50 protein-coding genes and 3 pseudogenes are annotated in these 57,671 nt (G+C 54.7%); 25 read left to right on the forward strand and 28 right to left on the reverse strand.

Annotated features, from left to right (window positions below; all coding sequences use genetic code 11):
- Window positions 1-108: 108 nt before the first annotated feature.
- From CODIS_RS11135 to CODIS_RS11155, 5 genes are all read right to left on the reverse strand, one after another.
- Window positions 109-732, reverse strand: a complete 624-nt coding sequence (locus CODIS_RS11135) for a glutathione S-transferase N-terminal domain-containing protein (RefSeq protein WP_069124897.1) — start codon at window positions 730-732, stop codon at window positions 109-111.
- A 139-nt stretch (window positions 733-871) separates the two neighbouring features.
- Entirely contained in the window at window positions 872-1,612 is a 741-nt protein-coding gene (locus CODIS_RS11140; RefSeq protein WP_069124898.1) for a cytochrome c1, read from the reverse strand.
- On the reverse strand, window positions 1,609-2,850 hold the full coding sequence (locus CODIS_RS11145) for a cytochrome b (RefSeq protein ID WP_069124899.1): 1,242 nt from the start codon (window positions 2,848-2,850) through the stop codon (window positions 1,609-1,611). The genes CODIS_RS11140 and CODIS_RS11145 overlap by 4 nt, the downstream gene beginning before the upstream one ends.
- Window positions 2,850-3,446, reverse strand: a complete 597-nt coding sequence (gene petA / locus CODIS_RS11150) for a ubiquinol-cytochrome c reductase iron-sulfur subunit (RefSeq protein ID WP_069124900.1) — start codon at window positions 3,444-3,446, stop codon at window positions 2,850-2,852. The genes CODIS_RS11145 and petA overlap by 1 nt, the downstream gene beginning before the upstream one ends.
- A gap of 197 nt (window positions 3,447-3,643) precedes the next feature.
- Window positions 3,644-4,393 (reverse strand): Nif3-like dinuclear metal center hexameric protein, encoded by a 750-nt coding sequence (locus CODIS_RS11155; protein ID WP_069124901.1) that lies wholly within the window; start codon window positions 4,391-4,393, stop codon window positions 3,644-3,646.
- 191 nt (window positions 4,394-4,584) lie between these two features.
- Here CODIS_RS11155 and CODIS_RS11160 point away from each other — a divergent pair, with 191 nt between their 5' ends.
- The 6 genes from CODIS_RS11160 (at window position 4,585) to hisC (ending at window position 11,595) form a co-directional block, all read left to right on the forward strand.
- A complete protein-coding gene (locus CODIS_RS11160) occupies window positions 4,585-5,742 on the forward strand; it encodes a trypsin-like peptidase domain-containing protein (protein WP_069124902.1) in 1,158 nt (385 codons plus the stop codon).
- A gap of 92 nt (window positions 5,743-5,834) precedes the next feature.
- Window positions 5,835-6,908: an adenylate/guanylate cyclase domain-containing protein gene (locus CODIS_RS11165; RefSeq protein WP_069124903.1), complete on the forward strand. Its 1,074-nt coding sequence runs from the start codon at window positions 5,835-5,837 to the stop codon at window positions 6,906-6,908.
- Window positions 6,909-7,093: 185 nt separating this feature from the next.
- Window positions 7,094-8,353, forward strand: a complete 1,260-nt coding sequence (murA, locus tag CODIS_RS11170) for a UDP-N-acetylglucosamine 1-carboxyvinyltransferase (protein WP_069124904.1) — start codon at window positions 7,094-7,096, stop codon at window positions 8,351-8,353.
- Window positions 8,354-8,467: 114 nt separating this feature from the next.
- Window positions 8,468-9,115, forward strand: coding sequence for an ATP phosphoribosyltransferase (gene hisG, locus CODIS_RS11175; RefSeq protein ID WP_069124905.1), 648 nt, complete (start codon window positions 8,468-8,470; stop codon window positions 9,113-9,115).
- Window positions 9,116-9,134: 19 nt separating this feature from the next.
- Window positions 9,135-10,445 (forward strand): histidinol dehydrogenase, encoded by a 1,311-nt coding sequence (gene hisD / locus CODIS_RS11180; protein ID WP_069124906.1) that lies wholly within the window; start codon window positions 9,135-9,137, stop codon window positions 10,443-10,445.
- A gap of 85 nt (window positions 10,446-10,530) precedes the next feature.
- Window positions 10,531-11,595 (forward strand): histidinol-phosphate transaminase, encoded by a 1,065-nt coding sequence (gene hisC, locus CODIS_RS11185; RefSeq protein WP_069124907.1) that lies wholly within the window; start codon window positions 10,531-10,533, stop codon window positions 11,593-11,595.
- Here hisC and CODIS_RS11190 read toward each other — a convergent pair.
- Complete coding sequence (locus CODIS_RS11190; protein WP_069125066.1) at window positions 11,592-12,470, reverse strand: fructosamine kinase family protein; 879 nt, start codon at window positions 12,468-12,470, stop codon at window positions 11,592-11,594. The two genes, hisC and CODIS_RS11190, sit on opposite strands and share 4 nt — an antisense overlap.
- Window positions 12,471-13,027: 557 nt before the next feature.
- Here CODIS_RS11190 and CODIS_RS11195 point away from each other — a divergent pair.
- Window positions 13,028-15,235 (forward strand): primosomal protein N', encoded by a 2,208-nt coding sequence (locus tag CODIS_RS11195; protein WP_069124908.1) that lies wholly within the window; start codon window positions 13,028-13,030, stop codon window positions 15,233-15,235.
- 49 nt (window positions 15,236-15,284) lie between these two features.
- On the opposite strand, the gene CODIS_RS11200 is transcribed toward CODIS_RS11195, so the two are convergent.
- A complete protein-coding gene (locus tag CODIS_RS11200) occupies window positions 15,285-16,712 on the reverse strand; it encodes an integrin alpha (RefSeq protein ID WP_069124909.1) in 1,428 nt (475 codons plus the stop codon).
- Between the two features lie 510 nt (window positions 16,713-17,222).
- Between CODIS_RS11200 and CODIS_RS11205 the strand changes: the two are divergent.
- Window positions 17,223-19,381: pseudogene (locus tag CODIS_RS11205) on the forward strand (glycogen/starch/alpha-glucan phosphorylase).
- Between the two features lie 142 nt (window positions 19,382-19,523).
- Here CODIS_RS11205 and phoU read toward each other — a convergent pair.
- From phoU to CODIS_RS21165, 7 genes are all read right to left on the reverse strand, one after another.
- Window positions 19,524-20,249, reverse strand: coding sequence for a phosphate signaling complex protein PhoU (gene phoU / locus CODIS_RS11210; RefSeq protein ID WP_083220702.1), 726 nt, complete (start codon window positions 20,247-20,249; stop codon window positions 19,524-19,526).
- Window positions 20,250-20,260: 11 nt separating this feature from the next.
- Window positions 20,261-21,073, reverse strand: coding sequence for a phosphate ABC transporter ATP-binding protein PstB (gene pstB, locus CODIS_RS11215; protein WP_069125069.1), 813 nt, complete (start codon window positions 21,071-21,073; stop codon window positions 20,261-20,263).
- Window positions 21,074-21,166: 93 nt separating this feature from the next.
- A complete protein-coding gene (gene pstA, locus CODIS_RS11220) occupies window positions 21,167-22,465 on the reverse strand; it encodes a phosphate ABC transporter permease PstA (RefSeq protein ID WP_069124911.1) in 1,299 nt (432 codons plus the stop codon).
- Window positions 22,458-23,840 carry a phosphate ABC transporter permease subunit PstC gene (gene pstC / locus CODIS_RS11225; protein WP_069124912.1) on the reverse strand — a complete coding sequence of 461 codons (1,383 nt, stop codon included), beginning with the start codon at window positions 23,838-23,840 and terminating at the stop codon, window positions 22,458-22,460. Before pstC ends, pstA begins: the two co-directional genes overlap by 8 nt.
- A gap of 75 nt (window positions 23,841-23,915) precedes the next feature.
- Window positions 23,916-24,959: a PstS family phosphate ABC transporter substrate-binding protein gene (locus CODIS_RS11230; RefSeq protein ID WP_069124913.1), complete on the reverse strand. Its 1,044-nt coding sequence runs from the start codon at window positions 24,957-24,959 to the stop codon at window positions 23,916-23,918.
- 219 nt (window positions 24,960-25,178) lie between these two features.
- A complete protein-coding gene (phoB, locus tag CODIS_RS11235) occupies window positions 25,179-25,871 on the reverse strand; it encodes a phosphate regulon transcriptional regulator PhoB (RefSeq protein WP_069125071.1) in 693 nt (230 codons plus the stop codon).
- 162 nt (window positions 25,872-26,033) lie between these two features.
- The gene (locus tag CODIS_RS21165; RefSeq protein WP_162420197.1) at window positions 26,034-26,384 is read right to left on the reverse strand and encodes a PilZ domain-containing protein; all 351 of its coding nucleotides are present in this window, start codon (window positions 26,382-26,384) and stop codon (window positions 26,034-26,036) included.
- A 172-nt stretch (window positions 26,385-26,556) separates the two neighbouring features.
- Here CODIS_RS21165 and argS point away from each other — a divergent pair, with 172 nt between their 5' ends.
- Together argS and CODIS_RS11250 are read left to right on the forward strand one after the other, a co-directional pair.
- Entirely contained in the window at window positions 26,557-28,317 is a 1,761-nt protein-coding gene (argS, locus tag CODIS_RS11245; RefSeq protein WP_069124915.1) for an arginine--tRNA ligase, read from the forward strand.
- A 4-nt stretch (window positions 28,318-28,321) separates the two neighbouring features.
- Window positions 28,322-28,906 carry an SPOR domain-containing protein gene (locus CODIS_RS11250; protein WP_069124916.1) on the forward strand — a complete coding sequence of 195 codons (585 nt, stop codon included), beginning with the start codon at window positions 28,322-28,324 and terminating at the stop codon, window positions 28,904-28,906.
- A gap of 53 nt (window positions 28,907-28,959) precedes the next feature.
- On the opposite strand, the gene CODIS_RS11255 is transcribed toward CODIS_RS11250, so the two are convergent.
- From CODIS_RS11255 to CODIS_RS11275, 5 genes are all read right to left on the reverse strand, one after another.
- Window positions 28,960-30,561 carry a methyl-accepting chemotaxis protein gene (locus CODIS_RS11255; RefSeq protein ID WP_069124917.1) on the reverse strand — a complete coding sequence of 534 codons (1,602 nt, stop codon included), beginning with the start codon at window positions 30,559-30,561 and terminating at the stop codon, window positions 28,960-28,962.
- A gap of 396 nt (window positions 30,562-30,957) precedes the next feature.
- Entirely contained in the window at window positions 30,958-31,194 is a 237-nt protein-coding gene (locus CODIS_RS11260; RefSeq protein ID WP_083220705.1) for a FeoC-like transcriptional regulator, read from the reverse strand.
- A gap of 7 nt (window positions 31,195-31,201) precedes the next feature.
- A complete protein-coding gene (gene feoB, locus CODIS_RS11265; RefSeq protein ID WP_069124918.1) occupies window positions 31,202-33,559 on the reverse strand; it encodes a Fe(2+) transporter permease subunit FeoB in 2,358 nt (785 codons plus the stop codon).
- An 8-nt stretch (window positions 33,560-33,567) separates the two neighbouring features.
- Entirely contained in the window at window positions 33,568-33,840 is a 273-nt protein-coding gene (locus tag CODIS_RS11270) for a FeoA family protein (protein WP_083220706.1), read from the reverse strand.
- Window positions 33,841-33,932: 92 nt separating this feature from the next.
- Window positions 33,933-34,661, reverse strand: a complete 729-nt coding sequence (locus tag CODIS_RS11275; protein ID WP_069124919.1) for a class I SAM-dependent methyltransferase — start codon at window positions 34,659-34,661, stop codon at window positions 33,933-33,935.
- Window positions 34,662-34,900: 239 nt separating this feature from the next.
- Here CODIS_RS11275 and CODIS_RS11280 point away from each other — a divergent pair, with 239 nt between their 5' ends.
- From CODIS_RS11280 to CODIS_RS11290, 3 genes are all read left to right on the forward strand, one after another.
- Window positions 34,901-36,631 carry a chloride channel protein gene (locus CODIS_RS11280; RefSeq protein ID WP_235615198.1) on the forward strand — a complete coding sequence of 577 codons (1,731 nt, stop codon included), beginning with the start codon at window positions 34,901-34,903 and terminating at the stop codon, window positions 36,629-36,631.
- 94 nt (window positions 36,632-36,725) lie between these two features.
- Window positions 36,726-37,640, forward strand: coding sequence for a polyphosphate kinase 2 (gene ppk2, locus CODIS_RS11285; protein WP_069124921.1), 915 nt, complete (start codon window positions 36,726-36,728; stop codon window positions 37,638-37,640).
- A 63-nt stretch (window positions 37,641-37,703) separates the two neighbouring features.
- On the forward strand, window positions 37,704-38,354 hold the full coding sequence (locus CODIS_RS11290; RefSeq protein ID WP_069124922.1) for a methyltransferase family protein: 651 nt from the start codon (window positions 37,704-37,706) through the stop codon (window positions 38,352-38,354).
- A 126-nt stretch (window positions 38,355-38,480) separates the two neighbouring features.
- On the opposite strand, the gene CODIS_RS21395 is transcribed toward CODIS_RS11290, so the two are convergent.
- The 3 genes from CODIS_RS21395 to CODIS_RS11305 all read right to left on the reverse strand — a co-directional run bounded on the left by CODIS_RS21395 (window position 38,481) and on the right by CODIS_RS11305 (window position 41,942).
- On the reverse strand, window positions 38,481-39,359 hold the full coding sequence (locus CODIS_RS21395) for a hypothetical protein (RefSeq protein ID WP_069124923.1): 879 nt from the start codon (window positions 39,357-39,359) through the stop codon (window positions 38,481-38,483).
- A gap of 252 nt (window positions 39,360-39,611) precedes the next feature.
- Window positions 39,612-40,241, reverse strand: a complete 630-nt coding sequence (locus tag CODIS_RS11300) for an MlaC/ttg2D family ABC transporter substrate-binding protein (RefSeq protein ID WP_083220708.1) — start codon at window positions 40,239-40,241, stop codon at window positions 39,612-39,614.
- 264 nt (window positions 40,242-40,505) lie between these two features.
- Window positions 40,506-41,942 carry a transporter substrate-binding domain-containing protein gene (locus CODIS_RS11305; protein WP_154723096.1) on the reverse strand — a complete coding sequence of 479 codons (1,437 nt, stop codon included), beginning with the start codon at window positions 41,940-41,942 and terminating at the stop codon, window positions 40,506-40,508.
- Between the two features lie 101 nt (window positions 41,943-42,043).
- Here CODIS_RS11305 and tsaC point away from each other — a divergent pair, with 101 nt between their 5' ends.
- Window positions 42,044-42,616: an L-threonylcarbamoyladenylate synthase type 1 TsaC gene (tsaC, locus tag CODIS_RS11310; protein ID WP_235615199.1), complete on the forward strand. Its 573-nt coding sequence runs from the start codon at window positions 42,044-42,046 to the stop codon at window positions 42,614-42,616.
- A gap of 268 nt (window positions 42,617-42,884) precedes the next feature.
- Here the strand turns inward: tsaC and CODIS_RS11315 are convergent, their stop codons facing one another.
- Window positions 42,885-43,265, reverse strand: coding sequence for a thioredoxin family protein (locus tag CODIS_RS11315; protein WP_069125087.1), 381 nt, complete (start codon window positions 43,263-43,265; stop codon window positions 42,885-42,887).
- Between the two features lie 88 nt (window positions 43,266-43,353).
- Between CODIS_RS11315 and hemB the strand changes: the two genes are divergently transcribed.
- Together hemB and aroE are read left to right on the forward strand one after the other, a co-directional pair.
- Window positions 43,354-44,361 carry a porphobilinogen synthase gene (gene hemB, locus CODIS_RS11320; protein WP_069125090.1) on the forward strand — a complete coding sequence of 336 codons (1,008 nt, stop codon included), beginning with the start codon at window positions 43,354-43,356 and terminating at the stop codon, window positions 44,359-44,361.
- A gap of 67 nt (window positions 44,362-44,428) precedes the next feature.
- Window positions 44,429-45,241, forward strand: coding sequence for a shikimate dehydrogenase (gene aroE, locus CODIS_RS11325; protein ID WP_069124925.1), 813 nt, complete (start codon window positions 44,429-44,431; stop codon window positions 45,239-45,241).
- A 248-nt stretch (window positions 45,242-45,489) separates the two neighbouring features.
- Here aroE and CODIS_RS11330 read toward each other — a convergent pair whose 3' ends face one another.
- Entirely contained in the window at window positions 45,490-46,026 is a 537-nt protein-coding gene (locus CODIS_RS11330) for a gamma carbonic anhydrase family protein (RefSeq protein WP_069124926.1), read from the reverse strand.
- A 23-nt stretch (window positions 46,027-46,049) separates the two neighbouring features.
- On the opposite strand from CODIS_RS11330, the gene CODIS_RS11335 reads away from it, so the two are divergent.
- The 4 genes from CODIS_RS11335 to prlC all read left to right on the forward strand — a co-directional run bounded on the left by CODIS_RS11335 (window position 46,050) and on the right by prlC (window position 50,418).
- Window positions 46,050-46,622: a LemA family protein gene (locus CODIS_RS11335; RefSeq protein ID WP_069124927.1), complete on the forward strand. Its 573-nt coding sequence runs from the start codon at window positions 46,050-46,052 to the stop codon at window positions 46,620-46,622.
- 11 nt (window positions 46,623-46,633) lie between these two features.
- A complete protein-coding gene (locus CODIS_RS11340; protein ID WP_069124928.1) occupies window positions 46,634-47,587 on the forward strand; it encodes a GIDE domain-containing protein in 954 nt (317 codons plus the stop codon).
- Between the two features lie 245 nt (window positions 47,588-47,832).
- Window positions 47,833-48,372, forward strand: a complete 540-nt coding sequence (locus CODIS_RS11345) for a CNP1-like family protein (protein WP_069124929.1) — start codon at window positions 47,833-47,835, stop codon at window positions 48,370-48,372.
- A 15-nt stretch (window positions 48,373-48,387) separates the two neighbouring features.
- Window positions 48,388-50,418: an oligopeptidase A gene (prlC, locus tag CODIS_RS11350; RefSeq protein WP_069124930.1), complete on the forward strand. Its 2,031-nt coding sequence runs from the start codon at window positions 48,388-48,390 to the stop codon at window positions 50,416-50,418.
- A gap of 285 nt (window positions 50,419-50,703) precedes the next feature.
- On the opposite strand, the gene CODIS_RS11355 is transcribed toward prlC, so the two are convergent.
- The 4 genes from CODIS_RS11355 to CODIS_RS11370 form a co-directional block, all read right to left on the reverse strand.
- On the reverse strand, window positions 50,704-50,913 hold the full coding sequence (locus CODIS_RS11355) for a hypothetical protein (protein ID WP_069125092.1): 210 nt from the start codon (window positions 50,911-50,913) through the stop codon (window positions 50,704-50,706).
- A 134-nt stretch (window positions 50,914-51,047) separates the two neighbouring features.
- The gene (locus CODIS_RS11360; protein ID WP_069124931.1) at window positions 51,048-52,358 is read right to left on the reverse strand and encodes an ArsB/NhaD family transporter; all 1,311 of its coding nucleotides are present in this window, start codon (window positions 52,356-52,358) and stop codon (window positions 51,048-51,050) included.
- Window positions 52,359-52,370: 12 nt separating this feature from the next.
- Window positions 52,371-52,829: a CBS domain-containing protein gene (locus CODIS_RS11365; RefSeq protein WP_069124932.1), complete on the reverse strand. Its 459-nt coding sequence runs from the start codon at window positions 52,827-52,829 to the stop codon at window positions 52,371-52,373.
- The gene (locus tag CODIS_RS11370; protein WP_069125095.1) at window positions 52,826-53,560 is read right to left on the reverse strand and encodes a PP-loop family protein; all 735 of its coding nucleotides are present in this window, start codon (window positions 53,558-53,560) and stop codon (window positions 52,826-52,828) included. Before CODIS_RS11370 ends, CODIS_RS11365 begins: the two co-directional genes overlap by 4 nt.
- Before the next feature lie 106 nt (window positions 53,561-53,666).
- Between CODIS_RS11370 and CODIS_RS11375 the strand changes: the two genes are divergently transcribed.
- The 5 genes and pseudogenes from CODIS_RS11375 to CODIS_RS21735 form a co-directional block, all read left to right on the forward strand.
- On the forward strand, window positions 53,667-54,590 hold the full coding sequence (locus CODIS_RS11375; RefSeq protein WP_069125101.1) for an SPFH domain-containing protein: 924 nt from the start codon (window positions 53,667-53,669) through the stop codon (window positions 54,588-54,590).
- On the forward strand, window positions 54,590-55,036 hold the full coding sequence (locus tag CODIS_RS11380; RefSeq protein ID WP_069124933.1) for an NfeD family protein: 447 nt from the start codon (window positions 54,590-54,592) through the stop codon (window positions 55,034-55,036). The genes CODIS_RS11375 and CODIS_RS11380 overlap by 1 nt, the downstream gene beginning before the upstream one ends.
- Before the next feature lie 254 nt (window positions 55,037-55,290).
- On the forward strand, window positions 55,291-56,499 hold the full coding sequence (locus tag CODIS_RS11385) for a response regulator (RefSeq protein ID WP_069124934.1): 1,209 nt from the start codon (window positions 55,291-55,293) through the stop codon (window positions 56,497-56,499).
- 10 nt (window positions 56,500-56,509) lie between these two features.
- Window positions 56,510-56,824, forward strand: a pseudogene (locus CODIS_RS21730) (response regulator); the annotation flags it as partial.
- Window positions 56,825-56,926: 102 nt separating this feature from the next.
- Window positions 56,927-57,628, forward strand: a pseudogene (locus CODIS_RS21735) (HD domain-containing phosphohydrolase); the annotation flags it as partial.
- Window positions 57,629-57,671: the final 43 nt, after the last annotated feature.

A 57,671-nucleotide genomic window follows, 5' to 3' on the forward strand; every position in this document is an offset into this window, starting at 1 on the left:
ACTCGGCGTTACTCGTCGTTCATTTGGAACAACCAAACCTCTCTCCTCGCGCCTTGATTGGCGCTTTTTCAGGCGCAACAGGGCTGATCGGATTAGTGTTAACAGGCCCTAACCGCGCATCTCCTGTTCGGCCTCTGAAAGACTCTTGATGAAAGACTCTTTTTCGAACAGGCGTTTGGTGTATTCATGTACGCCTTTCGCACTCGCGGGTATCTCCACACCCAACTCCTGCAGTCGCCAGAGCAAGGGAGCGATGGCGCAATCGACCAAGGTAAACTCCTCACTCATGAAGAAGGGTTTGGCGTTGAACACCGGCGAAGTGGAAATGAGACTTTCACGTAGTTCCTTGCGCGCCTTTGCCGCCTCTTTCTTACCGCTGAGGATGATATCCATAAGGCTGTACCAGTCGTTATCCACACGGTACATCAACAGACGCGAGGTAGAGCGTGAAACCGGGTCCACAGGTAATAGCGGCGGATGGGGGAACCGCTCGTCCAGATACTCCATGATAATGCGGGATTCATAGAGCTTTAAATCCCTGTCCACCAGGGTGGGAAGGGTACCGTACGGATTGAGTTCCATCACCTCTTCCGGCACGTTGAGCGGATCGATATCAGATACTTCATAGGTGATGTTCTTCTCCGCCAGCACCAGTCTGACCCGATGACAATAGGGGTCGGTCGGATCCGAATAGAGGGTCATCACTGAACGTTTGTTCGCAACTGCCGCCATTTATAGCCTCTCTCCAGGGTGTCCTTCATGCCATGCGGATAGTACGCCTGGCAGCGGATTATAATGTGTTGTGAAATCAAAAAAGGCGCACAGTATAACGCAACTGTGCGCCTTTTTGGCAGATCATGTCGAAAGTGTTTTAGTGGACGTCCTTCCAGTACTCTTTCTTGAGCATGTAGGCCAGCACAAAAAATACCGCGATGAACAGTAAAACCCAGACGCCCAGGCGCTTGCGCTCCATCTGTATCGGCTCACCGATGTAGCTCATGAATGCAGTCAGATCCCGGACGACTTGATCATACTCTTCGGCGCTCAGCAGCCCCTCGGATACGGGCTCGAAATGGTCGAACCTCTCCACATCGTTACCGGCCGCATCCTTCTCGAGCTTGAAAACAGCCTTCTGCGCACCTTGCAGCTCCCACAATACGTGGGGCATACCCACATCCGGAAACACAATGTTATTGACACCGAATGGGCGCTTCTCATCCAGATAAAAACTACGCAGATAGGTGTATAACCAGTCCACGCCACGGGCGCGGGCAATCACGCTCAGGTCGGGCGGAGGGCTGCCGAACCATTCGGTGCCCTGTTCCGCAGTCATGGCGATCTTCATGGTGTCACCGATCTTGTCAGTGGTGAACATCAGATTTTCGATCACCTCGGTTTCTGTCAGGCCGAGATCCTTGGCGGTACGGTTATAGCGCTGAAAATGGGCCGAATGGCAACTCAGGCAATAGTTGACGAAGTACTTGGCGCCACGCTGGAGCGAGGCCTGATCACCCAAATCGATATCGGCATCATCCAGATGCGCTCCGCCGCCTGCTGCAAGTCCCAGTATGGGGGCCGCGGCTAATAGAAGTGCAACAATCAGCTTTTTCATTCGGTCACCCTCTCAGGCACTGGTTTGGTCTTATCCATTTTGCTGTAGATCGGCATTAAAAAGAAAAAGGCAAAATAGTAGATTGTGCCAATCTGCGCCATCAGCTTGTACAGGTCGGTGGTTGGCTGTGTGCCGAGATAACCGAGGATGATGAAGTCAATGACGAACAGCCATAGCATGATCTTATAAAGCGAACCCTTGTAACGGATCGATTTAACCGGGCTGCGATCCAGCCAGGGAAGGAAGAACATCACCAGAATGGAGGCGAACATGGCCACCACGCCGGGGAAGGCCGATCCCGCTATCGAGGGGACCGCCCGTAAGATGGCGTAGAAGGGCGTGAAGTACCATACAGGTGCGATATGCTCCGGTGTCTTCAATGGATTGGCCGGTTCGAAATTGGGATGCTCGATGAAGTACCCCCCCATCTCCGGCGCGAAGAAGACAACCACAGAGAACAGGAACAGAAAGCCCGCCACACCGGCGATATCCTTTACCGAATAGTAGGGATGAAAGGGGATACCGTCAGCGGGGGCGCTGTCACTCCAGCGATTACCCTTCGGACCCTTCTTTATTTCGATGCCATCCGGATTGTTGGAGCCGACCTTGTGCAGGGCGACGATGTGGATGAACACCAGCGCGGCCAGCAGGAACGGCAGCAGGAAATGAAGGGCGAAGAAACGGTTCAGGGTGGCGTCGGAGATGACATAGTCTCCACGCACCCAGACACCCAGGTCGGGGCCGATCACCGGTACCGCCGAGAAGAGGTTGACGATAACCTGGGCGCCCCAGTAGGACATCTGACCCCAGGGAAGCAGATAACCGAAAAAGGCGGTGGCCATCATCGCCAGATAAATGATCACGCCGATGATCCACAACAGTTCTCTGGGCTTGCGATAGGAACCGTACATCAAACCACGGAACATGTGCAGGTAGATGACGACGAAGAAGGCGGACGCACCGGTAGAGTGCATGTAGCGAATCAGCCAACCCCAATCAACATCACGCATGATGTATTCAACCGAGCCAAACGCCAATTCCGCATCGGGTTTGTAACTCATCGCCAGCCAAACACCGGTGACAATCTGGATCACCAGCACCAACATCCCCAGTGAGCCCATGAAGTACCAGAAGTTGAAATTCTTCGGTGCATAATATTCGGCCAGATGCTCGTTCCAGACCTTGGTCATGGGATAACGGTCATCGATCCAGCCCATAAAATTTTTCATCATGCTCATCAGGCTGCTCCTCCATCGGTACCAATCAGAATTCTTGTATCAGAGAGATACTGATAGGGGGGGATTTCTAAGTTCTTTGGTGCAGGAACACCAGCATATACCCGACCGGCCAGGTCGAATTTTGAACCGTGGCAGGGACAGAAGAAACCGCCTTTCCATTCAGGGCCCAGGTCTTCCGGGGCAATTTCCGGTCGGTAAGTGGGTGAACAACCCAGATGGGTGCAGATGCCGACGGCTACCAGATATTCGCCTTTGATGGCGCGTTCAGGATTTTTACAGTAATCCGGTTGTTGACCGGTATCATCCGAAGCGGGATCTTCCAGAATGCTATCCAATCCGCTGAGATCCTGCAGATTCTGCTCGGTACGGTGTACGATCCATACCGGCTTACCCCGCCATTTGACACGCATCAGCTGTCCAGGCTCGAGCTTGCCGATATCCGCCTCCACAGGCGCACCGGCCGCTTTGGCTTTTTCACTGGGGCCCCAGGCCGCCAGGAATGGATAGATCACAAAACCGGTACCAACTGCCCCCACCGCACTGGTAGCAAGCGTTAGGGTACGCCGCTTCTTCAAATCAACGCCATCTGCGCTCATAGATAGACTCCACAGATACTGAAACGAGCTGGATCGGGGCCTATACGGTCCGTGCGCAGCCCCATATTCAGGACATTAGAATATAGTTGATAAACCATAAAAATTAACCGAGCATTTTCCATCAAGCGGCTTTGCAGGTCAAGATGGATTCATCTTTGAAGTACAATGGTTAATTCAATGTTACTGTCGAGTGACAATCAAACAGGATTTTCCACGTCTACAAACCGATACTCGAGGGAAAATCTTTCAGCCAGATGCCTTCCGAGGGCCTGAACACCATAACGTTCGGTGGCATGATGTCCCGCTGCGTAATAGTGAATACCCAGCTCTCTGGCAAGATGGACGGTCTGTTCCGAGATCTCCCCGGAAATATAGGCATCCAGCCCTTGCTCAGCGGCCTCTTCGATAGATCCCTGTGCGGCGCCGGTGCACCAGCCGATACGTGAGAGGGGTTTATCATCGGGTGCTATATGTGTCGGTCTTCTATCGAGACGATCACCGATGCGTCGGGCAAGGGCTTTTGCCGAAACAGGATCCGAGAGTGTGGTGTGCCAAATCAGGGAACCATCCGAGAGTGGGTCCGCGGGGGTCAGGTCCAGTCTCTCACCCAACTGTCTGTTATTGCCATATTCGGCATGGGCATCCAAAGGCAGATGATAGGCCAGCAGCGCGGTCCGCTGTCTGAACAGGGCGCCCACCCGCTTGGCTTTCAAACCACGCAACGGCAGACCCTCCCCGCTCCAGAAATAACCATGATGCACCAGCAGGGCATCCGCCCCCCAATCCTCAGCCGCTTCGATCAGCGCCTGACAGGCGGTGACCCCCAGCATCAGTTTTTCCACCTGTTGCCCAGCCTCTACCTGCAGACCGTTGGGGCAGTAGTCATTAAATTCATCCACCTTCAACAATTGATTACAGTAGGATTCGAGCGACAGAAGATCAATCATGGTATGTTTGCCAAAAAACGGATATCGGTTGCGGTAAGCGTCAACATGATCATAACGGGTTCAGCGTTCCAGTGGTATTTTCTGGCAGGATGCGACACCCCTGAGATGGAACGCCCATGCCAGGCATTGCAGCACAGGCTGGCCGCTGGCCGCAAACACCACGCAACACCAGACTGATTCATTGAAATTCGATGCGTATACAAAAACTACTTTCACTGCTTCTTACCGCCTTGACCGCCGGACTGGCGGGGGCCTTCGTAACCCTCTACCTGCTCCCGGAGCAGGTGGAGAAGACGGCTGCGATGAAGCAACCCGAAATATCGGTACCGGCAATTGAAACACCGCGACAACGCGGCCCCTTTTCTTATGCCGAGGCCGTGACGCGGGCAGCGCCGTCCGTGGTCAACATCTTCACCGCCAAGATCACCACGGAATCCCAGTCTCTACGTTTCCGGGACCCTTTACTGCAGCATCTTTTCGGCAATATGCTGCCGGAAAAGACGCGCCAACGCCTCGACACCAGCCTTGGTTCGGGTGTGATCGTCTCGGAGGATGGTTATTTATTGACCAACCACCATGTCATCGAGGGAGCAGATGAGATCAAGGTTGTTCTGGCCAACGGTAAGAGCGTCAGCGTCAGTATCGTCGGCAGTGATGCTGAATCGGATGTGGCTGTATTGAAGATCGATACAGACACCCCGTTACAGGCAATTCAGATCAACCATACGGATTCACAACAGGTTGGGGATGTCGTGCTCGCAATCGGAAATCCATTCGGTGTCGGTCAGACTGTCACCATGGGTATCATCAGCGCCACCGGCCGCTCCCATCTCGGCATCAATACGTTTGAAAACTTCATCCAGACCGATGCGGCCATCAATCCGGGCAACTCAGGCGGCGCCCTGGTGAATGCCCGCGGAGAGCTGATCGGCATCAATACCGCGATCTTCTCCAAAACAGGCGGCTCGCACGGCATCGGTTTTGCCATACCCTTCGATCTCGCCGAAGGCATCATGCAACAACTGATCACGACTGGCCACGTAGTCAGGGGATGGCTGGGAATACAGGGTCAGGATGTATCGGAAAAACTGGCGGAGGCATTCAGCCTGCACAATGCAGAGGGAATACTGGTAACCGGTGTCATGGAAGAAGGCCCGGCAAGTAAAGCGGGATTGCGGCCAGGCGATGTCATCACCCGCATCAATGACACCGAGACCGATAATTCCCAACAGCTGGTACAACTCATCGCCAGCCAACCCCCCGGGACGCATCTGACCATCGGAGGCTGGCGTGGAAATGAGCAAATCGAATTGGAGACTGTTTCCGGGGAGCGTCCCAAACTCAAATAGGGGAGGAGAATTGATATCGCTTCTACCATCGGCGACCTGACCTATACTGAATGCTGGATTAGTGTTAACAGGCCCTAACAGGAGCACACACCATGAAACACGCCGAAGAGATCGAAAGGATCATCGATACCGTCGGCAAGACACCTGACAGTCAGTTGTCGCCGACTGAAAGAATCCACTTGCACCAGGCTCTGATGAAATCCCTGGACGAAACCCCTGCGGGCGGCAACAGGCCGCAGTACAAACAGGTTACGATCCTGTTATCGGACCTGCGCGGCTTCACCGCCATCGCCGAACGCTATCCACCGGAAACGGTCATAAAAGTCCTGAACCTCTACTTCTCCCGGATGTGCGAAATCATCTTCAGTTTCGGCGGCAGCATCGATAAATTCATGGGCGATTCTATCATGGCGCTGTTTGGCCTGAATGAGCGCAAAGAGGACGACCTGGAACGGGCAATCGCCTGTGCAGTGGAGATGCAACGGGCGATGCTGGAAATCAATTCAGAGAATAACAAACATGGATATCCAAGACTCTTCATGGGTATCGGCATCAACACCGGTGAGGTCGTAGCCGGACATCTGGGTTCTGAACTCCACCACGAATACACTGTTATCGGAGACGAAGTCAATCTAGCCTCACGCATTGAGGCCTACAGCCTGCGCGGGCAGATTCTGTTAAGTGAGCGGGTCAGGGAAATGGCCCAGGCGTACATTGAGACATCCCCCCCGAATCATGTCATGGTGAAGGGTAAGCAGGTGCCGGTTTCACTCTACGAACTACTGTCAACCCACCGGCCCCGCCACATGGAAGTACCCCGGGTGGAATCGCGCCGCAGTCCACGTATTGAAGTCGATTTTCCGATTGCCTTCCACACCCTGCAAAACAAGGTCGTGTCGGATAAGAGCTACTCCGGCCGTGCCGTCGATCTCAGTTACAACGGCCTGCAGACCAATCTGCCGGTTGAGCTCGAGATCCTCTCCGATATCCAGATCACTCTCTATACCTCACTGATGAGTGAACAGAGCAGCCATATCTACGCCAAGATCCTGGACTGTGAAAAGCACGATGACAACTGGTTGAGTCGTATGGAATTTACCGGTATCGATGACACCGGCCAGGCCGCGATCAAAAACTATATCGATCAGACCATAGGCAGGCATTAAATCCCGATCGACAGCCGGCGACATTTCAGTTGCCGGAAGCAGCTTGAATAGTGGTAAAGTCGCGGTTTACTACAGATTTCGTTATCATTCTTCGTCTTTTTTTGTTCTAGGGCTTGTCAGGGCCTGTTAACAGGCCCTGACACTGACATCCAACAATATCGCTACAGCGGTGAATCAGGAACACCATGGATAAACTGATTATTCGGGGGGGCACCCCTCTGTCAGGTGAAGTACGTATCGCCGGCGCCAAGAACGCCGCTTTGCCGATTTTGGCCGCCACCCTGCTGTCAGACGGCCCAATGCGTGTGGGCAATGTGCCTCATCTGCACGATATCACCACCACCATGGAGTTGCTTGGCGGCATGGGCGCTTCTTTGATGGTGGATGAGAAAATGGAAATCGAGGTCGATTCCAACACCATCAACAAATTCAGCGCCCCCTATGAATTAGTCAAGACCATGCGCGCCTCCATCCTGGTGCTCGGCCCCCTGTTGGCCCGTTTCGGACACGCTGATGTCTCCCTTCCCGGCGGTTGCGCCATCGGTTCCCGCCCGGTCAACCTGCATATCGAGGGATTGCGCGCCATGGGCGCCGATATCGAAGTGGAAAACGGTTACATTCGCTCCCGCTGTAAACGCCTGCATGGCGCCAGGATCGTGATGGATATGGTCACAGTGACGGGTACGGAAAACCTGATGATGGCCGCGGCCCTCGCTAAAGGTACCAGCCTGATTGAAAATGCCGCTCGCGAACCGGAGGTGGTGGACCTGGCGGAGTGCCTCAACAAGATGGGTGCCAAAATCTCAGGGGCCGGTTCTCCGAATATCTGTATCGAGGGGGTGGAGAGTCTGAAGGGAACCGAATATAACGTGCTTCCCGACCGGATCGAAACCGGAACCTTTCTGGTGGCTGCGGCCATTACTCAAGGTAGCATCAAGGTACGAGACACCCGCTCGGAACTGGTCGACTCGGTGCTGCAGAAATTGCGTGAGGCCGGGGCTGAAATCGAAATCGGTGAGGATTGGATCAGCCTTGACATGAAAGGCAAACGACCGATGGCAGTGGATGTCTACACGGCGCCCTATCCAGCTTTTCCTACCGACATGCAGGCACAGTTCACGGCATTGAATTCAGTCGCTGAAGGCGTCGGTATCGTCACTGAAACCATCTTTGAAAACCGTTTCATGCATGTCCAGGAACTTCAGCGCATGGGCGCGCAGATCAAACTCGAGGGAAACACTGCGATCTGTACCGGCGCCAACAACCTGACAGGTGCTCCGGTGATGGCCACCGATCTGCGCGCCTCGGCCAGTCTGGTGCTGGCAGGATTGGTGGCAGAGGGTGAAACCCTGGTAGATCGTATCTACCATATTGACCGCGGCTACCAGAACATTGAGGAGAAGCTGGCCGGCCTGGGTGGCGAAATCAGGCGTCTTCCCAGCTAACAGCTGCCGGCGGTCAGCCGCCAGCTACCAGCCGGTGCCCGGTACACTGCTGGCCGCTGGCCGCCACTTCATATATCCTTCCACCTCCGAAACCGTGCGAAGCGTAACCGAGCCATGAAATTTGACGCACCCATTACCATCGCGCTCTCGAAGGGGCGCATTTTCAACCAGAGTCTGCCCCTGCTGGCCCATGCCGGTATCGAACCCGCAGATGATCCGGATACCAGTCGCAAGTTGATTCTTGACACCAATCATGAGCAGGTGAAACTGGTCATCATCCGGGCAACGGACGTTCCCACCTATGTCGAATATGGCGCCGCTGATCTGGGTATCGCCGGAAAGGACGTGTTGCTGGAGTATGGGGGTGATGGCCTGTATGAGCCACTGGATCTGAAGATCGCACAATGCCGGATGATGACAGCCGGTTACCCCGACAGGAAACAAAACAACGGACGGCTGCGGATCGCCACCAAATACATAAAGAGTGCGCAGCGCTTTTTCGCCACCAAAGGGGAACAAGTTGAGATTATCAAGCTCTACGGCTCCATGGAACTTGCACCGATCGTCGGCCTATCCGATCTGATCGTCGATCTGGTGGAGAGCGGCAATACGCTGAAGGCAAATGGACTGGTGCCGCTCGAACATATTGCCGACATCAGCTCCAGGCTGGTGGTCAATAAGGCGTCTTGGAAGATGAAACACGGCCTAGTCATGCAGCTGATCGATGCCTTTCGGGATGCGATATCGCAACCTACAACCTGAATAGTCAGTAGAAGCCATTATGAGCGAAATACGCAAACTATCGACCAGTGACTCTGACTTCCGGCGCCAACTCGATGCACTGCTTGCCTGGGAATCGGTCTCCGACACCGCGGTAAACGATACCGTGAACGAGATCATTCAGGCGATCCGCAACGAGGGTGACAATGCCTTGGTCGAGTTCACCAATCGCTTCGACCGCTGGCAGGCAACACAACCAGGCAACCTGGAGATACCGCTGGATCGTCTGCAACAGGCCTGGAATGCCATCACGGCACCACAGCGTGAGGCACTGGAGCTCTCAGCCAACCGGGTCCGCGCCTATGCTGAACATCAGAAAATGGATGCCTGGTCCTACACAGAACCGGACGGCACCCTGCTGGGTCAGCAGGTAACCCCTCTCGATAGAGTGGGCCTCTATGTGCCGGGCGGCAAGGCCGCCTATCCCTCGTCGGTATTGATGAATGCCATCCCCGCCAAGGTTGCCGGTGTGGCTGAACTGATCATGGTAGTGCCGACCCCCGACGGCGAACTCAATGAGTTGGTGTTGGCAGCTGCCCATGTCTCCGGCGTCGACCGGGTATTCGCCATTGGCGGCGCACAGGCGGTGGCAGCCCTTGCCTACGGCACCGAGAGCGTCCCTCCAGTGGACAAGATCGTCGGCCCGGGAAACATCTATGTCGCCACCGCCAAACGGGCGGTGTTCGGACAGGTGGGCATCGATATGGTGGCGGGTCCATCGGAGATCCTGATCATCTGTGACGGCGAGACCGATCCGGACTGGGTCGCCATGGATCTTTTCTCCCAGGCGGAGCATGACGAAGATGCGCAATCGATACTGCTCTCCCCTGATACAGCCTTTCTCAAACAGGTAAGTGACAGCATCGACAAATTGCTGCCGACCATGGAGCGACAGGAGATCATCGCCACGGCGTTACGAGTCCGCGGAGCGTTGATTCACGTCAAGGATATGGATGAAGCGGTCGAGGTGACCAACCACATCGCACCGGAGCATCTCGAATTATCGGTAGCCGACCCCCAGGCACTGGTAAAACAGATACGCCATGCGGGCGCCGTTTTCATGGGCAGATATACCGCAGAGGCGATGGGCGACTACTGCGCCGGTCCTAACCACGTCTTGCCGACTTCGCGCACCGCACGCTTCTCGTCCCCCCTAGGGGTGTACGATTTTCAAAAGCGTTCCAGCTTGATCATGGCTTCTGCGGAGGGCGCCGATAATCTGGCCAGGACGTCATCCATCATGGCCAGGGGTGAAGGGCTCACCGCCCATGCCCGTTCTGCCGAGTATCGGTTAAAACAAACGGAGGATTAGGCGGGTTCCATATCGCTGCCCACCACTCATATTGATTGGTAGACTGTTTCCATGAAGGTATGAAAAAAATCAGGATTTTCTAACGATGAGCCGCTACTGGAGCCCCATTGTCGATCAACTCTCACCCTATGTCCCGGGTGAACAGCCGCGTATCGACAATCTGATCAAACTCAACACTAACGAAAATCCCTATGGACCGTCGCCAAAGGTGATTGAGGCCATCAATAACGTTGTCGGGGATGGGTTGCGACTCTATCCCGACCCCAGCTCCACCGGCTTACGGGAAACGGTGGCCGACTACTACGGTCTGACTGCGGAACAGGTCTTTGTGGGTAACGGTTCGGACGAGGTGCTTGCCCATGCCTTCTTTGCCTTCTTTCAGCAATCCCGGCCGCTGCTGTTTCCCGACATCACCTACAGCTTCTACCCGGTCTATTGCCGATTGTATGGCATCGAATACCAGACGGTTCCCCTCGATAATACCTTCAAGCTCGATCTCGAACCCTATGTTCAAGACAACGGCGGCATCGTTTTTCCCAACCCGAATGCGCCCACCGGTTGTCTGTTGTCACTGCAGCGGATCGACCGGCTTCTCGAGCGCAACCGGGATTCCGTGGTGGTGATCGATGAGGCCTATATCGACTTCGGTGGAGAAAGCGCGGTGGCACTGGTGAACCGTTATCCCAATCTGCTGGTGACACAGACACTTTCCAAATCCCGCGCCCTGGCCGGCCTGCGGATCGGACTGGCAATGGGCAGTTCAGAATTGATCGAGGCACTTGTCAGGGTAAAGGACAGTTTCAACTCCTATCCCATCGACCACATTGCCGCGGCCGCCGCAACCGCCTCCTTCAACGATGAGGACTATTTTAGGAAGGTATGCCACCGGATCATCGAATCCAGAGAGCTTCTAAGCAGTAAACTGCGAACCTTGGGATTTCAGGTACTCCCCTCTGCCGCCAACTTCGTTTTCGCCCATCACCCATCGCGGGATGCGTCGGTGATCGCCGCGAAGCTGCGTGAGCAAGGGGTCATCGTCCGTCATTTCCGGCAACCGAGAATCGATGGCCATCTGCGCATCACCATCGGAACTCCAACACAAAATCAACGGCTGATCGAGGCACTCGAAAGTCTCCAGCTATCGGCCTAAACCTCCGCCAACAACCGATCGATCATCGACGACGCCTGCCCCAGATAGCCACTACCGAAAAGGTTGAGGTGGTTCAGAATATGGTAGAGGTTATAGAGGATCTTACGGGTCGAGTAGCCGGCGGCAAGCGGCCATGCCTCCCGGTAGGCATCATAGAAACGGTTGCCGAAACCACCGAAAAGTTCGGTCATGGCGAGATCCGCCTCCCGGTCTCCATAGTAGACGGCCGGATCGAAAATGACAGGATCACCCTCGCTTGTGTAGGCCATGTTTCCTCCCCATAGATCCCCATGCAGCAGCGACGGTTGTGGCTGATGATCGATGAGTACATGGAAGTGGTCCATAAGGCGTTCACCCTTGCGCTGCAGGCTGCCACCGTAACCGTTCCTTTCGGCAAGACGCAGCTGAAAGCCAAGTCGACGGTCGCGCCAAAAGTCGATCCAGTTGTCACAGGTTTGATTCTCTTGCGGTGTCGAACCGATGGTATTATCCCGGAACCAGCCATAGCCAGGCTGACTGTTGCGATGCATTGCCGCCAGTTGATGCCCCGCCAGATCACTGCCGTTGCGGCCGGCATGCCCCATTTCGATATATTCCATGACCAGATAGGATTGTTTATCACTCAAACCAAAACAGAGGGGTTGCGGGACCCTGATCGTATTGGTCTCCGCCATCGATCTGAGCCCATCCGCCTCCGCCTCGAACATATCCAGCAGGGCTGCACGATTCAGCTTCACGAAATAGGTCCGTTCACCATCCATCAAACGTACCCCGGTATTGATGCATCCCCCGCCCACATGTCTCGGCTCCAGCGGATTGAACGGCTTACCTGTTGTCTGCGCGATATGTTGCGCAATGATTTGCCATTGAGTCACGACAGCCTCCCCTCCCCTCGCCTTTTTGTAGCAGAGTATCAGGGCCTGTTGACACGAATCCAATAGGTCCCAGTTCCTCTATTCCGTATTTGCCGACAGTGCCAGACCCGTCATTCTCTCAGCAGCCGCGGAAACAGACAAAAAAAGCCAGGTCTTGATAAGCCCGCTTCAGAATGGAGTTGTTGTATTCTTACAACAGCCTCACCCAACATCTCATAACAACGGGTTGAGTCTCTGCGTAAGCGGTTACTGACGCGTAAAGCCTTGTTTATACACACTGCCTCTCGTGTTGCAATACAGCATCAACTGAAAACGTTTTATTAATAAATTAGAACAATCTAATTTACTATAAATACTTGTAACGATTGGTATAAATAAAAATGGCGAAAAACTGGTCAAATTAATAGGAATCCAGTTGTAACAAGGCCTTTGGTTGAATAATCTGAAATTACACACAAAGTTATCCACAGATCTTGTGGAAAATTATCGCCGCTCCCCGCAACCCCCATTCAGATTAAATCCGACCTCGAATCTGCGCCCATGATACAGTCTCCGGCATGGCTTCAGACCCTATATTACAGATTGCGTTACCCGGTCCTTTAAGGGTGCTGTACGACTATCTTCCACCTGAAAACACACCTCACAATCCGGCTGTCGGATGTCGCTATCAGATTCCTTTCGGGCGTAGCAGCCGTATCGGTATCCTGATGGCGATAAACGCCAAAACCGATGTTCCACCGGACCGGCTGAAGCGGGCGTTGAGGCAGATCGATACACAACCCCTGCTTGGCTCGTCGGATCTTCGCCTGCTGCACTGGGCTGCAAATTATTATCAACACCCGCTGGGGGATGTGATCTTTCACGCCCTCCCGGTCACATTGCGCAAACAATCCAACCGATCCGGAAGCAGACAAAATGGCGTTCGTCTCACCGCCTTGGGAAACACGGTCAATCCTGAGTCTTTGCGCCAGGCGCCAAAACAACTCGCACTGATACGAGCACTTTCCCAAACATCTGAAGGGATGGAGCGTACAATCCTGATGCAACGCCTGCAGATCTCCCAGGCGGTGATCCGAGTACTGCTTGAGAAGGGCTGGATTGAGCGCTGCCAAATCCCGGAGTCGCCACACCCCGTCACTTCGTATTCGAATGAGATCGATCTCAATAGCGAGCAGCGGGAGGCCGTCGATCGGGTATACCGGCAGCTGGGAGGATTCAGACCCTTTCTGCTCCATGGCGTAACCGGGAGCGGTAAGACAGAAGTCTACCTGCGCCTGATCGAAACCGTTGTCGGCAGGGGACAACAGGCTCTGCTGCTGGTACCGGAGATCGGTCTGACACCTCAACTGTTGCAGCGCTTCCAAAAGAGCATGGGGACAGGCGTGGGGGTACTCCACTCCGCCCTCGCCGATGGCGAACGGGAGCGGGTGTGGCAAACCTTACGCCGTGGTCAGAGGCCGATCCTGATCGGTACCCGTTCCGCGGTTTTCACACCGATGCCCAACCTGGGTCTGATCATCGTCGATGAGGAGCACGACCTCTCCTACAAACAGCAGGAGGGGTTTCGCTACTCCGCCAGAGACCTGGCGCTGGTGCGCGGACAGCAGTGTGGCTGCCCGGTCATACTTGGCTCCGCGACCCCCTCTCTGGAATCCCTGCGCAATGTGACCGAGGGGCGCTATACCCGATTGAGCCTGCCGCAACGGGTCGGCAATGCCCGGATACCGCCGCTGATACTGCTGGATATTCGCAACGTTCATCTCGATGGCGGGCTTTCACCCGCATTGATCAAGCAACTTCGACAGACCCTCGGCGCCGACGAACAGGCGCTGCTGTTCCTCAACCGGCGCGGTTATGCGCCGATGCTCACCTGCCACGCGTGCGGTTGGCTGACCGATTGCCCCCGCTGCGACGCACGCATGACGCACCACCGGCAACTGCGGCTGCTATGGTGCCACCATTGCGGCCATCAGCGCCGCGAACCCAACCAATGCCCGGAATGCGGCAGTCCCGATCTGCGGCCGCTGGGACAGGGAACCGAGCGTGTGGAAGAGGCCCTGCAAAGACACTTCCCCGGTACCCCGCTGGCGCGCATCGACCGCGACTCCACCAGCCGCAAGGGCGCCTTGGAACAGATCCTGTCGCGCATCAAAGCCGGTGAGTTTCCGCTCCTCCTGGGTACCCAAATGCTGGCCAAGGGTCACCATTTCCCGGATGTTACACTGGTCGCCATACTGGATGTGGATCAAGGGTTGTTCGGCGCCGACTTCCGTGCCTCTGAGCGCATGGCGCAACTGGTATTGCAGGTGGCGGGCAGAGCCGGCAGGGCAGAGCGCCCCGGCAGGGTACTGATCCAGACACGCCATCCTGACCATCCCTTGATGCAGCTACTGACCAAGCGTGGCTATGAGGCCTTTGCCGACGAGGCGCTCGACGAGCGTCGCGCGGCCGCCTTCCCGCCTTACTCCCACCAGGTATTGCTGCGTGCCGAATCGACCAAGGCCACAGACCCGGAGAACTTTCTCAATCAGGCGATCAAGGTCGGCAGGGCGCTGAACGGCAACGGTTCCCTTGAATTCTGGGGACCTGTACCCGCACCCATGGCGCGCAAGGCCGGTAAGACCCGGGCCCATCTGCTGATCCAATCCGCACATCGCCGACCGCTGCACCAGTGGCTGGAAAAATGGGTTTCCGAGATCACCCGGTTGTCCGAAGCACGCAGAGTACGCTGGTCGATCGATGTGGATCCGCAGGAGATGCTGTGAGTCCAGGGCCAGTCCATAATGATCCAACCGGCCCTGTTGAGGGATCGAATCATCTCCCCGGATTCTGAAGAAAGTTGGCCAGATCGTCCTGGGACATACTGAATATTCCACCCTCTAGCCTGTCATGGTCCGTATCCACTTCATCCATGAAGAGCACCCAGAGCGCGCCTTTATCCGTACCGCCGTCATCGTCGAGGCTGGCGCCGACCGCCAGGTCGTTTATATCATCGCCATCCAGGTCCCCCAATTGAGCAACAGCGGCGCCGAATTGGTCACCGCTGTCGAGATCGCCATCGAAACTGCCTTCTGTATCGGAAATCTTCGAAGATGAGATAACCTCGCCATCGATTTCCAAAAACAGGACCCAGACGGTACCCCGTTCAGCGCCGCCGTCATCACTCTGTTTCGCGCCCACCGCCAGATCATCCGTACCGTCACTGTTGATATCCCCGAGATTGGCAAGCGCACCGCCAAACCGGTCGTTGTCGCTGAGCTGCCCGTCGAATGATGCGCGGTTTTGCGATATGCGCTTCTTGGAATCAACCGTTCCGTCAGCATTCAGAAACAGAATCCACACGGCACCCCGCTCAGGGCCGCCATCATCATCGCCAGTCACGCCAACGGCGAGATCGGTCACACCATCGCCGTTAAGATCCCCAATCTCAGTCACGGCAGTGCCGAAATGGTCTTCATCATCCAAATCACGGTCGAGGTTGCCCTCGTCAGAGGATATCTTTTGTGACGATTGAACCGTGCCGTCACTGTTCATAAAGAGTATCCAGACTGCACCCCGGTCGGTTCCTCCATCATCATCGTAAGGTACACCAACCGCCAGATCGGTGACCCCATCGTTATTCAGATCGCCGATACTGGCCAGGGCGTGGGCAAACCGGTCATTTTCGTCCAGATCCCCTTCGAAATCGCCTTCATCTTGCGAGATCTTCTGTTCCGAAAGGACCGTGCCATCACCATTGAGAAACAGGATCCAGACTGCACCCTTGTCGGTGCCGGCATCATCATCCAGCGGGGCGCCCACGGCGATATCCAGAAAGCCGTCTCCGTTCAGATCGCCGAGGGGGGCGATGGCGCGACCGAACTGATCACCGTCATCCAGATCGCCGGTGAAATCCCCCGAACCATCCGAGATCTTTTGATGGGTATCGACCTTCCCATCGCTGTCCATGAACAGTATCCATACCGCACCCCGATTCTCCCCTTCGTCGTCATCGAATGGCGCACCCACGGCAATATCGGTAACCCCGTCAACCTCCAGGTCACCGATATTGGCCAAGGCAAGGCCGAACTGATCCTCCACATCCAGGTCACCGTTAAAATTCCCCTTCTCGTCAGAAATTTTTTGCTCGGAATCAACATCTGTTGAATAAGAGACCGAACAGCCTGTCACCAACAGCACCAGGCAGAGTGCTATTGGATAGACGAGAGAGAAAGAGAGGCGCTGCGTGTGTGATTGGTCCATCAAAAATAACCTTTTCAATACCTACCTGGATAATGCGAAACCACCAAAAACAGATGGATCGGAGACAAAATCGAAAATGGTCTACCCGTCTACCAAGTATATATCCTAAGTGAGCATATCCACACAATCCGTTTGCTGCTATTGGGCTTAGTTAAGTTTTGTATCTAAGCTTTCATCAGGGAAAACCGGATAAATATACGCCTCATGAAAAAGAAACAGATCTCCGATTACCGTATCGCTTCGGATGCCGACTCCATCCGACATTCGTTTCTGGATAATCTCTATTTTGTTCAGGCCCGCTTTCCGCAGGTGGCATCGCAAAACGACTTCTATCTGGCCCTGGCATGGACCGTACGCGACCGGTTGTTGAGCAACTGGATAGAAACCGCGAGTACCTATTACCGGCAGGCCAGCCGCAGTGTATGCTACCTCTCCGCAGAGTACCTGACCGGACCACACCTGCATAATGCGGTACTCTCCCTGGGCATCGAGCCCCAGATACGCCATGCGATGGCAGGCCTTGGCCTGGATCTCGATGACATCACCGCACAGGAACCGGAGCCAGGTCTCGGCAATGGCGGCCTGGGCAGGCTGGCGGCCTGTTATCTCGACTCCCTGGCCACCCTGCAGATCCCTGCCATCGGTTATGGCATCCGCTACGAATTCGGCATTTTCGAACAGGTGATCAGGCACGGCCGCCAGGTGGAACTTGCCGATATGTGGCTGCGTAGCGGAAATCCATGGGAGATCCCAAGACCCGAGATCAACTTCGAGGTGGGCTTTGGCGGCACCACGGAGCACTACACGGATGAGTCCGGTCGCTATCGCGTTCGCTGGCAGCCGCAACGCCAGGTTAAGGGTGTCGCCTATGACACACCGATACCCGGTTACCGGGTACCTACAGTCAACCTGTTACGGCTGTGGAATGCTCAGGCCTGCGAATCTTTCAACCTGGGCGCTTTCAACGTGGGCGATTACGAACGCGCGGTCGAGGAGAAGATCGCCTCAGAGACGATCAGCAAGGTACTTTATCCCAACGACGAGCCGATGCAGGGGAAACGCCTGCGCCTGGAACAGGAGTATTTTTTCTGTGCCTGTACCATCCAGGATATCCTGCGTCTGCTGCTGCACAGAATGGCTCACTGGATCTGTTGCCGGAGAAATTCGCTATTCAGCTCAATGACACCCATCCGGCAATCGCGGTGGTCGAGCTGATGCGCCTGTTGATCGATGTTCACGACATGGCGTGGGATGAGGCATGGCGACTGGTGCGAAAAACCGTCTCCTATACCAACCACACCCTGCTCCCGGAGGCCCTAGAAACCTGGCCGGTGGAACTCATCAGCGAGGTTCTGCCGAGGCATCTCGAAATCATTTACGAAATCAACCGCCGTCTCCTGGAAAAGGTCAAAACCCGTTCACCTGATGATGATGCGCTGCTCGCCCGAATCTCCCTGATCGATGAAAGGTACGGTCGCAATGTTCGCATGGCCTACCTGGCGACTGTCGCCAGTCAGCATATCAATGGGGTGGCGAATCTGCATAGCCGCCTGCTGCGGGATCGCGTGTTGAAGGATTTCCACACCCTGGATCCCGAACGTTTTACCAATATCACCAATGGTGTCACGCCGCGGCGATTTATGATCCTGGCAAATCCAGCATTGACCAGCCTGATAAACGATACGATCGGTGATGCATGGACCAGGGATTTGGAGCGTTTGCAGGAACTTGAGGAGTGGGCCGATAACCCCGGCTTCCAAGGTGCCTGGCACGAGGTTAAATCAAGCAATAAACAGGCTCTTGCACAGACCATATTCAAGACCTCGGGTATCGAAGTGGACCCTGCAACGCTGTTTGACTGTCAGATCAAACGCATCCATGAGTATAAACGCCAACACCTGAATATCCTTCATATCATTTGCCGGTATCTGGAAATGAAGCGCGGTTTGCGTACTGATGCTCCAGCACGCACGTTGCTGTTCGCCGGTAAAGCGGCACCCGGATTCTACTCCGCCAAAGTCATTATCGAGTTGATCCACGCTGTTGCCGATACCGTTAATTCTGACCCGGATGTCAACGACAAGATGCGTATCGCTTTCCTGCCCAATTTTAATGTCAGCAGTGCTGAGAAGATCTATCCCGCCGCCGATCTTTCACAACAGATCTCGACAGCGGGGATGGAGGCCTCGGGCACGGGTAACATGAAATTTGCGCTCAACGGCGCCTTGACCATTGGGACCCTGGATGGGGCCAACATAGAGATTCGCCAACGGGTGGGTAAGGAGAATTTTTTTCTATTCGGCCTCACTGAATCGGAGGTGGCAAACCGTCGAGCCGGCGACTACCGACCACGGGAGCGTTATCTGAAAGACCAGCAATTACGCAGCGTCGTCGATGCCCTCGCCGACGGCCTGTTTTCTTCTGGGGACAGCACAAGATTCAGGCCGCTGATCGATGGCCTGCTGCAACATGACCATTTTTTCGTCCTTGAGGATTTTTCAACCTACCGGGCGTGCCAACAGCAGGTGGATGATACCTGGAATGATCCGACAAAATGGACCCGTGCATCGATCCTGAATACCGCCCGCTGCGGCTGGTTCTCTTCTGACCGGGCCATCAAAGAGTATTGCGAGAGGATTTGGCGGGTCTCACCGGTACCGATCGAGTAGAACACTGCAACCTGACGCAGACCCATGTGCAAGCGGTACTGAAATATTCGCCACTGGATATAAAGCCACCACCTTATGGTGTAACGGTTTTAACTGACTCCGACAAAAAACAAATCGAGCAGATGGTCATCGACCTGTCGATCTAAGTGATATGCTTTAATTCACCGTAGATGGCATTTAAATCTTCGTGCCTGACATCCTTGCCGGTTATCAGGAAGATGACATGCCCACCGATATTCTTGGCATGACCGCCAATCCGCTCCAGGGCCCGGATCGCCAGAACGATATCCACCACATGACCCACGCTGCGCGAGTCCTCCATGAGGAAGGTCGACAACCTGCGCAAGGCCCCCCTGAACTCGTCGAAAAGCCTCTCTTCCTGTTCGATGACGCTGAGCGCGAGCCGGCTATCCACCTCGATGAACGCCTGCAGACTCAATGTCAGCATTTCGTCGACAAAGGCCGCCATATCGAAGATGTCGCTGAGGATTTCATTGCTCGGCGGCGGCTTGCCATTGTCGTAGAAGTGAATGGTCAGGTTGGCGATCTTGCGTGCCTCATCCCCGACCCGCTCCAGGTCCGTAATGATTTTCTGCACGGTCAGGATATCGCGCAGATCCTTGGCCATCGGTTGACGCTTGGCGATCAGGCGGATGATCTCCTCGTCGGCCTTGACGTCGATGGCATTCAACTCCCGGTCACGGTCGATCACCAGACCCGCCTCTTTGGTATCCTCATCCTTGAGTGTCTGTACGGCCCGGCGCAACTGATCCAGCCCCAACTCCCCCAACTCGACAACGAGTGCGTTGATGCTCTCCAGTTCGTCGTTGAACGCCTTTACAGTGTGCCCGCTGGTCATTTCGTTCATCTGTTTAATCCTTATCCGAAGCGACCGGTAATGTAGTCTTCGGTCAGTCTATGACGGGGATTGGTAAAGATCTGATCCGTTTCGCCCACCTCGATCAGCTTGCCGAGATGGAAATAGGCCGTGCGCTGACTCACCCGCGCGGCCTGTTGCATGGAGTGGGTGACGATGGCGATGGTGTAGTTTTCCCGCAGTTCGTCGATCAGCTCCTCAATCTTGGCGGTGGCGATGGGATCGAGGGCGGAACAGGGCTCGTCCATCAGAATCACTTCCGGGCTTACCGCAATCGCCCGCGCGATGCAGAGGCGTTGCTGCTGCCCACCCGAGAGGCCGGTTCCCGGCTGGTCGAGCCGGTCTTTGACCTCGTCCCACAGACCGGCTCTGGTGAGGGAGCTCTCGACAATCTCATCCAGATGCTTGACATCGTCATTAAGGCCATGGATACGCGGTCCGTAGGCGATATTGTCGTAGATCGATTTCGGAAAGGGATTGGGCTTTTGAAACACCATGCCGACACTGGCGCGCAGCGGCACCACATCCAGGCCATCGTCGTAGATATCCTGCTCATCCATCTTGATCTGGCCGGTTACGCGGCAGATGTCGATGGTGTCGTTCATGCGGTTGAGACAGCGCAGAAAAGTGGACTTGCCGCAACCTGACGGCCCGATCATGGAGATCACCTGGTTTTTGCCGATATCCAGGCTGACATCGAATATCGCCTGCTTCTCTCCATAATAGACATTGACGTTTCGGCAGGTCATACGGGGGTCTTCGATATAGATCTCTCCGATTGTCCCGGTGCCATGCTGTTCAAATGCTGCCTGCATATCGACCTCGGCCTGAACATCCGGTTTCGCTGTTTTGGTGACGACGCCACCCTCATTGACTAACTCATCCATACTTACCTCGCTTGCATTGGCTTACCAACGCCGCTCAAATTTCTTTCTCAGCCAGACGGCCAACAGGTTCATGCTGATCAGGAAGGCCAGCAACACCATAATGGCCGCGGATGTGCGTTCGACGAAGGCTCTTTCCGGACTGTCGGCCCAAAGATAGATCTGCACCGGCAGCACCGCCGAGGGATCGAAGGGCCCGCCGGGGATGTCGACAATGAAGACCACCATGCCGATCATCAGCAGGGGCGCGGTCTCGCCCAGCGCCTGTGCCATGCCGATGATGGTGCCGGTGAGCATGCCCGGCATTGCCAGGGGCAACACATGATGGGTGACGGTCTGCATCGGCGATGCGCCGACCCCGAGCGCCGCCTCACGGATGGAGGGCGGCACGGATTTCAATGCGGCGCGGCTGGCGATGATGATCGTCGGCAGGGTCATCAGCGCCAACACCAGACCACCCACCAGCGGCACCGATCTCGGCAGGCCGAAAAAGTTGATGAACACCGCCAGTCCCAACAGACCGAAGACGATGGAGGGCACCGCCGCCAGGTTGTTGATATTCACCTCAATGATGTCGGTCCAACGGTTCTTGGGGGCGAACTCCTCGAGATAGACCGCCGCCGCGACACCCACCGGAAAAGAGATCAGCAGACAGATCAACAGCGTAAAAAAGGAACCAAAGACAGCACCCTTGATACCCGACAACTCGGGTTCGCGGGAGTCGCCCGCCGTGAAGAAGGTGGTATTGAAATGCTTTTCGATCCGATCATCCGCCTGTAGCGACTGTATCCATACCATCTGGTTGTTCTTGATACGCCGATCACTCTCGGGCACGTTGAGATCGATATGCCCCTTGATCAGCATATCCACATCGTCGTCCGCCACCAACCAGACGCTCTGCCGGGTGCCGATCAGGGCGGGATCCTGCATTACCATTTCCCGTAATTGGAAACTGGCGCCGGAGCTTATCAGGTTATACAGCACCTTCTTTTCCCGGCGGGAAGTGACTTCCGGAAACATCTCCCGCAGCGTCTTTTTTACCAAACCGCCGTAGTTCGCCTGGGAGAGCAGGTCCGGATCGGTCTCGCCCACGGGTGCGATCATTTCAGGATCGAAATCGACATCCAGCTTCACGTAGGTCTGCTGAAAGGCGGTGTAGCCGTTGGCAAAGATACTGATAAACAGGAACGATACGAACACCAGGCCAAGGATGATCGCCCCCAGTCCCATTCGCTGAAAACGTTTTTCCTGACGATAGCGGCGTTCCAATCCCTGCTGAACCCGCACCATTGTCCTGTCGTCTTGTTGCTGTAGATTATTCATACTGTTCACGGTATTTGCGCACGATATGCAGCGCGATCATGTTGAGCGCGAGAGTAATCACGAACAGCACCAGGGCGAGGGCGAACGCCGCCAGGGTCTTGGCACTATCGAATTCCTGATCGCCCACCAGCAGGGTGACGATCTGGACGGTTACCGTGGTCACCGCTTCCAGCGGATTGGCGGTCAGGTTGGCGGACAGGCCGGCGGCCATCACCACGATCATGGTCTCGCCGATGGCCCGCGAAACGGCCAACAACACACCGCCGACGATGCCCGGCAACGCAGCGGGGATGATCACCTGGCGTATGGTTTCCGAACGGGTGGCGCCGAGGCCGTAGGAACCGTCGCGCATCGCCTGGGGTACCGCATTGATGACATCGTCCGACAGGGATGAAACGAAGGGGATGATCATGATCCCCATCACCACCCCCGCCGCCAGGGCCGACTCGGAGGAGACGCTAAGGCCAAGGGTGGCGCCCATATCGCGGAAAAACGGAGCCACTGTCAAGGCGGCGAAAAACCCGTACACAACGGTAGGAATACCGGCCAGGACCTCAAGCACCGGTTTGGCCAGGGCGCGGAAATGCTTGCCTGCGTATTCCGCCATGTAGATCGCGGACATCAGGCCGATGGGCACGGCCACGAACATCGCAATCAGCGTAATCAAAAAGGTGCCGGCAAACAGTGGAATCGCACCGAAGACCCCTGAAGAGCCGACCTGGTCTGCCCTGATCGCCGTCTGGGGCGACCACTCAAGGCCGAACAGAAACTCGGTTATTGGTATCTGTTGAAAGAAGCGGATCGACTCGAAGAGCACCGACAATACGATACCGATGGTGGTAAAGATCGCCAGCGATGAGCTTGAGACCAGAAAGAAGTTGATCGCCTTTTCCACCCGGTTTCGGGCGCGTTGATGGCGACTGATGGAGCGCTGGGCAAAAAGCCCGCCGATGATCGCGACCGACAGGGCCACCACGAACAGGGCCATATGGCTGATGCGCAACAGAGAGGCATAGTGATCGGCGGCACTCTGCATGGTTGCATCCACTGCCCGTGAGACTATATCCCCCTGGGCAAGGTTACGGATGTCGTTCATCACCAGATTGAGTCGTTCAGGGGGGAGATTCTGAATCTCCGTCGGCAGGCCGTCCACCACCAGACCTGTCACCACAGATCCCTCAAAAGAGATCCACATTACAAACAGCAGCAGCGCAGGCACACCACACCAGAGCGCGGTGTGAATACCGTAGTAGGACGGGAGCGAATGGAGATCCCTGACCCGGCCGCTCACCAGACTCAGGGAGCGCTTGCGGCCCATGTAGTAGGCCACTGCCATGAAACCCAATAGAACAATGATCAGCGTAGACGATTGCATGCCGTAAATTCCGGAAAAAAAGCGGCTGTCTCCAATACAAGAGACAGCCGCTCCTTCAGCTCATGAAAAAGCGTGTCAGAGTTTCAGCGAGGTCTGGGTCTCAACGTCACTCTTGAACGCTTTTCGCTCTTCGACCGGCATAGGAATCAGGCCTTTATCAGCCAGATATCCGTCATCGCCCCAGGCCTTGTCACTGGTGAACTCAGCCAGATAGTTCTCGATACCTGGGATCCTGCCCATGTGCGCTTTCTTCACGTAGAAGTAGAGCGGACGGGATACCGGGTAGCTGCCATCGGCGATCAGCTCGAAGGTCGGTTCGACGCCATCGATGAGCGAACCCTGCACCTTGTCGGAGTTCTGATCCAGGAAGCTGTAACCGAACACGCCCAGGGCGCCCTTGTTGGCCTCGAGTTTCTGCACGATCAGGTTGTCGTTCTCGCCGGCTTCGATGTATTTGCCGTCTTCGCGCACGGTGTGACAGATCGACTTGTACATCTTCTTGTCCTTCTTCTTCATCGCCTTGATCCAGTCGATCTTCTTACAGCCACCCTCCATCGCCAGCTCGGCGAAGGCGTCACGGGTACCGGACGTGGGGGGAGGACCCAGGACTTCGATGGCCATCGCAGGTAGATCGCTGTTGACCTCCTTCCAGGTCTGGTAAGGATTGGCTACCAGCTTGCCGCTGGTGGGATCCTTCGGATCCGGAACCTCTTTGGCCAGTGCCAGGAAGATATCCTTGCGGGAAACGGAGAAACGGGGTGCCGCCTTGGAGTTGGCCAGGGCGATACCGTCATAACCGACCTTTACCTCGATGATGTCGTTGATACCATTGCCGGCGCAACGTTCAACCTCGGATTTCTTGATCCGACGGGAAGCATTGGTGATATCGGGATGCTCCACGCCCACACCGGCACAGAACAGCTTCAAGCCGCCACCGGAGCCGGTAGACTCGATTTTGGGGGTCTTGAACTTGGAGGTTTTGCCGAACTGCTCGGCCACTACGGTAGCAAATGGGTAGACAGTCGAGGAACCGACCACACTGATGTAATCACGCGCAGAGGCCATGCCGATAAAACCTGTCAATGACAGTGCAACCGCTGCCGAAATCAGCTTTTTCATGTTTCAATCTCTCCTTCTTAGAGAACTCAGTAATCATATAACTGAGCGAATGTTGTAATCAGGCTAGAGAATAGGCCCTTAAGATGAATAGAAAATGAGAGAGATATGACTTTTTTATTACATGCCGATGCAGGAGGGAATTTGACGCATTTATCGTCCCGTTCGGCTTGCGCTTTCTACGTTTGCGACCACTTGATAAGGAAAAGCTTTTTTCCGTAATCAGCGTTTATTCGAAAATCGGTAGCCCGCTCCACGTACGGTCTGCAGCAGCTTATCCTTAGCGGTGGATTCCAGGGCCTTACGCAGACGCCGGATATGGACATCCACCGTACGCTCTTCAATATAGACGTTGGTGCCCCACACCTGATCCAGCAATTGGCCCCGGGTGAAGACCCTTTCGCGATGAGACATGAAGAAGTGCAATAGCCTGAACTCGGTGGGGCCAAGATCGACGTCTTCACCGTCAGAGGTGATTCGATGGCTCACCGGATCGAGGGCAAGCCCACCGCATTCGAGCAGATCCCCGGCCAACAGGGGCGATACGCGCCGCAGGATAGAGCGGATCCGGGCCAGCAGCTCCCTGGCGGAGAAGGGTTTGGTGACATAGTCTTCAGCGCCGATATCGAGGCCGCGAACCTTGTCATCCTCCTCGCCTTTGGCTGTCAGCATGATGATCGGGATCGATGCCGTCTCACGGTCTTTCTTCAACCTGTCCGCCAGTTCCAGGCCGCTCATGCCCGGCAGCATCCAGTCGAGCAGAATCAGATCCGGCTTGGCTCTGCGGATCTGACTGATGGCCTGGGTCGCATCTTCGACAAAATCCGCCTGAAACCCGTCCTGTTCCAAAATAAACCGCAACATTTCGCCGACAGCGGGTTCATCATCTACAGCAAGTATTCTGGGAACTGTCATCACGGTATCTCGATTGACTGTGAAGTCAGCCATTAAACAGGAGGTTTGTTACACAACGATGACAGTCGTGGAATCCACAGGGAGATTCATCCCGGGATTCTCCGACATATTCAGGTCTGCCCGGATCAATCGGCCACGGGAGACCGTATCGGCCGGCCGCGATCAGATGGCAGCCTCGCTGGCCGTCCCATCCTGATGAGCGATGGGCTGGTTACCGGATACCGAGGCGATCACCGCATCGTAGAGTTGCGGTTGGGGCCGCCAAAACATGATACCGACCCCGTCTCTCTGGGAGTGGGTCACAATACCCGTGACGGTCCAATGTCTGCCAGCGTAAAAAAACGTCAACTCGACCATCGCCCCTGTCAGCATGGTCAGACTGCGGGTATGCAGAAAGATCCCCTGCATTGAGCAGTTAACCGCATTGGCGGGAAAGACTTGCTGCTTGCGATAGCGGATATAGACTTCCCCTGTCATGGGATAGCGCTTATTGTAGCGTCTCTCTACTGACATAATCTTTTTTTCCTCTGAATTCATCGTTATAGGTAGTGTAGAAACCGGGAATGACATCCACATGACCGGGAAATGAACCATTTCTGACCGAAAAATTAGCGCCTCCCCTCCCCCGAAAGGCCCGATTCCTGGTATCCTTGCCGCCCTTGAAACCGGCAATTCCACAGACACGATGAAGAAGCAGATTGAGCAACTGGTACAGGCGGCACTGAAGCAACTGGTCCTGGACGGTGTGATACCGCAAGAGGCCATGCCTGTCCCCAAGATCGAACGCACGAAAGATAGCCGGCACGGTGACTTCGCCACCAATATCGCCATGACGCTTGCCAGGCCCGTCCGCAGCAACCCCAGGGAGCTGGCTCAGCGACTTCTCGACGCCCTCCCGGCATCCGATCTGATCGAACGTTGCGATATTGCGGGCCCGGGTTTCATCAACTTTACCCTGACCGCGACGGCCTATCATAGCCTGATACCCGCCATCATCGAGCAGGGCCGCGGCTACGGCCGCAGTGAGCTGGGCAAAGGCAAGCGCATCCAGGTCGAATTCGTCTCTGCCAATCCCACCGGCCCGCTCCATGTGGGCCATGGCCGCGGTGCGGCCTATGGATCGGTGGTAGCCGATCTGTTGGAGGCTATCGGATTCGAAGTGCATCGCGAATACTACGTCAATGACGCCGGCAGGCAGATGGATATCCTGGCCACCTCGATCTGGCTGCGTTATCTCGAGCTGTGTGACGAAGCGCTGACCTTTCCCGCCAACGGCTACAGAGGGGACTATGTATGGGACATCGCAGCAACCCTGCATCGCGATCACGGGGAGGCCTATAAGCAGGACGCTGAATCGGTTTTCCATGGAATCCCGGCGGACGAACCCGCTGGCGGAGACAAGGAGGCCCACATAGACGGATTGATCGATCGAGCCAAACAGCTGCTGGGAGACAACCGATTTCGTTTTGTCTTCGAATTGGGTCTCAACACTATTCTCGACGACATCCGCGATGATCTGAGCCTGTTCGGTGTCAACTACGATGAGTGGTATTCCGAGCGCAGCCTGACCGAGAGCGGTTCCGTGACCCGGGCCATAGAGCGACTGCGTAGCGCAGGGCATCTCTACGACAAGGATGGGGCGGTCTGGTTTCGCTCAACCGACTACGGAGATGAAAAGGACCGGGTGGTCATTCGCGACAATGGACAAACCACCTATTTCGCATCCGATATCGCCTACCACATGGATAAACTGGAACGGGGTTTCAATCGGGTCATCGATGTCTGGGGAGCGGACCACCACGGCTATGTACCGCGGGTGAAGGCGGCCCTGCAGGCACTGGGTGATGACCCCTCCAAACTCGATGTCCTGCTGGTGCAGTTTGCGATCCTCTATCGCAGTGGTGAGAAGGTGCAGATGTCCACCCGCTCCGGCCAGTTCGTCACCTTGCGGGAGCTGCGCAAGGAGGTCGGCACCGATGCCGCCCGGTTCTTCTATGTGATGCGTAAATGCGAACAGCACATGGATTTCGATCTCGATCTGGCGAAGTCCCAATCGAATGATAATCCGGTCTACTACGTGCAGTATGCCCACGCCCGGATCTGCAGTGTGTTTCAACAGGCCGCAGAGCAGTCAATCTCCGTCGCGGATAATCCGACAGCGGTCGATTATGCCCTGTTGAGCGAATCCCATGAGCAGGCGTTGATCACCAGCCTGGCCAAGTATCCGGAAATCGTGGAGGCTGCCGCACTGCATGAAGAACCCCACCAGCTGACCCACTACCTGCGTGATCTAGCCAACGATTTCCATACCTACTATAACGCCCATAAATTCCTGATCCCGGACACCGTACTGCGGAATGCCAGGCTGCAGCTCATCCTGGCTACCCGGCAGGTTGTGCGCAACGGCTTGAATCTGCTTGGTGTTTCAGCACCCGAGAAGATGTAACGGCATGGCTGACTATAAGCATCGCGCTCATAAAAAAAAGAAGAAACGCCAGCATAGCGGCAGCTGCCTGTTCCACATGTTCGGCGGTATCGTCATCGGCGCCTTTCTAATGGGCCTCGCCTGGTTGAAACTGGGACCCGGCCTCTCCTCAAACGGTGTGCCCGGCGTTCCCTCCCCACGACCCGAGGCCGCAATACAGGAGCCCCGCAACGCTCCCAAACCCACCTTTGAGTTCTACACAATTCTGCCGGAAATGGAGGTTGTCATACCCGATGAGGAGATCGTGACACCGGATGACGACACCCCAGCCAAACCTCCCAGTGACAGATCCGCCGCTCCGGATCAAGCGCAACACAGCTATGTCCTGCAGATGGGGTCATTCAGAAAACACCAGGATGCGGACCGTCTCAAGGCGAAGCTCGCGCTGATCGGTATCGAGGCGGAGATCCAGAAGGTGAGCATCAACAACCGTGACACCTACCACCGTGTCCGCAGCGGGCCCTATCACTCTCAGACCCGTTTAAATGCAGATCGGCATCTCGCCAAGGAGAACAGCATCAACAGCCTGGTGATCAAACTAAAAAAATAGCGTCCAGCTCGGTCCATGAGGGGATCCGGCCATAAGGATGGCGTTAGCCATTTTTATCCATTGACCTTGAACCTCGTTATCAATTCATTCAATTGACACATGGATTGCTGAATAGATGATGTGCAATCGACCGCCTCACTTGCCGCCTGTGTCGTCGAATCTGCAACCGTGGCGATGTTGGCAATACTTCGGTTTATCTCTTCCGCCACACTGCTTTGCTGTTGTGCGGCAGTTGCTATCTGAACATTCATGTCATTGATGCTGGATACCGAATCCACAATCTTATCTAATGCCTGACCGGCCCCGCTACTTTGGTCAACACTGCTTTGCGCAATTTCCCTGCTCGAGGTCATGGCATTGACAGCGTCACTGGTACCTCCCTGCAGTCGCTCAATGATCTGGCGTATTTCTTCGGTAGACTGTTGCGTTCGCTTTGCCAGGGTTCTCACTTCATCGGCAACTACGGCAAAACCGCGACCTTGTTCCCCTGCACGTGCTGCTTCGATGGCAGCGTTCAACGCAAGCAAGTTTGTCTGTTCCGCAATACCTGTGATCACTTCCAGCACCTGACCGACTTCCTGACTGTCCTGCTCAAGTTTTTTCATGACATCAGAAGTCTCTTCCAGCTGATTTGCCATGTTTTCAATACTTGTAATTGTTTCGGCGACGATCATCCGTCCTGAGCCAGCCTCTTTATCCGCATTTTGGGCGGCATCAGCTGCTTTGGTGGCGTTTCTGGCCACTTCCTGTACGGTGGATGCCATCTGACCCATCGCTGTGGAGGCCTGCTCTAATTCGCTGTGCTGCAGTCGAACCCCTTCATTGGTACTTTGTAGTGTCTGTGCCACCTTCTCTGTACCGAGTTGAACATGTTTGGATGTGTCTTCCACACTATTTACAATCTCTCCAACGTGAGAGAGCATTGTATTGTAGGCGGTAAACGTTTCACCTATCTCATTGTCGGTGTAGGTGACTTTTAATGGATTTGAAAAGTCTCCTTTCGCCACAGCCGTCAATCGCTCTTTCAATTGTTCAATATCTTTCATCAGGATTGCAGTACCGAAGATACGCCCAAACCAGACTAAAAGTACGATTCCGCCAGCCATAATGAGCGTAATTATCTGTTGCTTCCGTACTGCATCGTTGGCTGCAGCGGCCATCATATTGACGCCTTTGTGCATCTCTTTCAGGACGACTGGAGATTGGGTGCTGATAGCTTTCAGGCCCTCAGCAGATGGGTTTTCAAGATAGGCGTCGATCGATTCCCTATAGGTTATCCATAATCCCTCGACTTTATTCAGCTGGCCTCGGACTACAGGATCGTCAACAGCCTGAATACCAGCATTTTGATCGCCATTAAGTAGATTCTGATGTGAACTTTCGAAAAGCGCAATGGTGTTATTCACCGTATCACGAGACTCGATGGATTGCGCAGCGAGCAATGCCTCTTTCGCCACCTTCTGACTTAACATACGTTGTCTGCCAGCCACATTGATTGCTGTCGCATCAGAGCCAAGACTGGTGAAGAGAGAGACTACGGTCATCGCCGCGAAGACGAAAATCAAGATATATGATACGAAGTATTGCTTGTCTAGAGATTTGAGACCGAATACACGCAAAATCGATTGAATTATAGTGGCTATCCAGACGTTCATTAGAACCTCCACACCACATTCCATGTCAGCGTAAATAGTGATGTAAAAATAGTCCTGAGGAACCTCTGAATAGTTCGAATGCTCCAACGGCACAAAGACGCACCGCCATTTTTATCGCCGTAAGCGATTGAAAATGTTGGAAACAGCAAAATGCATTTTCTGTTTCCATGCTCCGATAATGCCAGGGATGGCATTAGTCAGGACTCCCTTATTGAATAGCGGCTAATTCAGGCAAAACATGAAAGACTTTAATGCAGCGTCCGACAATGACACTAGGGCCTGGGTCATTGAATTGACCGATTGATTAATGCACGATCAGTGAGGGTGCAAAATTGATAACGATGGGGCTGAGTTTTTGATTGATAAACGGCCGTCCATGACTCGTTCAGCACCTGCTTAGGATTGATTCTGTTTGTTAAGCCAAACATAGAGTTCCATCTCAGTGGGATCGCAACGATTACAACTGGTTCCGCAGGCGGCCTCGACTTTGCGCTGCTCGACGCGCCCTTTGCGTATCCATTGCTGCAGCATCCCCCGCACCGCCTCGGGTTCCGCGTCCACATGCAGCGCGATCTCAGCCAGGGTTGCCTGGCCGCGCCTTGAAAGGTAGTCCCTGATCGTACTGAGCATCATCGCAGGATCAAACCCCCGCCTCGGAGATGAGCTGTTGCGTACGCTGCGACCAGTACCTCAAAGCGCCGATAATCACAGCCAACAACGCCAGCAGACCAATAATCCAGACCAATGCGCTTTGCGGATGCTGGGCATAGGTCGCCAGCTGATAGAAGAGGCTTGCACTGATGAAGGCAACTCCGGTCGACCAGGCCACGACAAACGCAGCCCAGCGCGGCCCCGCCTCACGGCGAATGGCGCCAATGGTGGCCACGCAGGGTGAATAGAGCAGTATAAACAGCAGGTAGGCAAAGGCCCCGGCCTGGCCGTCGAAGCGTGCGGCCATGGCGCCAAATACCCCAACATTGACCTCCTGTGCCTCGGCTGCCGTCTCCGCATTGCTGATATCGCCCACATCCATGGCGAGAGGGTCAGTGAGCAGATCCTTCACTCCGAGGAGATTTTCCGGCACTGTCTCTACCGCAGCGGAGACTGCCTGCCAGAAATTGAAAGGCCGATCAACTTGCGCCACACCCGCCTCCTCGTTGGCGAGATGGGTATAGAGGGCATCGAGGGTGCCGACCACCGTCTCCTTGGCCAGAATACCGGTGAATACGCCCACCGTGGCGGGCCAGTTTTCCTCATGTATGCCCATCGGCGCCAACAGGGGTGTGACTGATTTACTGATGCTGCTGAGCACGGAGTGTTCGGTATCCTCATTACCGAAACTGCCATCGGTGCCAATCGAATTCAGGGTGTTGATCACCAGCACCATCAATACGATCACCTTCCCCGCCTCTTTGATGAAGAGCTTGACCCTGTCCCAGGTGCGCAACATGACACCCCTGGCTGTCGGCATATGGTAGTGGGGCAGCTCCATCATGAAACCCGCGCTCTCACCGGAGAGCAGGGTCTTTTTCATGATCATTCCGGTGAGAATCGCCACCACTATGCCGATGAGGTAGAGGCTGAAGACCAGGTTCTGCCCATTCGCCGGAAAGAAGGCCGCGGCAAACAGCACGTACACCGGCAGCCTGGCGCCACAGGACATGAACGGATTCATCAGGATGGCAAGTTTACGCTCTCTCTCGCTCTCCAGGGTACGGGTCGCCATTACCGCCGGCACATTGCAGCCGAAGCCGACAATCATCGGCACGAATGCCTTGCCCGGCAGCCCGATGGAACGCATGAAACGATCCATGACGAAGGCGGCCCTGGCCATATAGCCGGAGTCTTCCACCACTGAGAGAAAAAGATAGAGCGCGGTGATGATCGGTATAAAGGTGGCCACCACCTGAACACCACCCCCGGCACCGTCGGCCAGCAGCACGATCATCCAGTCCGGGACACCCAGCGACGCCAGCAGATGACCGAAACCATCGACGAAGATGGCGCCCGCCACACCGTCGAAGAGATCGATGAATGCGCCACCGATATTGATCGCAAACATGAACATCAGATACATCACGGCGAGAAAGACCGGTATGCCGAAAAGACGGCTCAATACCACCTTGTCGATGCGGTCGCTGATCGTCTTTTCAACCCGTCCATGCTGTTGTGTCACATTCTGGGAAATGGCATGGGCGTGACCGTAACGGGTATCGGCGATATGGATATCCGGGTCCTCGTCGACACGGTCCTCGATCACCTCTTGCCAGTGGTGGACCTGGCTCAGTAAAGCCTCATCGGCGAAATCCAAAGCGAAGCGGTCACCCTCCAGCATCTTCAACAACAGCCAACGACGCTCAGAGTGGCGATACTGTTCAGACTGTTGCAGGGCAGGCTCCATCACCATGATCGCCTGCTCCACCACTTCATCCTGGGCAAGGGCAAATCCACCGCTCACCTGACCGGCGGCCAGATCCTGAATCGAGGCCTTCAGTTTGGTGATGCCTTCACCACTGACCGCCACTATGGGTACCACGGGACATCCAAGGTCCTGACTAAGCCGTTGAGTATCGATAACCAGACCACGCTTGCGGGCGACATCCATCATATTCAGGGCCACCAGCAGGGGCACCCCCATCTCGAGCATCTGAATTGAGAAATAGAGGTTTCGCTCCAGATTGGAGGCATCGACGATATTGACGATGAGATCGGCATCTCCGGATAGTAGATAGTCCCGGGTCACCTTCTCATCGAGGGATGTGGCATCCAGCGAATAGATCCCGGGAAGGTCGACCACACTGACTTCGGTGCTGTCGATGGTGAAACGTCCCTCCTTTCTGTCCACCGTCACGCCCGGCCAGTTCCCGGTACGTTGACGAATCCCTGTCAGGCTGTTGAAAAGGGCCGTCTTGCCGCAATTGGGGTTGCCCGCCAGGGCGATGGTCAGCAGACGCTGAGAAGGGACAGACTCCGGAGAGCTCTCTTCATGACAGGCCACGGCTGCTCCTAGGGCCTGTCTTCATGCTGTTCGAGAGGCAGCATCAACAGCTTTTCGGCAACCCCCGCGCCGAGAGCCACCCTGGCGCCCTGATTAGCCACCACCACACCGGCGCCGCGCCGTTGTATCAACTCGATTTCAGAGCCCATCCTCAATCCTAAACTGAGCAGTCTGTGGACCAGATGTCTGCCTCCCATGATGCGTTTGATCTTGGCTCGACGCCCGATCGGCAGCCTGGCCAGGGAGATCAATTCCTCTGAAATGGTGCTGTCGGGGACCACAAACTATCCAATAATACTCTTTAAATGTTAATGATTCTCATTAAAGCAGGGATTGGCCCCGCTTGCAATCGGCAAATCACAGTATATCCCAATTATCTAATATTCCGCTTGCGCAAGAGATCGATTCGGTGCGGTTTAAGAAACTCGGCACCCCGGGGTCCCATGTGTTCCATGAATGCCGTTTTTATCTGCCGGTAGCGTGGTTTGTCTATCTTCAGCTTGGTGTGAGTGATGTTAAGAAAACGTGACTCAAAACTTTCCCAGGAGCCATACAGACCAGGTACATTCAGGAAATACTGGCCAAGCAACTCCATATCATCCCGCTCGGAAAGAGACTGAATCGTCTTGAAGGCGAGTTCTCTGACACGCTTCTCATCATGAATCAGGCTCATCAGGGCATTGAACTCGCCCTGATAGACAGGCTCCGAAAAATAGGCGATGCCGCCTGGCTTCAGCACCCTGGCCACTTCGCTCATCGCTTGCGGCATGACCGACCCGGGTACGTGGTGGAGTGATTTCAGCATCAGCACAACATCCACACTCTGATCGGGTTCACCGATCGATTGCGCCCCTTCCAAGCGAAAGCTGATATTGCCCGCTGTATCGCCCAGATTTTTTTCATGCTGAACAGAATCGACCTCGGTCGCGATGAAATGGCAATCGGGATGGGCCCGGGCCAGTCGGCGTGTAATCCGTGCACTGCCGCAGCCCAGTTCCAGGACCCTGCAATCGCTGAGCGGCAACAGCCGCTCCATCAGCTCCATTTCTGTGCCGGTAAGATAGGCTTCCTGATTATCCAGAACCATTCGATTTGCTGACATACCGCTACTGCTCCAGTATATTAACTGCGGACAATGAACGCCCATCCTTAGACAACCAAAAGCTGAGAAGACACCTGGGGCCAGTTAAAACCAATACAATTGGTCCTAACTGCGTGGAGATGCGCAATCGGGAGATTGAGGAAAAAGACCTTCAGGTAACGTCAGCATAACACCGGACGGTTGAGGATGGACAGTGTGAGTCCAACTGTACAAACCATCAATACACAGGTATCCCGATTGTGCCCTTTGCAGGGATTGTTAACTGGTTAGACCGACTGCGTCTGCAACTCTCGCGTCACGATGCGCTGCTGATTCTATCCGTTTTGGGATTGATCTGCGGCTTTGTTACGGGGATCGTGATCATTCTCTTCCGGCTATTGGTCGAATCGAGTCAGGCCGCCATTCTTCCCGGTGGCGGGGTGGAGAACTATGAAGCCCTACACCCCTTGATGCGGTTTTTGCTCCCCATTCTCGGCGGCCTGATGCTCGGACTTATTTTTCTTCGTTTTGCAAAAGGCCTGCATGTACTGGGTATCCCAAGGGTGATGGAGCGATTGATCTACCACCAGGGACATATCTCCTTGCGTGGCTTTATGCTGCAATTCTTCGGTGCCGCCATCGCCATTATCAGTGGCCACTCAGTGGGTCGCGAAGGCCCCCACGTCTTTCTCGGCGCCGCCAGCGGATCTCTGCTGGGACAATACCTCTCCCTGCCCAACAATAGTATCCGCACCCTGGTCGGTTGTGGCACTGCAGCCGCGATTTCCGCCTCATTCGACACCCCCCTGGCGGGTGTGATCTTCGCTTTGGAAGTGGTGATGATGGAGTACACACTGGTCAGTTTCATACCGATCATGCTGGCCGCTGTCAGCGCCAACAGTCTCTCACTGATCGTTTTCGAAGGGCAGCGGGTGTTCGATATCGCCATCATTCAATTGGGTTCCCTACATGAATTGATTTTCATCTTACTGCTGGGATTGGTGGCCGGTACCGCCTCGGCGGCCTATGTCAGTCTCATACAGTTTATCTCCGACAAGACCCAAAACATGGCTTTTTGGCTGCGAAATGCAGCCGCAGGAGTGTTGATCGGTCTAATAGCCCTTGCGGTTCCCGAGGTGATGGGGATCGGTTATGACACGGTCAACCAGCTCCTGCTGGGTGAGTTGGGATTTTACTTTATCGTCATACTGGTAGTGATGAAGATCGTGGCGACAGCGGTTAGCATTGGATTGGGCATACCTGGCGGTACGATCGGACCCGCTCTTTTTATCGGTGCCGCGGTGGGTGGGATAATCGCTCCCCTGCCCGGCCTGGTGTTCGAAGGTCAAGTCTCCGACCCGGGTGTCTATGCATTGATTGGCATGGGCGCCGTGATGGGCGCTGCCCTGCAGGCGCCATTGGCCGCGTTGACAGCCATCATCGAACTCACCCACAACCCCGAAATCATCATGCCGGGAATGCTTGCAATCGTCATTGCCAGCCTGGTCAACAGCGAGCTGTTCGGAAAATCATCGATGTTTCACACCCTGTTGGAGGCCACGGGCCTCAACTACCACACCGATCCGGTGATGCAATCCCTGCGGCGCATCGGTGCCGCCAGTTTCATGAACCGTAACTTCGTCCAGGTGGAACCAATATTGACTCGCGACACGGTACGAATCATCCTCGATAATAATCCGGAGTGGATACTGATCAAAGGAGATCAGGATCAGATGGTGCTGATGCCGGCGGTGGATCTGCTACGCATTATGGAACAGCAAGAGGAGGAGGAGTTCGACCTGCTTTCTCTGCCCGCCACTCGCTATGAGCTTGCGCAGCTGCGGATGCAGGCTACCCTGCAGGAGGCGCTTGAAAAGCTGGACAACAGTCAGGCGGATGCGCTCTATATCGAATGGTACGACCAAGATCACTATTGGCGCATCCAGGGAATACTAACCCGTCCCTTGATCGAATCGGCTTATCACTTTTAGTGTTGCCGTATTCATTAAAAAAATTTCAACATTGAGCGTCCAAAAAAGTCATAATATACCGATATTGCAACGCAGCTTCGTAAGAGGGGGCAAAATGAACGAAGAAAGCAAAAACCCTGAGACCGTCTATATCGATGAGCAACCCGTCAGGCTCGACGAGCTGCTGAATGAGTACGAGCGCATCAAACAGCAGTTGGGTCAAGAGAAAAAGAGCGACAAGAAGGCAATCCGCAGATACAAACGCGAGGAGGAGTTGAAACCCTACCAGGCCGAATTGATCCGACTGCAGCAATATCTGGAAAAGACCCGGACCCGTATGATCATACTCTTTGAGGGCCGGGATGCTGCCGGCAAGGGTGGCACCATCCGTCGAGTCACGCGCTACATGAACGAGAAACACTACCGCGTGGTCGCCCTCGGCAAACCCACCGAGGAACAGAAGAGCCAGTGGTTTTTTCAAAAATATATCGCCCAGTTCCCACGTGGGGGGGAAATCGTTCTGTTCGACAGGAGCTGGTACAACCGTGCAATTGTGGAACCGATCTTCGGCTTCTGCTCCCAGGAGGAATATGACAATTTCATGACCGGCTGTCCGGGCTTCGAAAAAGATCTGGTACGGCAGGGGACCATTCTGGTGAAGCTCTACTTTTCGGTCACCAAGGAGGAGCAGGCGAGACGCTTCGAGCGCCGCAAGACGGATGCCTTGCGCCAGTGGAAGCTGTCGGAGATCGATGTACAGGCGCAGGACCGTTGGGACGACTTCAGCACGCAAAAATACAATATGCTGAAGAACACAAACACCACCCATGCCCCCTGGACGATCATCCGCTCAAATGACAAGCATCTGGCCCGACTGAATGCCATGAGGGTCATCCTCAACTCTGCACCCTATGAGCGTCTCAATCACGATATCGATTTCGTACCCGATCCCGAGATTGTGATATCCGGTTCGAGGGAACTGGAAGTGATGGAGGCGCAACGCCTGCAACGAGGCAAGTTTGATCACTGAAATTACCCAGCACGGGCGACCTGTGTCGCCCGTATTATCAGACTTAACCCACGAACATTACCCATGCCGACAAGTGTCGAGCTGATCCTGCTTGCACTGGTCTGGCTGATCTATTTCCTGAGTCACTCACTGCTTGCTTCATTATGGATGAAAAGGGTATTCGCCCAACATCTGCCGACAGTCGTGCCCTGGTACCGGCTGCTCTTCAATCTGGTCGCGCTGTTACTGCTCGCCCCTCCGCTCTATATGCTCTGGTCATACCGTTCAGATCTGTTATGGCAATGGCAGGGAACCATGGCATGGCTGGCTTATGGATTAATGATCATCTCGGTAGCCGGTTTCATCTGGTCAATGCGCTACTACGACAGCAGGGAATTTCTCGGTATCCGACAACTGCAGCGGCAGCAACGGGATGTCAATGACCTGGAACAGCTGCATATCTCCCCGTTGCACCGTTTCGTACGTCACCCCTGGTACACCCTGGGGCTGATATTAATATGGGTGCAGGACATGGATCCCGCACGCCTGGTGTCGGCCATTGCAGTCACCGGTTATCTAGTGCTGGGATCCCGCCTGGAAGAGGACAAGCTGCTGGTCTACCATGGCGACACCTATCGCAATTATCAGAAACGCGTACCTGGACTCATACCGAGACCCTGGCGTTTTCTGACTCGACAGGAAACCGAGAAACTACTGAAGGAAATGAAGACGTAGTTTATCCGCTTCAGCTTCGGCCTGAAGCTGTCATCTCGAGCCACCACCGCCGTCAGCGTCGGCCATTGCCAACCTGACGCACGGCGAGGCCTTGGAAATCATCCATGCAGCCCGGGAAGCGCTTCGCTACTGGTTCGGATCCCAAAAATTTTGTGGTCCATAAGGGACGGGGCCGGGTCCATATCCGTAACCCGGGCCATAACCCGGCATCATTCTTGGCGCATAGTCACCCTTATGCATACCACAACCCTGATGGCCCATGCCGCCGCAACCCGTTCCTGCTCGACCACCGCGCATCATGCCCATATGGCGCCGGTGCATGGCGTGACATGCCGCCCGCTCTTCATCGCTCATTCCCTCGATGACCTTCTGATGTTTTGCCCACTCTTCATCCATTGCCTGCTGACGCGCGACCCAGGGCGGCGTTTCGGGCATCTCGATGCCCGCCTCCTCGGCGCGGCTACGCATCTCTTGATAATGCTGCCGGCGCAGGCTATCCCGCTCCTCCTCAGACATCGACATCATCTTTTTGCGATGGGCCATGCGCGCTTCCATGTCCGGACGCATCATCTGGCCCATTTCAGAACGCCACGGCGGGCTCTCCGGCAGCATGACGCCGGCCTCCTCCGCCCGCTTTCTCAGGGCCTGGTATTGCTCTTCACGCGCCTTCCAGTGATCCCTCATGGAATCCCGGGTGAAGTCGGTCTTGGATAAATCAGTCGCTGTTTCTGACGAAGCCTCAGCGGCTATAGCATCGGTTGTCTCAACAGCCTCTGTCGCCTCGGCCGGCTCCACAGTATTGACAGAAGTTTCAGGAACGGCAGCCGATTCTGTCCTGTCCACCGCCACCGATTCCGTCTCTACTGTCTGTTCGTCCTGGGTAACAGGCAAGGCCTCGTCAGCGTTCCCTTCAGCAGCGCCGCCCTCAATCCCTTCCGCCCACAAGGCTTGCGCGGGAGACATGAGAAACGCGAAGATCAGGATTAATACTTTCTTGTTGTGCATGTTTGGTCTCCTTCAGTGGTCCTACCGAGGGACTGACTACACAAGTTAGATCACCACCATCTTGGCATACTCGCCAGCAACAGGAAACGTGACATTCGAGGGCGTGATCTCTCCATGGCATAGCCCAAGTCATGGTCCCGGTTATTGTTGGCGTTTCTAGCCACGACAGTGACTGTCATACTGATGCAAACAAGTCCTTTCGCACTGATTTTTTGTTGTGATGGTCGTTAAATCCAAAATTTCAGAACAGGGCTACTCTTCAGCAGTTGGGGTGCCCTGTTGACTATTCTTATTCTTGGCCTTGAGGGATGCAACCTTTTGTGCCAGTTCGGCCAGCAACCCCTCCATTCCCTTGCTTTTTACCAGATTGCGGAATGAGGTGCGGTAGTTACTTACAAGACTGACCCCATCCACCGCCACATCATAGGCATACCAGTCATCATTGCGAAACCGCATCTTGTAACTCACCGCCAGCTCCTTTTTGGCCGCCACGATGAAGGTCTGAACATTTGCCAGCTTGCCTTTCATCCGTTCCCTGCCCATCCGCACGGACTGGTCGCTGTAACTGTCAATGGCGGAGAAGTAGGTCTGCTCCAACAGCTCCCGGAAAAGGGTGATGAACTGTTCCCGCTGTGGCTTGCTGGCCTTGCGCCAGTTGGCGGCCAGTATCACCTGGGACATGGATTCATAATCAAAACGCTTGCGTACGATCTCCTTTACCTGATCGCGACGATCCTGCCTGCCCAAGGATTGATCCTTAAGCACCGTCAACACCTGGTTTACGGTCTCTTTAATCCGCTCTGAAGGTGTGACATTGGCTGACGCGGAGAGACTGAATGTAAATAGAATAATCAGGAGAAGCGTGGCTGATAGTCTGTTCATGTTTCCCTATACCCCTTGTTCCAACCTGTTAATGTGACAATGAAAAAATGTAAAGGTGCTTGTTGGAGTTTTGCGGACAAGACACTACATCCCCGATATCACACCAGGCAAACAACTCAAAATATTTGATATTACTGAATATTTTTCAAAGACAACCAGACCACAAGCTGATTAAGCGTGGGCAAGCCGTATGCGGGTCATTCTAACCCAATGGCCGCACTGGTGTCCGATAGAGCCACATAGATTTACATTCAGCCCTGTTTACTATTCCACCGTCTCAACCACAATGGAGGAATCTCCCGCACCGGATACGTGCAACAGGTCCCCACCCGAGCTGAAGAAATGATCAACATCCCAACAGATTCCCACCCGTTTGCCGGAGTCCTCGGTATCACCGGGAACAAAGTGACTGTAGTCAAGTACCCTTCTCTCCCCGCCGTCGGCCAACAGAAGGCGGTAGCTTAAGCGGATTTCATCCCTATTGCCGCTATCGAATAACTGTGCGATGTTTTTTCTGTCCTGCTCATGTACGAGATTCAGGATCGACGCGGGATCAGGCGTGAATGCCCCTCTTTCCTGTCCGGCCATGTGAAACATCTCATCATCCCATTGACAGATCTCATCGGAAGGATCCCAACTCCATGAGCACGAGGGCAGTACTTCACTGATGAAATCGACCTGTTGACGTAGTGCCTTTGCACGATGGCGATATCGCTTGGTCTTGTGTTTCAGGTTGAGCAATTTTTGTTTGAGCAGGTTTTCTCTGCGCCTCAGGCGTTTGATAGACCGCCTGGTTTTACTCCGATGATGAGTCAACGCCTTTTTCTCATGCAACCTTACCGCCCAGGCGAGAAGAAGGCTCCATAACGCCAGAAAAAATCCCCATACAATGATTGTAACCAGGTTACCACCCTGTTTTACAGGCGCTTCGAGACCTTGCCAGTTATACCAGATATCATGCATATCCTCCGTGCTGAGCCGGTCCAGTCCTTTTTGCAGCAGACTCTGCAGCACCGGTTCCGAGAAGAGTGTGGCCACTGCCACATCCACGGTCATGTCAAGCCGCATCATCTCTTTCAGTTCATCATAGCCTTCCGTGGTTGCGAGCAGATGGTTGACGCTTGCGGTATCGCCAAGGTAGGCCTGAGCTCTGTCGGCAATAACAGCTTTCAACGCCTGGCCCAGGTCATTGAAGGCCATGACATTCAAGGAAGGCAGAAGGTGGGGTATACCCTCTTCCCAGACACTACCGGCAACCACAGAGACCTCCAGCCCATCGAGTGCCGTGAGCCCTTTATCAACGATTCTGTCAGTGGTGAATATAGCCGCGGGGAGATTCAGATAGGGACGGGAATAGTGGAGATCGGGAGCAGCCGTATCGGTGTGCACAAGCGCGCCAATCAGATCCACCTCACCTTCTCGCAGTGCTTTAAGCAGAGTCCCTTGGTCGGGGTAATGGCGGATCTGCAGCTGCAGGCCCAGCCTATCGGCCAAGGCCCGCATGTAATCAGGTACCAATCCCCTGGATTGAGACCTTTCGAAATAGAGAATGGGTGGCGTCATTTCAGCCACACCCACCCTCAGAAATTGATGCTCAGTAAGCCATGCCTTTTCAGCGGGACTGAACCGAGGGGCCTGTGCCATCCCCTGGGTCGAGATAATCAACCCCAGCAGACAAAGGCCAAAAAATCGATACAACACCGTTTGATATTCTCCGATCTGCACGCCTTTAGGTTCATTATATATACCTTAAACCGTTATCATGCCATGATTTTGTAACTGTTGGGATTAAGGAGTAATTGTTGTCCATTCATAAAGATCCGCACCCTTGGCGCCTCAGACAGGCAGCCCGCATCATCAATACCGGCGGTATTGTCGCTTATCCGACAGAAGCGGTGTATGGACTGGGTTGCCATCCCCTCGATCCCGACGCAGTGTCAAGGTTGCTGGCACTCAAACAGAGACCCATGGCCAAGGGGTTAATCCTGATCGCCGACCGGATAGAGTCCCTGCACCCCTATATCGGCACCTTGTCGGATGCCGGTATGCAGATGGTTCGTGAAAGCTGGCCCGGTCCCGCAACCTGGCTGATCCCGGCAACCCGCAATGTGCCCTACTGGCTGACAGGAAAGCACACCACCCTGGCGGTACGGGTTACCGACCACCCCATTGCAGCCGCCCTCTGTCGCGCCACGGGAACCCCCCTGGTATCGACCAGCGCCAATATCAGTCAGCATCCGCCGGCACGCACCCCGCTGCAGGTTCGTTTACGCTGCGGTGATGGTGTTAATTTTATCTTGCATGGAAAGACCGGGGAGTTGAAGAACCCCACACCTATCCGTGACGCACTGAGCGGCAGGGTTATTCGGGCATGAAAAAATGAAAAAAAGACCCACCCATGGAAGGGTGGGCTTAAAGCGCTTTATTTCAGCGCCGGAGGAGGATCGAAACCATAAATACCAATTACCCTCTATTGCGGCGCGAAACGGGAAAACTTGAGGAGTTTTTATCGACCACCTGAATCAGCCGAATCATAACAAACAACTAATTGATTATATTATGTTTTTTATATCCACACAGGATCATTTGCAGGCTGTTGATAACGGTTTGCGAAAAAAAAATCACCCGATGGATCCCCTGATTTCAGTCCTGATGGGCAGCTGCAAGGTAGTCGCCCAGATGCTCCTCGATCCACTCTCTTAGCCAATGTGAGGCCCGAGAGCCATGGAAGCGTCCGATCTCATTACCCTCCACAAACAGAATCACCGTAGGAAAACCGCGCAAACGATAGTGACCGGCCAACCGCATATTGTCGTCAACCTCAACCTTGGCCAGCATAACCAGCCCCTGCAGCTCCTCAATTACCCTTTTCAGAGCAGGCGCCAGGGAGATACAAGGCGCACACCACTCAGCCCAGAAATCCACAAGAACCGGTTGCTGATGCGAGGCCTTCAGGACCTTCTCTTCGTAGGTTGACTCTGTTACATCGTAGATAAAGGGCGAATTATGCTTTTTTTGGCTCATAACCAGGGTGTTACTACAAGGTGAGTGGTTCAGGGCGTGCATGATAGGTTATCTTAGGGGTTTGGCCCAAACTGATAGAGATTTTGTGATGTCCAGCAATAACAGCCGATCCCCATATCCCACCACGCGCATGCGGCGCATGCGGCGTGACGATTTCTCCCGCCGTATGATGCGGGAGACCCATCTTACCCCTGCGGACTTTATCTACCCGGTATTCGTACTGGAGGGAAACGGGGCCCGGGAAGCGGTCCCGTCCATGCCCGGGGTCGAACGCATGAGTATCGACTTGCTGGTCGGGGAGGCGAAACAGATCGAGGGTCTTGGCATCCCGGCGATGGCGCTTTTTCCGGTTACACCCCTATCCGCCAAAAGCGAGGATGCGAGAGAGGCCTATAATCCCCAGGGATTGGCGCAAAGGGCGGTACGGGCCATCAAGGAGGCAGTGCCGGGCCTGGGCATCATCACCGACGTCGCTCTCGACCCCTTTACCACTCATGGGCAGGACGGCCTGATCGATGCGACAGGCTATGTGCTGAATGATGAAACCAAGGATGTTCTGGTGAAACAGGCCCTGTCGCACGCAGAGGCCGGCGCCGATATCGTTGCTCCCTCCGACATGATGGATGGTCGGATCGGTGCGATACGGGACGAATTGGAACAAAGTGGCTTCATCCACACCCGCATTCTTTCCTATGCGGCCAAGTATGCCTCCAGTTTCTATGGTCCCTTCCGCGATGCGGTGGGTTCTGCAACCAATCTCGGCGGCGGTAACAAATACAGCTATCAGATGGACCCGGCCAACAGCGATGAGGCCCTGCATGAGGTGGCCCTCGATCTGCAGGAGGGGGCCGACATGGTCATGGTCAAGCCCTGCATGCCTTATCTGGATATCGTCAGACGTGTCAAGGAGACCTTCCAGGTACCCACATTCGCCTATCAGGTCAGCGGGGAATATGCGATGTTGAAAGCGGCATCCCAGCAGGGATGGCTGGACGAACAGGCCGTGGTGATGGAGTCTCTGTTGTGCATCAAGCGGGCGGGGTGCGATGGTATCCTTACCTATTTCGCAAAGCAGGTGGCGGAGTGGATGCAATGAGTTTTGATTTATCTGCACGCCTTCAGCAGAGCCAACCATCCATCAGCGCAGGAACCACAGAACCGTTATGGATAAATATGCCGTCATCGGAAACCCTATTGAACACAGTATGTCACCGGAGATTCATCGGGCCTTCGCACAACAAACCGGTGAGCCTGTCGAATATGGGCGCATTCTGGGAAATATCGATGATTTTGCCGGCGATGTACGGCGCTTTCTCGGCGAGGGCGGACTGGGTCTCAACGTCACCGTGCCGTTCAAGGAGCAGGCATGGCGGCTGGCGGATGAACTGAGCCCGGGAGCGCATACGGCGGGTGCGGTCAATACTCTGATCAGACTGGAGAACAATCAATTACGTGGTGACAACACGGATGGTATAGGACTGGTAAGGGACCTCACTGTCAACCAGGGTTTCCGTCTGCAGGGAAAACGGATTCTGATGTTGGGCGCCGGTGGCGCGGTAAGGGGTGTCATCCGCCCTCTACTGGAGCAGCACCCAAAACGGATAATCATCGCCAATCGAACCGCCAGCAAGGCCTATTCACTGGCAAACGGCGTATCAAACTATGGCCAGGTGGCGGGTTGCGGTCTGGATGAATTGGCAGGCATGGAGTTTGATCTGATCATCAACGGCACTGCGGCCGGGCTTGCCGGGGAGGTTCCTTCGATACCCGATAGCGTGCTGAGCAAAGGCGGATGGTGCTACGACATGCTCTACAGCAACCAGGCTACCGCTTTTCAACAGTGGGGTTATGAGCACAAGGCGGCACGCTCGCTGGATGGCCTCGGCATGCTGGTGGAACAGGCGGCCGAGTCGTTTCGACTATGGCGGGGAATCCTGCCCGAGACATCCCCGGTCATTGCCATGTTACGTGAATAGGGAATTAGCCCCGTCAGCACAAGCCGCACTTACACGTATATTATGAATAGTCCGCAAATGAACGCGAATAAACGCATTATTAGGGGTTATATCCAATATTCGGAAAAGGGTGTCACAAAAGCTGCAGCAGGGCTGATTGGATTGGTGTTAACAGGCCCTAAGAAATAAATTTGCGTTTATTCGCGCTCAATAGCGGACTTAGAACAATTTTGCGGCATTTGCGGCTTGCTAGGGACTGTTGACAGATTCTAGGACGGATCCCGATGGCGTTGAGCCAATTTTATATAATGTTCAGCATTATACAGCATGATCTCCTTCTCCCGGTCGCTGAGCGGCCGCACGCGACGCGCAGGCTGACCCAGCCAGAGATAACCGCCTTCCAGTCTCTTACCCTGGGGAACCAAGGAACCGGCACCCAACATCGTCAGGGACTCTATCACCGCCCCATCAAGAATTATCGACCCCATGCCGATAAAGCAATTGTCTTCCACTTCACAGCCATGTAAAAGCACCTTATGGCCAACCGTGACACCCTCGCCGATGGTCAACGGGCTGCCACCGGGTTGATAGAAACTGTCGTGGGAGACATGCAGAATTGAGCCATCCTGGATATTGCTTCGTGCACCGATGCTGATCCGATGCACGTCGCCGCGTATGACGCACATAGGCCAGACCGAGGATTGGGATGCGATCGTCACATCACCGATTACGATCGCATGCTCATCCACATAGGCATCTTCGGCGATGTCCGGATAGTTGGTTTCAAAACGACGCAGTTTTGACATAACAGATAGAGGATTCAGAATTAATGGAAATCGTTACCTTCGTCCTGATAGGGACGGTCATCGCTATCCTGATCTATGGCGTCTTGATTTACAACAATCTGGTGCGCTTGAAGCACGACGTCTCCAAGGCATGGTCGAACATCGATGTACTGCTGAAACAGCGTCACGACGAGCTTCCGAAACTGGTCGAGACCTGTAAACAATACATGAAATTCGAACAGGAAACCCTGGAGAAAGTGATGCTTGCCCGCAGTGCGGTAAGTCGTGCCTTAAGCCAGGGTGATGTGGCTGCGGTGGGCGCCGCCGAAAGCCAGATGCGGCTGGGTCTCGGCAACCTGTTCGCGGTAGCTGAAAACTACCCCGACCTGAAGGCCAATGAGACCTTTTTACACCTGCAGTCGAGGATAACGGGACTTGAGAACAGCATCGCAGACCGACGCGAATTCTATAACGAAAGCGTCAACATCAATAACGTCCGGATCGAGCAGTTTCCCGATCTGATCCTGGCGAAACAGTTCGGCTTCAAACCGGCGGAATTGCTGGAATTCGATGAGACTGAATTGAAAGATGTCGACATGGGCGCCCTGTTCAGCTAGGGCCTAGGTAGGTGCTGGGAAATCTTGCCGGTATCGGCGATGGATATTTCTGGTTCTGGACCCTGACGTTGACAGTGTTGACGCTGGTCGCGCTCTATTTCACCTTTAGAAACCTCCATCGAGCCAGGTTGATCGAAGACACGCCCACTTCACTTATCCGATCAGCGCCCCAGGGCTATGTGGAGTTGACCGGCGAGGCGGCGCTGATGACCGGTGAGCCGGTGATTGCCCCCCTCAGCGGCATATCCTGTTGCTGGTGGCGCTATAAGATCGAGAAAAAAAGCGACAAGGGGTGGCGCACGGTACGCTCCGACAGGAGTGAGAGCCTGTTCCTGCTGAAGGATGCAACCGGTGAATGCATACTCGACCCGGAGGGAGCCAACATCTCGCCCAGTGAAAAGAGTATCTGGTACGGACCCAATGAGACACCCTCGGCCGGCCCCGACCGGGGTACCGGCACCGTTCACCGAAAAACGGAAAGATTCGGTGTCCGCATCTCGACCCATCATACCTTCGGCGGTGACTACCGCTACATCGAAGAGACCATTGTCCCCGGCGACCCACTGTATGCCATCGGCCTCTTCAGCTCCATCGGTGAAATCGATCGCAAGGCGATGCGTGACGACATGATCAAGGGCCGACTGCGCCAATGGAAAGCGGATCATGCAACCCTGCTTGAGCGGTTCGATAAAAATCGTGATGGTCAAATCGATATGGATGAATGGGAATCGGTCCGCCGCAGCGCCGAGCGCGAAGTCACCCGGGAGCAGATGCAGCAGGATCAGCAGCCGCTCCATACTCTGAGCAGTACGGGTACCAACCGGCGTCCGCTATTAATCTCGACCAAAGCGGAGTTTGAACTGGTCCGCCACTACCGCTTGCTCACCCTCGCCGCCCTTGCCGCATTCTTCACGGTTGGATCCGGCGCCGTATTTTTTGTCACTTCCCGATTGACCCAACTCTGAATGAAAGCGGCATTCACCCTGCTGCGACAGCCGGTGTTAACAGGCCCTAATTCATGCCGGGGCCCATACAGCTAGCTGTTCCAGGGGTGGACGATAGTGACTGTTGCCGATATCTGAGAGGAAATACATCGAATAACACAGGGCTGAAATCGGCACCGAACTATTCCTACGGCAGCGGTGTAGTGCGAGAATGTATCAACCCGATGACCAGACAGCTATACACAATGACATCAACAGGATTTCAGATGCGAACCAGGACCTATCCACTTGCCCTGATGCTGCTCTTTTGCACATCCACACTGCTTGCCGACAATATCCTCATGGACGACTCCTCGGATGATATTTACTGGCAGCCGGAGGAGCCTTTCAAGGAGGGGGAAACAACACTTCCGGAGAAGATCGACCTGGACGATTTGCAGGCGTTTCAGGTCAGCGCCAATGATCCCAGGTTGCAATATTTTATCGAACGGGGTTCACTGCAGACAGGTGACGATAAGGTCACACGGTTCGTTGTGGTTATCCGCTCACGAACTGGGGCCACAAATACCTCTTATGAAGCATTTCGCTGTGGTGAACGGCTGTTCAAGGTCTACGGCTACGGCAGCGACGACAAACTGTTTGCCGCGACGAAGCCGGAATGGCAGACCATCCCGAAAGATGAGTCAACAGATTTTCGCGCCGCCCTGTATGACGATCTGATCTGCAATCTGCTGACCGGCCAAAGCAATTCACCCGACGCCATCTTTCGCGCCATGCGCGACAATCGCACACTAGCCATTGACTAATCCGGAGCCTACCCCATGAATGCCCTGATCAATATGCAAGGATTGCCCGCTTTCTCTTCCATCACTCCGGATGTGGTTGAGCCTGCCATGGATCAACTGTTGCAGGAGAACCGGCAGACCATTCAACAGCTACTGAGCTCGCAGCAAGAATACACCTGGAAAAATCTGATCGAACCCCTGGAAAAGGCAGAGGATCGTCTCAGCCGTGCCTGGTCACCAGTGAGTCACATGAACGCCGTGGTCAACAATGATGAGCTGCGTACTGCCTATAATGCAGTGCTACCCAAACTGAGCGAGTATGCCACCGAAGTCGGGCAAAACGGCCAACTCTGCAATGCCTACAAACAGGTTGCCGAAGAAGCGGGACTGGACCGAGCCCAGCAAAAGCTGTTGCAGAACGCCTTGCTCGATTTTCACCTGTCCGGTGTCGATCTGGAAGAGGATAAGAAGCAGCGATTCAAGGAGATCAGCCAGGAGCTGTCTCAACTGACCACCAAGTTCGAAGAAAACCTACTCGATGCCACCAACGCCTGGAGCAAACTGATCACGGATGAATCGGACCTGCAGGGTTTGCCGGAATCGGCTTTGGCGCTGGCCCGCCAAACCGCTGCTCAGCGCGACCAGGAGGGATGGTTGCTGACCCTTGAGTATCCCTCCTATCTGCCGGTGATGACCTACGCCGATGATCGTCAACTGCGTCGTGAGATCTATGAGGCATTCGCCACCCGGGCATCGGATCAAGGGCCGCACGCCGGGCAATGGGATAATACCGAAGCCATGGAAAGGATACTCGAACTGCGTCACGAACAGGCTGGCCTGTTGGGATTTTCCAACTATGCCGATCGCTCACTGGCCAAGAAAATGGCCCGTTCAAGCGATGAGGTGATCGCCTTTCTCACAGACCTTGCCGAACGATCGCGCACTCAAGCGGAACGCGAACTGAATGAACTCCGGGAATTCACATCGGAGAGATATGGTTTCGATGATCTGCAGGCGTGGGATATCGGATATTACGCGGAAAAACTGCGCCAGGCTCGTCATAACATATGCCAGGAGGAGCTGAAGCCTTACTTCCCGGAAACCCGTGTATTACCTGGCATGTTCGCGGTGGTGGAGCGTCTGTACGGTATTCGCATCGAAGAGACCAGGGGCATCGACACCTGGCACCCGGACGTTCGTTTCTTCGAGATCCGCGACAGCCACAATCACCTGCGGGGCCAGTTCTATCTCGATCTCTATGCACGCCCCAAGAAGCGTGGCGGTGCCTGGATGGATGAATGTGCAACCCGCTTCTTCACAGACACCGTGGACCAGATCCCGGTCGCCTATCTCACCTGCAACTTCTCACCCCCAGTGGACGGCAAACCCTCGCTCTTCACCCACGATGAGGTGCTGACCCTATTCCATGAATTCGGCCACGGTCTGCACCATCTGTTAACCACGGTGGACTACCCAGCCGTCGCCGGCATCAACGGTGTTGCCTGGGATGCGGTGGAACTGCCCAGCCAGTTCATGGAAAACTGGTGCTGGGAAAAAGCGGCCCTCGATCTGATCTCGGGCCATGTCGACACCGGTGACCCTATTCCCGATGAACTCTATCGGCGCATGTATACGGCGAAAAACTTTCAGTCGGCGATGCAGATGGTGCGTCAGCTGGAGTTCGCGCTGTTCGACTTTCGTATTCACCGCGAATATGATCCACGACGGGGTGGGCGCATCTACGAAATCCTGCAGGAAGTGCGTCAACTGGTGGCTGTCATCACGCCTCCGGCCTGGAACCGGTTCGCCCATGGATTCTCCCATATCTTCGCCGGTGGCTACGCCGCAGGTTACTACAGCTATAAATGGGCGGAAGTACTCTCGGCCGATGCCTTCTCCCTGTTTGAGGAGCGTGGGATATTCAATGCGGATACCGGGCAGGCCTTTCTCCGGGAAGTGTTACAGCAGGGAGGCTCCAGGGACGCAATGGAACTCTTCGTGGCCTTCAGGGGCAGAGAGCCCGAGATTGAACCCCTGCTGCGCCATAGCGGCATCCTGGGCCCCTAGGGCCAGTAATGGTAACGCTGCTGGGCGGAATAACAGCCCCGGCAGCGCCGATTGGAACAGTGTTGACAGGCCTTAAAAAAACCGGGTGACGCTGACGCGCCACCCCTGTCGGGTTTCTTGAATATACCCAACCAACACCACTGATCACCGCCTCATGCACCCTATATCAACCATTTACTGTGAGGTAACAGTTGGCAGGTAAGGCAGATCAACCAGTTTTCGCTAACCCTCCCCAGAGGGATAATCACTCTATTCCGAATTGTGCGATCGAATTATCGCGGAGGGCTAACCCTCAGCGATATAGTCATCCGTATCGTTTCCACAGACTATTTTACGATCCTCCAACACCATGTTCTGGTAGATGCTCTTGGTTACCTCACTTTCAAAGTAGATTTCAACGCCATTATCGCCGTCACCCTCATAGAGACAGGGATGTCCCTCTATATCGGTCACATCACGCAAGGTAATCGGGTCCAAGGTGGTTCGAATATTCATATTCGGCATCTCCGCAAAGCGTCTCTCATCACCTTTAAGCTATAGAAATACCTAGCAAAACAATCAAGTAAATATCGGGCTCTAATCAGATGAGGAAATTGGGGAATTAGCAGACGCTGGCCGCTGAATAAAGATTACGCGGTGGTGAACATTTCGAAAAAGAACCAATAGACGAAACTGGCCAACAACAGACCGAAAAACATCACCGGCAGACCGGTACGCATCCATATCATGGGGGAGATCCTGGCCTCGGGCATACCGCTCTTTTCCGATTCACTGACAGCGATGATGTTGGCGGTAGCACCAAGATGGGTGCCGTTGCCTCCCAGCCCCACTCCCAAGGCCAAGGCCCACCACAGAGGGGCGATATTCACACCGCTGCTCTCAAGCCCAAGGATGATCAGAATCATAGTGACGGTAAAGGGGATATTGTCGACCACCGCACTCAGGATCGCTGCCACCCACATCAGCAACAGCCCGGTCAACATCAGCATGGCAGGGTCCTCTGCCAGCATCGCCAATTTATGGCCGAACAGATCGAGCAATCCCGATGACTCAACGCCGCCGACAATGATGAACAGCCCGGCAAAGAAAAACAGCACCGACCAATTCACCGAACCAAACAATTTCTCCACATCGGGACGCATCGAAATAAGCGCGATACTGACACCGATAAACGAGGCGTAGGCCGGCAATAGATGCAGATTGTGATGGACAAAGAACAGCACCACCACAACCCCAAGGGCAAACAGAATTCTCTTCAGACCCTGGGCGTCCTTGATCGCATGTGTCGCCACCAACTTCCTGGGATCCTCGCCCCCACTTTTGAGCTGATTCCTGAATAGGTACAACATCAGTCCCACAGTACCTATCCACACCACCAATACCGGCAAACCCATGTGTACCAGGAAGGAGTTGAAACTGATATTTGCCGCACTGCCGATCATCAGGTTCGGCGGGTCGCCCACCAGAGTGGCGGCACCGCCGATGTTGGACAGCATCGCCTCCGCCATGAGATAGGGCATCGGATTGATCTTGAGCAGACGACAGATCAAGACCGTCAGCGGCGCAAACACAATGACTGTGGTGACATTATCGAGGATCATGCTGATCACACTTACCGCAAGACTGAGATAGATCAGCAGCAGCTTGGGATTGCCGTTTGCCCAGTGGGTGATGTGCACGGCTGCGAAATCGAAGGCGCCGGTCGGTCGTAACAGGGCCACCAGCATCATCATTGCGGCAAGAAGCAGGATCGTATTGCCGTCAACCGCCAGGATGGCCGCCTCCTGGGTGTAGAACCCCATCAACATGCCAATCCCGATCATCACCACCGCACCGAGGATTGCGGCGATCGTACGGTGCATTTTCTCCGAAAAGATCAGCACATAGGAGAGCACCAGGACAATCGCCGAGGCCCACATTTCCGAGGTTATCGTCTCCATCTGTCCGGTCGTCTACTCGACGCAGCACTCTTTGGTGACGACCGCCCTGGCGATACTCATCCGGGTTACCACACCCTGGTACTCCCCCTCCTCGGTGACAAACAGATATTCTGTATTGTATTGCTCCATGATCGCCAATGCCTTGATTGCCTGAAAATTTGACGACAGCTGAATTGCATCGGGGAAGATGTAATCATCCACCACCTCTTCCATCAGTTCATCCGCGCGCATGTGGGGGAAATCGAGATGCTCGATATCGTCACCGAGCAGATGGGCGCCGTGGATCACATCCTCGGGTATACAGCAGAGCAGAAACAGATGCCTGACGGAGAAACGGCCACTCAGTTTTCCCTCGGCATCCACATAGGGTATCCCCGGAACATCCTTCTCCACACACTCCCACATCACCTCACCGATACGCATCCCCGGATGGGCGACCTTGGTGGGAATCGATATATGTTTGATCTTCATGGTGGCGTTTCATCCATTAATGGCTTCATGGCATGCAACATATGGGCGAAGAGGTGCCGGTTCTGCCGCTCCTCCCTTGCCAGCAGCTGCTTCATATATGCTCGCTGGGTGGGGGCGGTAAAGCAAGCGGGACAGCTATCGGGAATTATCGGTAAACCGGCCTCGACGGCAAAGGCGCCTGTTTGGGTCTCGCGGCAGTAGGCCAGGGGCCGGATAATCCGGATATCTCCCGCATCGTTGAGATAGTGGGCCTTCATGGTGCGCAGCTGCCCTTCATGAAACAAGGACATCAACAGGCTCTCTGCCAGATCATCCAGATGCTGCGCCAGGGCCAGCACGTTATAGCCCTCGCGACGACCTGTGGTATACATAATGCCGCGTTTCATCCGTGCACAGTAGGCACAGAAGGAGTTTCCATCCATGTTCTCCCTGGCCTCTTCCATGATGGGTTGCTCCGCATAGTGCCAAGGCACCCCGAGTCCTTCATAGTAGGCCTTGAGCGGCGCCGGATTGAAACCCTCGATCTGCGGGTCGACAGTGATGACCCCCAGCTCGAAGCGGACCGGGGCATAGCGCTTCAGATGGTAGAGGACCTGCAGTAGTGAGAGGGAATCCTTGCCGCCGGAAACACCCAGCAGGATTCTGTCCCCCTCACGGATCATGTCGAAATCGGCAATCGCCTTGCCGACCTTGCGCAACAGGGATTTCGGTGGTTTTTGATACTCGGTCATCGGTGCATTTTGACATGAAGCCCGGTGGCCACCAATGCTGATGATTGCATTTGGTGGCCGGATCAAGCATCTTTGCGGAATCTCAGCACAATAGAGGATCATGAATATGGATATCTTCGTAATTGTCGTCTTGGTGTTCGCGATCGTACTGGTGGTACTCGGTGCGAAGCGGGTGCCGCAAGGAAACGAATATACCGTGGAGCGTTTCGGGCGCTATACGAAGACCCTGCGACCCGGGCTCAACCTCATTATTCCGATCGTCGATCAGATCGGTAAAAAGATGAATATGATGGAGCAGGTACTGGATGTGCCCTCGCAGGAGGTCATCACCAAGGACAACGCCATGGTCACGGTGGACGGGGTGATCTTTTTTCAGGTACTCGATGCCTCCCAGGCGGCCTACGAGGTCAACAACCTCTACAGCGCCATTCTCAACCTGACCATGACCAATATCCGTACCGTCATGGGTTCGATGGATCTGGACCAGCTGCTCTCCCAACGCGATACCATCAATACCCAACTGCTGACTGTAGTGGACGACGCCACCACACCCTGGGGCGTGAAAGTGACCCGTATCGAGATCAAGGACATCTCGCCCCCGAGAGATCTGGTCGACGCCATGGCCAGGCAGATGAAGGCCGAGCGGGAGAAGCGCGCCGCCATCCTCGAAGCGGAGGGGATGCGCCAATCCGCCATCCTCAAGGCGGAGGGTGAAAAGCAATCCGCCATCCTGGAGGCCGAGGGCGAGAAAGAGGCCGCTTTTCGTGAGGCGGAGGCACGGGAGCGACTGGCTCAGGCAGAAGGAAGGGCGACCGAAATGGTATCGGAAGCGATCGCCAAGGGGGATGTCAATGCCATCAACTACTTCGTTGCACAGCGATATACCGAAGCCCTGCAACAGATTGCCGCGGCCGAAAACCAGAAGGTCATCATGATGCCGCTGGAGGCGTCGAGCCTGATCGGTTCCCTTGCCGGAATCACTGAAATTGCCAAGCAGTCATTCGACACAAAGACAAAAGGAGTGGATTGATGCAGTGGTTCACCCAGCTCGATTACTGGCACTGGCTGATACTTGCCGTGGTGCTGATGATTCTCGAGGTCTTCTCACCCGGCGCCTTTCTCCTATGGCTGGGCCTGGCGGCGGGAACGGTTGGTTTGCTGTTATTGCTGATACCTGACATCACCTGGCAGATACAGATGCTGCTGTTTGCCTTGTTGAGTGTCACGATCATTGTCCTGGTGCGCGCCTTTCTCCAGCGCAGACCCATCGAAACCGACCAGCCCCATCTCAATCGAAGGGGTGAGCAGTATCTCGACCGCACCTTCACCCTTCAGGAACCCATTGTCAATGGCGAGGGTAAGATCCATGTGGACGACACCACCTGGAAGATCACCGGAGAGGATTGTCCCGCCGGAACCCGAATCAGAATCTCCGGTGTGCAGGGTGTAGTATTGCAGGTCTCTCCAGTCGACTGATACTTTCAGCTTGTTAATGTTCAGGCATCTGTAAAGTCCGGCAAAAAGAGCTATTATGATTTTGGGAAAACAAACTCAAGAATCCCTTTGGTCGTACCGATATATAAAATAGGCCTGTCACTAAATGTTGCCGTAAATCGTTGAACGGGATAGGTCAGCGGTCGGGGAATTTCCACAGCTCATTCCCTCAATCAGTCACCGCCTCATGGATGAGCTGTCGCACTAAAACCTGGCGGCATTCAGAGGCAACTGACATGCACACAGAGACCCACGCAATTCTATTCGTCGACAGTGATAGCAATCAGCTACAGTCCTTGAAACGAACCCTGCGCGAATTCAGGGATAAATGGCAACTCCACTATGCCGAAGATGCACAACAGGCTCTGGAAATCATGCAGCAGGCAGCCGTGGACATTGTGGTCAGTGAAACCCAGCTCGCCGGCATGCCGGGCAGTGAACTGCTGAAAGAGATCAAACTCCACTACCCGAGTACAACACGGTTATTGTTTTCAGGGCAGGCGATGCGCCCCCCGGCACAGGAGGTTGTCCATCATACCCACCAGTTCATCGCCAAGCCTTGCAGTAGCGACGAGCTGATTAACATCCTGCACCGGGTATTTCATTTACGAAGTCTGTTAAGCAATCCATCCATCGAGGAGATGATCAGCAGCCTGGGCACCCTGCCCAGTCTACCCTCAACCTATCAGCAGATGATTACAGCCCTGCAATCCGACACCGCCTCGGTCCAGGATATCGGCAAGATCGTGGCTCAGGATATCGGCATGTCGGCGAAAATTCTGCAGATGGTCAACTCGGCCTTCTTCGGTCTGCCACAGCAGGTCGCCTCACCGGAACGTGCCGTAACGCTTTTGGGCATAGAGGCGGCCAGCAACCTGGCACTGACCGCTGGTGTCTTTTCACAACTCGAACCCGATGTGATGAAAGAGTTTCACCTGGAACAACTGTGGCAGCACAGCTTGCTCGTCTCGGGACTGGTACAACGCCTTTCCCAGGCAGCCGGGATGGACCAGCAACAGCGTCAGCTTCCGATAATGGCGGGTCTGATGCATGACCTGGGGAAACTGCTCCTGGCCACCCATAATAGCGCAGAGTATCGACGTATCGTGCAACAGGCAGGGCGGGATAATGCACCGCTGTATGAGATCGAATCTGAATCATTATGGTGTAGCCATGCCACCGTTGGCGCCTATCTGATGGGGTTGTGGGGACTTCCCTTCAGTGCAGTCGAGGCGGTTGCCCTGCACCACACAGCGGAAGAGCAGAGTCGCGAGCGTCTCGATTGCCTGCTGGTATACGCCGCCAACCTGCTTGTGAACGGATTCAAGAACACTCGATACAACGACTACTATTCTACAGAGCGGTTGGAGGCCCTGCTGACAGCTGATGAGTTTAGTAAGTGGAGATCCATTACTGAGGAGTACCTTAATGGAAAAGCTGCCTGAAAAGGTCCTGATGGTCGATGACGACCGCAATCTGCTCGATTCTTTCCGTCGTCAATTTCGTAAACGTCTCAATCTAGAAACCGCCACCAGCGGCGCGGACGGGGTACAGGCTGTTCAGGATGGCGGACCATTTGCGGTGGTTATCTCCGATATGCAGATGCCGAATATGAACGGGATTGAGTTTCTCTCCAAGGTACATACGATTTCACCTAATACGGTTCGCATCATGCTCACCGGTAACGCCAACCTGGATGTGGCCATTGATGCGGTCAACGACGGTCATATCTTTCGTTTCCTGAACAAACCCGTGGAGACTGACCAGCTCTATCAGACAATTACCGATGCCGTACAGCAGTATCGCCTGATCACCTCGGAAAAGATACTCCTGAATAAGACCCTCAAAGGCGCAGTCGACCTGATGGCGGATATACTCAGCATGGTCAATCCGGTCGCCTTCAGCCATTCGTCACGGATCAAACAATATGCCCATACCATCGTCAACAGTCTCTCCCTGGAAGACAGCTGGCACTACAACCTTGCCGCCATGTTGTGCCAATTGGGCTATATCAGCCTGCCGGAGGACCTGGTACGCAAAGTCGCTGAAGGCGAGGAGTTGAGTCAGGCGGAACGCCAGCACTACGCATCTCATCCCGCCATGGGGGCAAGGCTCCTGAAACACATCCCCAGACTGGAAGTCGTCTCCGAGATGGTGGAGCGACAGAACGATAATGTGGGAAAGATCGAATTTCAGGGAAAACTCTCAAATCAGAACAAGGCTGTTCTCGGTGGCCAGATCTTACGTGTCGCTATTGCCTATGAGCACCTGGTCAGCCAAGGCATGGATGAGCAGGCAGCGATCGACGAGCTTAAGGACAACCCTGCAAACTATGATCCGATACTGGTCGAAACCCTGGCACTGGGCTCTCAGGACCGCAAGGTTGAGGTCATGACGCTACCTATCGATAAGCTGGAACCCGGACTGATACTCGATCAACCGATCAAGACACAAGCCGGCACACTGCTGGTGGCCAAGGGTCAGGCGCTCAGCCAGGCAGTACTATTCCGGCTATTGGCGGCAGAAGAGAGCGGGATCGTATCCGGTTCGGTAAGAGTGTTCAAGGTCACTTGACGCTACCGGTTGTCGCGGGGTTTCATACCACCACGCCTCAAGG

The sequence above is a fragment of the Candidatus Thiodiazotropha endolucinida genome, assembly GCF_001715975.1.
GTDB lineage: Bacteria > Pseudomonadota > Gammaproteobacteria > Chromatiales > Chromatiaceae > Thiodiazotropha > Thiodiazotropha endolucinida.

Coding starts and splice junctions, on each gene's coding strand:
- CODIS_RS11135 (WP_069124897.1), bottom strand. CDS start 732: ATGGCGGCAGTTGCGAACAAACGTTCAGTGATGACCCTCTATTCGGAT.
- CODIS_RS11140 (WP_069124898.1), bottom strand. CDS start 1,612: ATGAAAAAGCTGATTGTTGCACTTCTATTAGCCGCGGCCCCCATACTG.
- CODIS_RS11145 (WP_069124899.1), bottom strand. CDS start 2,850: ATGAGCATGATGAAAAATTTTATGGGCTGGATCGATGACCGTTATCCC.
- petA (WP_069124900.1), bottom strand. CDS start 3,446: ATGAGCGCAGATGGCGTTGATTTGAAGAAGCGGCGTACCCTAACGCTT.
- CODIS_RS11155 (WP_069124901.1), bottom strand. CDS start 4,393: ATGATTGATCTTCTGTCGCTCGAATCCTACTGTAATCAATTGTTGAAG.
- CODIS_RS11160 (WP_069124902.1), top strand. CDS start 4,585: ATGCGTATACAAAAACTACTTTCACTGCTTCTTACCGCCTTGACCGCC.
- CODIS_RS11165 (WP_069124903.1), top strand. CDS start 5,835: ATGAAACACGCCGAAGAGATCGAAAGGATCATCGATACCGTCGGCAAG.
- murA (WP_069124904.1), top strand. CDS start 7,094: ATGGATAAACTGATTATTCGGGGGGGCACCCCTCTGTCAGGTGAAGTA.
- hisG (WP_069124905.1), top strand. CDS start 8,468: ATGAAATTTGACGCACCCATTACCATCGCGCTCTCGAAGGGGCGCATT.
- hisD (WP_069124906.1), top strand. CDS start 9,135: ATGAGCGAAATACGCAAACTATCGACCAGTGACTCTGACTTCCGGCGC.
- hisC (WP_069124907.1), top strand. CDS start 10,531: ATGAGCCGCTACTGGAGCCCCATTGTCGATCAACTCTCACCCTATGTC.
- CODIS_RS11195 (WP_069124908.1), top strand. CDS start 13,028: ATGGCTTCAGACCCTATATTACAGATTGCGTTACCCGGTCCTTTAAGG.
- CODIS_RS11200 (WP_069124909.1), bottom strand. CDS start 16,712: ATGGACCAATCACACACGCAGCGCCTCTCTTTCTCTCTCGTCTATCCA.
- phoU (WP_083220702.1), bottom strand. CDS start 20,249: ATGAACGAAATGACCAGCGGGCACACTGTAAAGGCGTTCAACGACGAA.
- pstB (WP_069125069.1), bottom strand. CDS start 21,073: ATGCAGGCAGCATTTGAACAGCATGGCACCGGGACAATCGGAGAGATC.
- pstA (WP_069124911.1), bottom strand. CDS start 22,465: ATGAATAATCTACAGCAACAAGACGACAGGACAATGGTGCGGGTTCAG.
- pstC (WP_069124912.1), bottom strand. CDS start 23,840: ATGCAATCGTCTACGCTGATCATTGTTCTATTGGGTTTCATGGCAGTG.
- CODIS_RS11230 (WP_069124913.1), bottom strand. CDS start 24,959: ATGAAAAAGCTGATTTCGGCAGCGGTTGCACTGTCATTGACAGGTTTT.
- phoB (WP_069125071.1), bottom strand. CDS start 25,871: ATGACAGTTCCCAGAATACTTGCTGTAGATGATGAACCCGCTGTCGGC.
- CODIS_RS21165 (WP_162420197.1), bottom strand. CDS start 26,384: ATGTCAGTAGAGAGACGCTACAATAAGCGCTATCCCATGACAGGGGAA.
- argS (WP_069124915.1), top strand. CDS start 26,557: ATGAAGAAGCAGATTGAGCAACTGGTACAGGCGGCACTGAAGCAACTG.
- CODIS_RS11250 (WP_069124916.1), top strand. CDS start 28,322: ATGGCTGACTATAAGCATCGCGCTCATAAAAAAAAGAAGAAACGCCAG.
- CODIS_RS11255 (WP_069124917.1), bottom strand. CDS start 30,561: ATGAACGTCTGGATAGCCACTATAATTCAATCGATTTTGCGTGTATTC.
- CODIS_RS11260 (WP_083220705.1), bottom strand. CDS start 31,194: ATGATGCTCAGTACGATCAGGGACTACCTTTCAAGGCGCGGCCAGGCA.
- CODIS_RS11275 (WP_069124919.1), bottom strand. CDS start 34,661: ATGTCAGCAAATCGAATGGTTCTGGATAATCAGGAAGCCTATCTTACC.
- ppk2 (WP_069124921.1), top strand. CDS start 36,726: ATGAACGAAGAAAGCAAAAACCCTGAGACCGTCTATATCGATGAGCAA.
- CODIS_RS11290 (WP_069124922.1), top strand. CDS start 37,704: ATGCCGACAAGTGTCGAGCTGATCCTGCTTGCACTGGTCTGGCTGATC.
- CODIS_RS21395 (WP_069124923.1), bottom strand. CDS start 39,359: ATGCACAACAAGAAAGTATTAATCCTGATCTTCGCGTTTCTCATGTCT.
- CODIS_RS11300 (WP_083220708.1), bottom strand. CDS start 40,241: ATGAACAGACTATCAGCCACGCTTCTCCTGATTATTCTATTTACATTC.
- CODIS_RS11315 (WP_069125087.1), bottom strand. CDS start 43,265: ATGAGCCAAAAAAAGCATAATTCGCCCTTTATCTACGATGTAACAGAG.
- hemB (WP_069125090.1), top strand. CDS start 43,354: ATGTCCAGCAATAACAGCCGATCCCCATATCCCACCACGCGCATGCGG.
- aroE (WP_069124925.1), top strand. CDS start 44,429: ATGGATAAATATGCCGTCATCGGAAACCCTATTGAACACAGTATGTCA.
- CODIS_RS11330 (WP_069124926.1), bottom strand. CDS start 46,026: ATGTCAAAACTGCGTCGTTTTGAAACCAACTATCCGGACATCGCCGAA.
- CODIS_RS11335 (WP_069124927.1), top strand. CDS start 46,050: ATGGAAATCGTTACCTTCGTCCTGATAGGGACGGTCATCGCTATCCTG.
- CODIS_RS11345 (WP_069124929.1), top strand. CDS start 47,833: ATGCGAACCAGGACCTATCCACTTGCCCTGATGCTGCTCTTTTGCACA.
- prlC (WP_069124930.1), top strand. CDS start 48,388: ATGAATGCCCTGATCAATATGCAAGGATTGCCCGCTTTCTCTTCCATC.
- CODIS_RS11355 (WP_069125092.1), bottom strand. CDS start 50,913: ATGAATATTCGAACCACCTTGGACCCGATTACCTTGCGTGATGTGACC.
- CODIS_RS11360 (WP_069124931.1), bottom strand. CDS start 52,358: ATGGAGACGATAACCTCGGAAATGTGGGCCTCGGCGATTGTCCTGGTG.
- CODIS_RS11365 (WP_069124932.1), bottom strand. CDS start 52,829: ATGAAGATCAAACATATATCGATTCCCACCAAGGTCGCCCATCCGGGG.
- CODIS_RS11370 (WP_069125095.1), bottom strand. CDS start 53,560: ATGACCGAGTATCAAAAACCACCGAAATCCCTGTTGCGCAAGGTCGGC.
- CODIS_RS11375 (WP_069125101.1), top strand. CDS start 53,667: ATGGATATCTTCGTAATTGTCGTCTTGGTGTTCGCGATCGTACTGGTG.
- CODIS_RS11380 (WP_069124933.1), top strand. CDS start 54,590: ATGCAGTGGTTCACCCAGCTCGATTACTGGCACTGGCTGATACTTGCC.
- CODIS_RS11385 (WP_069124934.1), top strand. CDS start 55,291: ATGCACACAGAGACCCACGCAATTCTATTCGTCGACAGTGATAGCAAT.